Origin of the sequence: Pedobacter jeongneungensis (assembly GCF_000633455.1) — a bacterium.
GTDB lineage: Bacteria > Bacteroidota > Bacteroidia > Sphingobacteriales > Sphingobacteriaceae > Pedobacter > Pedobacter jeongneungensis_A.
In genome coordinates, this window is the sequence record NZ_AYMG01000018.1 from 1 (window position 1) to 57,671 (window position 57,671).

Sequence of the window (57,671 nt, forward strand, 5' to 3'; positions counted from 1 at the left end):
ATAAGAAACCCTTTAACAACTCTGTTAAAGGGTTTTCTTTGTTTATAAGCTTTTTTGCATATTCACGGACCATGGTATCTCCAGTCATTAAAATCTAGATAGAAGTTAAGCCCACCAGGGCTAAGGTAATTCCCAGCTTATATTTCTTAATGGTAAAAAGATCTATGCGTTATTCCCCACCATTAAGGAGTGAAGAAAAAGTTAAGAAGGATTGATCCCGCAGATACCGCTGATCATCGCAGAGTTTATTCCATCATCCAGTTTTACATCTTCCATATTTTTTTCTTCTGCCCCAGGTTTGATAGCCCTGATGGCAGCGTTATCCCTTTTGGGCAAGATGGTATCTCTGTTTAACAGATAGGTTCCCCAAAAGGATTAAGCGTACAGCAGGACAGAACCCTGAATACCTGTACTGCCAATGCGCTCCAAAAGAAAATCAAATTTAATGATCTAGCGCATTGTTACCAATCTATAAACTCATTTAAGCGGATTCGAATAATTTAGATCACTTTTAAAACTGATTTAGCGCTAAATATGTTAATATCATAAGGTTTGCCGCAATATTTGGTTATCTTTGTTGTTAACAATATATAAACAAAAATAATGAGTTTTTTTGCAGATAAAAGAAGGGAAGTAATGGTGCATATAGAAAAGTATATGCTGGAGATGATGGACACCTATCTTAAACCAATCGATACTAACTGGCAACCGTCTGATTTCCTTCCTGATTCTACTAGTGACACATTTTATCAAGATATCAGAATTTTAAGGGATAATGCAAAAGATCTTTCTTACGACCTAGTAGCGGTGTTAATCGGCGATACTATTACAGAAGAGGCTTTACCAACATACGAATCGTGGTTAGCCATGGTACAAGGCCCAAGCATGAAAGAAGATGGCGGCTGGATGAAGTGGAACAGGCACTGGACTGCAGAGGAAAACCGTCATGGTGATTTGTTAAATAAATATTTATACCTGTCTGGCCGTGTTGATATGCGCCAAATGGAAATATCTACACAATACCTTATTGCTGATGGTTTTGATATTGGAACTGGTCACGATCCTTACCGTAACTTTATCTATACTTCATTTCAGGAGATGGCCACCAATATTTCGCACAGAAGGGTAGCTTCTTTAGCCAAAAAAGATGGCGATACATTATTATCAAGAATGTGTGGTGTAATTGCATCAGATGAAGCGAGACATGCAAAGGCATATAAAGATTTTATGAACCGTATTTTTGAGGTTGATCCTAATGAAGCGATGTTGGCTTTTGAAGATATGATGCGCCAGAAAATTGTAATGCCAGCACATTTTTTACGTGAGGTAGGTTTAAAGATCGGTCAAACCTTTGGTCACTTTACTGATGCTGCACAACGTTTAGGCGTTTACACGGCAATTGACTATGTTGAAATTATGCAGCAGTTAATTGTTGACTGGAAAATTGAAGGTATGCGTGATTTAAATGAAGCTGGCGAAAAAGCCCGTGATTATATTATGGCTTTACCTTCGCGTTTGTTACGTGTTGCAGAACGTATGAAAAATCCAACGATTGATTACAAATTTAGCTGGATTGCCGGATAATAGCATACAAAAGATATATAAAAGCCTCCCGATTTTACATCGGGAGGCTTTTTTTGTAGGCTGTAATTCGTTCATATTAAAGGCTAGTTTATCATAAAATCAATATGAATAATTTGCAGCGCTTTTAGGTTTTGGAAATGAATGTCAGTATGCTATAGGATGCAGCAGTCCCGCTATTCGTTCCAGCCGATGAAGAATCGGCATCCACTGCTATCGGGTTTATAATGAAAGGTTTGTGCTGGTAATATAATCTCAAGCCATCCTTAGGGTAAATTTATTTAATAAAAAATCTGACCTTGTTTTGCAAAGTTAAAACCATTTTTTAAAACCTGTTTTTGGGTAGTTGGATCCCAAAGTAGGGGGTTGGTATGGTTGAAGTGGATTAAGAAGATTTTATTTTTGATGTTACGGTCCTCTTTGCTGAACAATTCTTCTGTTTCGGTGACTAATGGATGCGGAACTTCGGCAATTGGCCTGTTGCCGAGCTCGGTATTGCTGTAAAAGGTGGCATCTAACATGGTAATATCTACATTCTTAACCTCATCGATAATGTTTTTATTCCATTTGCTCCATTTATCGATATCGGGGATAAAGAGATACTTTTTTGTTGGTGTTTCGATTTTAAAACCTGCGGTTTCTGAGAATTCATCACGGTGAGGAACAGTGAAAGCCGTTATTTTATTGTTTAAAATATCAACAGGCTGGTTTGCACTTAATGTTATAAGGTTAATATTATTGAGTTTTACCAACTGGCTCCAGGGACCGTTTTGCTCGAGAAATGATCTTAATTTAGGAAGTACATAAACCTTTAAGCCACTTGTAGACATTACTTCCCTACCAAATTCCATTAAGCCCGTGTAGTGGCCAATGTGGGCATGGGTAATAAATATACCTTCTGGTAAGTATGGATATGCTTCATTTGTCCTTTTTCTGAAATCCTGAAGTTGTACCTTAATATCTGGCGTAGCCTCAAACAACCACCATTTTTTGGTTTTAGGATCGACTAAAGCAAGTGAAACCACATTTCTTCTTAACTTTTCATCTTTCCATGCCATTTTACAGCAGTTTTTCTGACAGCCAATGTGTGGGTAACCACCATCCTGGGCAACACCCAATACTAAAATAAAAGAAGACTGTGGCGTTTGCTGTGCCCAGGTTTTAAAAGAAAAACAGAGTATAAAAAATAATACTATTGCTCTCATTTACATGTTTCTTCTATATTGTCCACCAACTTCATAAAGTGCCTTGCTAATCTGGCCTAAAGAGCAAACTTTACAGATTTCCATCAATTGTTCAAAGATGTTATCACCTGCAATGGCTGATTTTTGCAGTTGTTTTAATAATTCTGCCGAACGATCAGCGTTACGATCCTGAAATTTTTGCAATGCTGAAATCTGATATTGTTTTTCATCTTCGGTGGCGCGGATTACTTCACCTGGAACAATGGTAGGGGAGCCATTTTTATTTAAGAAGGTATTTACACCCACAATAGGATATTCGCCTGTATGTTTAAGCGTTTCGTAATACAAACTTTCTTCCTGGATTTTTCCGCGCTGGTACATGGTTTCCATCGCACCTAAAACACCACCACGATCGTTGATGCGTTTAAATTCGGCAAGAACTGCATCTTCTACCAGATCGGTTAGCTCTTCGATGATGAAAGCGCCTTGTAATGGATTTTCATTCTTCGCAAGACCTAATTCCCTGTTGATGATCAACTGGATCGCCATGGCTCTTCTTACCGATTCTTCGGTAGGTGTAGTAATGGCTTCATCGTAAGCGTTGGTGTGTAGTGAATTACAGTTATCGTATATGGCATACAAGGCCTGCAAAGTGGTACGGATATCGTTAAAATCGATTTCCTGGGCATGTAAAGAACGGCCAGACGTTTGAATATGGTATTTAAGCTTCTGTGAACGATCGTTACCTTTGTATTTATTCTTGATGGCTTTGGCCCAGATTCTTCTCGCTACGCGGCCAATAACGGCATATTCCGGATCGATACCATTGGAGAAGAAGAAAGATAAGTTAGGTGCAAAATCATCAATATGCATGCCCCTGCTTAAGTAATACTCTACAAAAGTAAAACCGTTACTTAAAGTAAAGGCCAGTTGCGAAATCGGATTTGCACCTGCCTCGGCAATGTGATAACCTGAAATGGATACAGAATAGAAATTCCGTACTTTTTCGTCGATAAAATATTTCTGGATATCGCCCATCATCCGCAGGGCAAATTCGGTAGAGAAAATACAGGTATTCTGTGCCTGATCTTCTTTTAAGATATCAGCCTGAACAGTTCCCCTAACCGAGCTGATCGCTTTAGCCCTGATATTGGCATAAACATCTGCTGGTAAAACCTGATCACCAGTAAGGCCCAAAAGCATTAAACCTAAACCGCTGTTTCCTTCAGGCAAAGTACCATTGTATGTCGGTCGCGGTATCTTTTTGGTTTTGTAGATTGAATCAATTTTGGCCTGAACTTCTCCGGTTAAATCATTTTCAATGATGTATTTTTCACATTGCTGATCGATTGCGGCATTCATGAAAAAACCCAACAACATTGGTGCTGGACCGTTAATGGTCATCGATACAGAAGTAGATGGTGCACAAAGGTCAAAACCGGAATACAGTTTTTTTGCATCATCTAAGGTGGCAATACTCACGCCTGAATTGCCAATTTTTCCATAGATATCAGGGCGGATGTGCGGATCTTCGCCATAAAGGGTAACTGAATCAAATGCTGTAGATAAACGGTGCGCCGGCTGACCTAAAGAAACATAGTGAAAACGTTTATTGGTTCTTTCGGGGCCTCCTTCTCCAGCAAACATCCTGGTTGGATCTTCACCTTCTCTTTTTAATGGAAAAACACCTGCAGCATAAGGGAATTCGCCCGGAAGGTTTTCGGTTAGCAACCACCTTAAAATATCTCCCCAGTCTTCATATCTAGGTAAAGATACTTTAGGGATATTCAGTTTTGAAAGAGATTCGTAAAATAAAGGCTGTTTAATTTCTTTATCTCGTACTTTATAAATGAAAAATTCTTCTTTATAAGCCCTTTTGGTTTCAGGCCATTGGCGGAGTAAACGTTTGCATTCGCCGTCCAATTGTTCTTCGAAGAAATCGTAGGTTGTATTTAAACTCTGTGACACCCCTTCCTGCGGATACCCCTCTGGAAGAGGGGAATTGTTATCGCTTAATAAATCGATTACACCTTTAAGCTGATACATTTTCCGGGCAATGGTGGCTTGTTTATCTACCCATTCGTTATACATCTGGCTCGATTCTGCAATTTCTGCCAAATAGCGGATGCGATCGGGTGGGATGATGTAGATTTTTTCGGATTGATCGGAAGTTAATTCCATTTTGGCCTTGAAATCGGTTCCGGTTTTTAATTTGATCTGTTCCATTAAAGCCACAAACAGGTTATTCATGCCAGGATCGTTAAATTGAGAAGCCATGGTACCATAAACAGGAATTTCATCATCTTTGGCGTCGAAAATGTTATGGTTACGTTTGTATTGCTTGCGTACATCACGCAAGGCATCTAAAGCACCACGTTTATCGAATTTATTAATGGCCACAAGATCGGCAAAATCCAACATATCAATTTTCTCCAATTGTGTAGCGGCGCCAAATTCTGGGGTCATTACGTAAAGTGATACATCGCAATGTTCGGTAATTTCGGTATCAGACTGGCCAATACCTGAGGTTTCTACGATGATTAAATCATAACCTGCGGCTTTGCAGATATCGATACTTTCCTGTACATTTTTTGATAAAGCAAGGTTTGCCTGACGGGTGGCCAAAGAGCGCATGTAAACCCTCGGATTATTGATGGCATTCATCCGGATACGGTCGCCCAATAGTGCCCCGCCTGTTTTTCTTTTTGAAGGATCAACAGAGATAATGGCAAGGGTTTTATCTTTCACTTCTACCAAAAAACGACGGACCAGTTCATCCACCAGAGATGATTTTCCGGCACCACCCGTTCCGGTAATCCCTAAAATAGGTGCAGTATTATTTTTTGAAAGTTTTTTTAATTCGTCAACAAATTTTTGAGCGCCTTCGGGATCATTTTCTGCAACGGTAATGGCTCCTGCAATGGCTTTAATATCTTTGGTTGGAATAGTTTCTAGCTCGTTTGTAATGTTGGCTTTGGTTATGAAATCGGTTTGTATGAGCATGTCGTTAATCATACCCTGCAAGCCCATTTTACGGCCATCATCAGGAGAATAGATTTTAGAAATTCCGTAAGCCTGGAGTTCTTCGATTTCTGAAGGCAGGATTACGCCACCGCCACCTGCAAATATTTTAATATGGCCCGAACCTCTTTCCTGCAAAAGATCGTACATGTATTTAAAGTATTCGATATGACCGCCCTGATAAGAAGTCATGGCAATACCCTGAACATCTTCCTGAATGGCACAGTTTACCACTTCATCTACAGATCTGTTGTGACCAAGATGAATCACTTCAGCCCCTGAAGATTGGAGGATACGGCGCATGATGTTGATGGTTGCATCGTGCCCGTCGAAGAGGGAAGCAGCAGTTACGAAACGGATTTTATTTTTAGGCTTATAGATTTCTACTTGTTGCATACTATGGGATTTAAAGGACCGGTATGCTCAGATCACCAATCCTTGTTTCCAAATATATTTGGTATGCAAATGTACTAAAATATGCTGCTTAATGCACGAATACCCTATACCGTTATGGCTTTTGGTTCAGTTATAAATCCTGCCCAAATTGCAGTAAATAGCCGTTATTATCGTAAATGGCGAACTCCCTCATTCCATAGTCGAAATCTTCGAGTGGGTAACAAATTTCGCATTGATCTTTTAAACTTTCCCAGAGCGATGAGACTTCATTTGTTTTGATATAAAGAGAACCGCTCATGATCGGTTTAGGGATGTTACGGTGTTCATTAGGGATACAGAACATGATTTCTATATCGTCTTTGCGGAGGGTAAACCAGCTGAGATCGTCGAATTTTGCATCGCAGGTGAAGTTTAATATTTCGGTATAAAAGGTCAGGGTTGCCTGCATATCATGCGATTCGAGCATTGGGGTAAGTTTGGTGGCGGTGTATGTTGACATGATCTAAAATAAAAAATATAGTTTAAATTTTTTACCATATCAGACATTTGAGGCTATATAAACCGCAATACGAAATCACTATATAGAATCTTTAGGTGTGCTAAGGCGACTAAGGTGGTTCAGAATAATTAATTGTCTCCGTTTTTGGTCACCACCTAAGTTACCTGAGATCATCTTAGTAGCTAGTTATATAAACAAAAAAACTATGCTGGTAGGCATAGTTTTCTTAAATTATTTATTGGTGATTTCGGTGATCGGTTCTCCAACGTTACCATTTGGCATTTGTATATGGAGCAACGCAGCCAGTGTAGGCGCAATGTCGGTCATGTAATGTGTTTTATTTGATGCACCAGGTTTAATTCCCCAGCCCATAAAAACCAACGGAATGTGCGAATCGTATGGGTTCCAGTTCCCATGTGTGGTACCGGTGCTACCACCATTAAACCAATTGGGTTGTAAAACATAATAGATATCGCCGCTTCTACGGGCATTATAACCATTGGTAATCATCTTTTTCTGGATCTCCTGAAGGGTAGATTGAGATATTCTGGCGATATCAACGGCATTTTGGAAACCATCTAATCTTTTTAAGAATTCAACAGAAGCTGATTTAATGACATCGAAACTTACATCACCTTTGTCGGTTTTATCATGATCAAAAATGATCTGATTGTTTTGTGATTTTAAAACCACGTTGTTCACCTTAAATTTATCATTTAAGTAGGTATTTAATTTATTTGCAATATCGCGGTCGCTTACTACACCTGAAGGTAATTTGTTTTCCTGCATAAAACCTGGTACATGTGCAGCACCATGATCGGCAGTTAAAAATACCGTGTAATTTCCTTTACCTACTTTTTTATCCAGGTAGTTGAAAAACTCTTCGAAATCTTTATCTAAACGTAAATAAGTATCTTCTGCCTCAATCGAATTCGGACCATATGCGTGACCAACATAATCGGTAGATGAGCAACTTACTGCTAAGAAATCGGTAATGTTATCCTGACCTAAATCTTCTGAAAGGATGGCCAATTTAGCAAGGTCTAAAGTGATGGTATTGCCATAAGGTGTACTTCTGATGGCATCGAAATTTTTATCAACGTTTTGTGTTAATTGGTGTGGGAATGTACTCAATTTGCCTTCGTAAGCTTTCTCATCAGCTGTACTGTTTATATAGGTATTGATCGGATATAGGGTTTCCCAGTTTTTTGCGTAAAACTTGTTTGCTAATTTTAGTTTGTTGTAATCGGCAATCCAGGTGGGTACTTCTTTCATGTAATAAGTACTGGTAATCCAGTTTCCGGTGCTGCCCTGATACCAATATGCCGCATTTGCAGCGTGGCCGGCAGGAAGGATCGACCCTCTATCTTTTAATGAAATACCGATTACCTTGCCTCTAAAATTTGTCGCTAACCTTAACTCATCAGTGATGGTAGTGGTTAACATATTTTTTGGCGACATATTGCCTTCGGATGAAGGTGTACTGCCAACGGTTGATACCGAAGAATCTTCTGTACAGTATACATTTTTTTTAGTTTCAGGATCGTACCAATCGTTACCGATGATGCCATGAACTGCCGGAACAGAACCTGTATAAATGCAGGTATGGCCGCAAGCAGTATAAGTAGGAGTGTAAGGAATAAATGTATTTTCTACTGAAAAACCCTCATTGATTAATCTTTTAAAACCACCATTGGTATAGCGGTTATAATAACGGTATAAATAATCCCAACGCATTTGATCAACTACCAGGCCAACCACCAGTTTAGGACGTGCTACTTCGGCAGGAAATGCTTTAGGCTGTGCTTGAATAGTTTTTTTAGTCTGAGCTGAGGAGAGAGAAAGCGAAAAAATAGAAATAGAAAAGATTAAACAGGAGATTTTCTTCATTGTGTTTTAGTTAAAGGGCTAAATTAATAACTTTTAAGTGAAGATATTTTGAAGTTTATGTAAAGATTTTATATCGCTTCGGCCACTACAAATGTGCTTCCACCAATAAAAACCAGGTCTTTAATACCTGCCGATTGAATAGCATTTGTTTTTGCATCGGCAACTGATGCATAACTATTTCCGTTTAAATGATAAGCGGCTGCCTGTTCTTTCAGTGCATCAGCGGCTAAACCACGTTCTAAATCAGGTTTACAGAAATAATAAGTGGCATTTTTTGGCATTAGGGATAAAACTTTTGAAATATCCTTATCGTTTACCATACCGAAAACAATATGTAACTGCTGATAAGGGGTTTGTGCAATGTTTTTGATTACTTCGGTAATTCCGGCTTCGTTATGCCCGGTGTCACAGATCACCAAAGGATTTCTGCTCAAAGTTTGCCAACGTCCTTGTAAACCAGTTTGTTTTTTAACCTGACTGATGCCTTTATAAACACTTTCCTGATCGGTTTTAATTGCTGTTTTGTCGTTTAGTACCGCTAAAGTTTCGAGAACAGTCAATATGTTTTTATATTGATAAACGCCCGTAAGATCGCTTTGAAGATCCTTGTATTTGATTTTATCCTCATGATAAACGGAAAGGGAAAGTTTATTGTTTTTTATTTTAAAATCCTGTGCAATTAATACTTGATCAGCAAAAACAATAGGTGCGTGCTCAGCTTTGGCTTTTTTAATGAAAACCGGTGCCGATTCTTCCTGCGTTTCGCCTATGACCACCGGGATATTTTTTTTGATAATTCCTGCTTTTTCACCAGCAATTTCGGTAAGTGTATTACCCAGCATATTCATATGATCGAGGCTGATGTTGGTGATGACCGAAATTTGTGGTGTGATGATATTTGTTGAATCTAACCGCCCACCTAAACCTACTTCGATTACAGCTACATCTACCTGATGTTTGGCAAAATGATCGAATGCGAGCGCAACAGTTACTTCAAAAAACGAAGGTTCGGTTTTTTCGATGAGTTTTTGCTGTTCTTTTACGAACGATACTACTTCGGTTTTACTGATCATTTTTCCGTTGATCCGGATGCGCTCACGGAAATCTTTTAAGTGCGGAGAAGTGTACAATCCGGTTTTATAACCCTGTGCCTGTAATACCGAAGCCAACATGTGCGAGGTCGATCCTTTCCCATTTGTACCGGCAACATGGATGCTTTTAAATTTATTTTGTGGATTATCCAAAGCCTCGCAAAGAATGATGGTATTGGTTAAATCTTTTTTAAAAGCAGAGGCGCCAACTCGGGTAAACATCGGGAGTTTACTGTATAAAAAATCAAGCGTTTGTTGGTAGTTCATAATAGGTGTCAAATATAGGTGATTGGCGTTTGAAGTTCAAATGAGCCACGAGATTGACTTCGCAAGTTTGAGATTTAAACTATTAGTGGTTAGTCACAGGTTGTTAAGACTGATACAAGTAACCCTTTAGTATAAATTATTTTGTGCTGATTTATTCTATGTTGCTATATTTGGCGATTATTTAACGATCTCAATTATAGTGATTAATAAAATTAGTCTATTTCTTTTACTGCTCCTGGCTTGTTGTTTTAATCTTGCTGCACAAACTTTTTATGTTAGTTCTTATAACTATAATAAAGGTGGAAGTGATATTTATAAAGTAGATATTACATCCGAAGGGGTAAAATCTACTAAAATTGCAGATTGTTCAGCTCGGGATCAGTATTTTTCGATCGCCATGAATAAAAACAATTTATTTTGGCTAAACGGTTCTCAAATCTATGTTGCAGACGTAAAGGAAAATAGCATCGAAAACTGTAGGAGCCTATTTTCAGGTATGTCTGGTTCAAATTCGCTGACACTTGGGGCTGATAATAAGTTATATTATTGCTCTAGTTACTTATTCAGTACTGATATTAATACAGGGAAATCAGAGGCTTTAGGTTTACTCAATTACTCTGCTAGTGGTGATGTCTGTTTTTATAAAAAAGAACTTTACATGGCGGCATACCAGGGCATAGTGAAGATTAATATTAAAGAACCTAACAAAAGTATCCTTCATATTCCGCTGCCTCCAAATATATCTCTTTTTGGTATTGTTAGTGTTTCAACCGGAGTCAGAAAAAATACGGTTTATGGATTGGCAAATTCAGGCGCCCAGACTAATATTATCGAATTTGATATAGAAAACCAAAAAATGGTTAGTGTGGTAGGAACGCTTCCTTACAATATTCTGGATGCCGCCAGTATGGTAGAAGACGGTAGTATTATAGGGATAGAGTTCGAACGGGTAGATATAAATCAAGATTGCAATTCTGGAAATACGGCAAATGTAGATGTAATAACAGCCCCACATATTGAAGATTTTACCTATACTTTAAACGGAGTTACTAATTCAACGGGCAAGTTTGCTGGCTTATCTAAAGGGCAGTATACACTTTCTATCACTTCTGCATCTGATTCATATACCACAACTGTTGATGTTCCGGAGGTTAATTTAATAAAACCTGTTTATAATTGGCAGATCAAAAATCAGCTTTGTGAAACTTTGGGCGAGATTACTTTTAGCACTCCCGAACAGAACAGTAGCTATCAGATCAAGTATGATGGAAAGTTATATCCGCTAAACAGTACCTTCTCTATTTTGTTAAGTGGAAAATCCAATCACTTTGAAATCGTAAATAAGTATGGTTGTAAAGTGGATGAGAAGGATATTGTTGTTGGACGGGATAAATGTAAAATCCAATTTGATAAGGTTGATGTGGTGCAACAGTGCGATGCTTTTCATCAGGGCGTTATCAATGTTTTAACAAAACCACACAGCGCAGCTTATACCTATACACTAAATAATACGACTAACAATTCAACCGGGCTATTCAAAAATTTAACTGCTGGCTCTTACACACTTAAAATTAGTTCGGATGAAGATGTGTTTGAAACTACTGTAATTGTACCAGATTATAAACAGTTACAACCAAACTTCTCTTTTGCCAAAATTAATCCAGCCTGCGCCAATAAGGGTACTATTCAATTTAATTCTTTCACAGGTAGTGCTAATTATAAAATCAAACTCAGAAATGATATTTTGCCATACGATTATAAATTCACTAACCTGGAAGTAGGTAATTATCATTTTGTTGTGTTGAGTAAAGAGGGATGTCTGATTGATGAGTTTGTTGTAGAATTGATTTATGAACCTTGCCCAATTGTAATCACTAATATCGAAACCCTACAAGAATGTAATGTTTTGGGTAAAGGATTCATAAAAATTAATTGTCCGCCAATTCCAGAAACTTATACGTTTACCCTTAATAATTCGGTATCGAATAGCACAGGCATTTTTAATATGCTTGATCCAGGTAGCTATACCATTGAGGTTAAGGCATCAGGTGGTGCAGCCCCGGTTAACAGAATCGTTGTAGTGCCAGATTATTCATTAACCAAACCTGTTACCAAAATTAATGCTAAAAACCCTGCATGCGATCTTAAGGGAGAAATATCGTTTTCTATAGGCACCAATTCTACTGATTATAATGTGAAATATAAAGGGATAGTTTATCCGGGTAACCACGTTTTTACAGGTTTAATTGAAGGAGATTATAATTTCACCATTTTAAAGCTGAATGGCTGTATAGTTGATGAATTAAGTCAAAAATTGGTTTATGAACCCTGTCCAATTGTGATCGATAATATCGAAACCTTGCAAGAATGTAATGTTTTGGGTAAAGGATTTATCAAAATTGATTGTCCGCCAATTCCAGAAACGTATACGTTTATCCTTAATAATTCGGTATCCAATAGCACTGGTGTGTTCAATATGCTTAATCCAGGTACTTATACCATTGAGGTTAAGGCATCGGGTGGTGCTCCTGCAGCATACAGAACTGTTGTAGTTCCAGATTATTCTTTAACAAAACCCAATACTATTATTAATGCAAAAAATCCTGTTTGTGATTTAACCGGTGAGATCTCATTTTCAATTGGTACCCGTTCGGCTGATTATAACATCAGGTATAATGGTATCGTTTATCCGGGTAATTACATTTTTTCAGGATTATATGAAGGGAATTATGCCTTTTCGATCCTAAAACTCAATGGCTGTATAGTAGATGAGTTGAATGTTTCCTTAGAGACAGAAGCCTGTAATGATATTTCATTCCCAACGGCTTTTAGTCCTAATTCCGATAATGTAAATGATAGCTTCAAAGCAAAAGAGGGAAGCAGGGCTTTTAATTTCCAGATGCAGATTTTCGACAGGAGAGGAATACTTATCTTTTCTTCGAATAAACTCTACGATGCATGGAATGGTGATTATAAAGGACAGCCTGTTCCTGTTGGAGTTTACTTTTGGATCGCATCCTTTACTACACAAGAAAATAAGAAAATAATTAAAAAGGGATCTGTTACACTAATCCGGTAATATTTAAATTTATTAGTCTTTGAGCCTCAGACTACGGAAATAGAAGTCTAGGTGGTGTTCTGTAAGGACACAGACCACGGCATGGACTTGTGGTTAGATTGTTATAGATGCATAATTAATTGTTGAAAAATCCAATCAAGCTTGTGAACAATCTTCTGTCGGATAGTAATATCCGACAGCACTTAACAAAAAAAGGTCTGTGTTCTCACAGACCTTTTTTATATAATATCTTAAAATTTTACTTCACTTTAAAGTTGAACATCACGATCCCGGTTTGTACATCGGGAGCAGATTCAAGTTTGTTTAAACTCGAACCTAACACGGCCTGTTCGCATTTTCTCCAAAGGGCTAAATCAGATAAAGTGGTACCTTTTGCACCTGCACGGGCCTGAACAACTTTTCCATTTTTATCTACACGGATCTGAACGGCAATTTTACCTGCACTTTGTCCATCGTCCTGAATTCTTGGGATATCGATAAACTTTCTGCTGGCCAGTGATAATTGTACATTACCATTTCCTGAACCACCTTCTCCATAATTGGAAGCTAATGGATCGCCATCTTTATCGCCCTGGTTACCAGGTGTGTTTCCAGTTCCATCACCCTGGCCCTGGCCGGTATTTTTTTTGCCTTTGTAAAGCGCATTTTGGTTGATCACCGGTTTAGCAGGCTTATCTTCCGTTACAGGAGTTGGTGCTGCCTTAGTCGGTTTTGTAGGTTTGGTATTTACCGCAATGGCATCCTCTGTATTTTGTGTCTGCACTTCCTTATCGCTACTTTCGGTAGAGGTGGTTGGGGTAACCTTTTCTTCAGGCGTTACTTTTTCAGGAGGTTTACCGTTGGCATTCGGATCTGCTGATGGTTCTTCAATACTGGTATAATCATCGCCCATACCTTCTGCCGAAGTTCCGTAATTTACCACCATACCGCCCATACCCACTTCTTCAGGTGGCTGGAATGAACCAATCACAATGAAAAAACTGATCAACAACAAAAAGCCCATAATACCGCTTGCTATAGCAATGGCTTTAGGATAATTATTTTCCTCGTTAGGTACGTTTTGTGTTTTGTAGTTCATTATTTTTTAGGCTCAACGGCTACAACTAGTTTTAATTTTAATTTATTGGCAATGTCATTTACCACAAATCCATCCTGATAAGTTACGTTACGGGATACATATAAAAGAATGGTCATATCTGGTGCCAGTTTTTGGTATGATGCCAATGTAGGCTCCAATTCTTCTATGCTAACCGGTTTCTTTTCAACGAAATATTTTAAGTTTTCGTCTATGGTAACGGTAACGGCTTTTTTTGCGGTTGATTGCTGTCCGCTTGATGATTGTGGCAACAGTAATTTAACTACTGTAGGATTTACCACAGCTGAGGCCAATAAGAAGAACAGCATCAGGAAGAACATAATATCGTTCAACGCTGAAGTATGTACTTCTACCGATCCTTTTGTTCTCTTGCGTAAATTCATTATTTGCCTGGTTCTTCTAGTAAATCAATAAAATCAATTGCATCGGTTTCCATTTTAAGGATGATTTTTTCAACCATGATGTTTAAAATGTGGTACAGTACGTAAGCGATAATACCGATAATTAATCCTGTTGCTGAGGTAATCATTTTGGTATATAAACCGCCAGAAATGGTGCCGATTTCAATAGCACCCTTAATTGATACCTGATGGAAGATGGTAATTACCCCCACAATTGTTCCTACGAAACCAAGCATCGGTGCAATACCGGCTACAATACCCAGTATACTGATGTTCTTCTCTAATTTAGAAACTTCAAGTTTACCTACATTTTCGATGGCACCTTCAATATCTTTAATCGGGCGGCCAATGCGTTTTAAACCTTTTTGCAGCATGCGCGAAAGGGGAGAATTGTTGTTTCTTAACAACGACATGGCGCCATCTAAATTTCCAGACTGGATGTAAGACCTGATCTGTCCCATAAGGTTTGCTTCATCCTTGGTGGCTTTTTTGATGGTTAAATAGCGTTCAACAAAAATAAACAAGGCTAAAAAAGCAAGAAAAGCCAATGGAACCATTACCCAGCCGCCTTTAAAAAGAAGGTCGATAAAGCGTAATTGTGGCTGTGGTTGTGTTACTGCTTGGTTAAGCACATTTGCGGTGTCTTGTAATGCTTGTGTGGTGTCCTGAATTAATAAAGTTATCATTATGGTTGTGTGTTGTTAAAAATCTGTTGTACGTAAAACCCTTTTCCCTTTAGTTTTTTCTGTAAAATATCTTTTTGTGCTTCGGCTTCTTTTTGTGTTTTAAAGCTTCCTATGCTCACTTTTTTCCAAGGTCCGGCCATATTCGCTATTTTGGCATTCAGTCCGCGGGTTTTCATTATGGCAATATATTTCTCAGCACCTGCAACTGTTTTATATGAGGATGCAATAACATCAAACGTAGAAGGACCAGTGTTTGGTACAATTTTATCTTCTTTTGGTTTTTCAACAGGTGGAGTAACTACTGTTTTTTCGGTTGTTTTAACAACGGCTTTTTTGACCGTATCTGCTTTTTTCTGAACCTGGTTAGCTTTCAGGATGCTGTCGGTTTTGGCGATTGAATCCTGTTTTATTTTTGCTGAATCGATGGTAACCTTTGGAGAATCGACAAGGGCAGGGGTTGCTTTTACAGGTGTGCTTTGCCCGGTAAATAACTCAGGTTTAACTAAATAAGTAATGGCTGCTATAATCACTAAAACCAAAATAATGATGGTAACCTTTAACCAGGTAGACATGCCTTGGGGTGGCTCCTGATCGTGTATAATCGGATCATGGCCAAAACGGTTAGGATGCTCGGCATGTTGCTCTTTAATAAATTCAGGAGCTTCAATTACCGGTTCTTCTGCTTTAGCTTCGTCTTCTAAATGAATGTATGTTTTTGGTTCATCAGTTTCTGGCCTTAATGAAAAACGGCTCGAATATTCTTGTTGCGGTAAAACCGGTTCAGGAATTGTTGTTTCTACAGGTTCTTCAGCAATTTTTTCTACTTCGGCTTCTGGTGTATGGCCAAAACGATTTGGATGTTCTTCGTGCTGCTCTACTACCGATTCCGGAACTTCTACCGCTGCTGGTTCTTCGACAGTACTGACTACTTCTGGTTCGGTTGTATCTACGAGGTTATCAGATTCATTTTCAATAGGTTGGGTAGCTTCAACAGCCTGGTGTTCGGCAGCAATATTTTCTACTTCCGATTCTGGTGTGTGGCCAAAACGGTTCGGGTGCTCTTCATGCTGCTCTTTAATAAATTCAGGGGCTTCATTAACTTCTTCTGCAGTGTTTTCTGAATGTTGTAAAGTGTTTTTAAGATCATCTTTAACTTCGTCCAACTCTACATTTTCGATTACAGGGTGGTGGTAAGATTTATTTTCGAATGGAGATGGTGCAACAGGTGCCTCAGCAATTTCATCGTACACATCTTCCTCTTCTTTTGGTAAATCTGCTTTTACTTCTTCAGTTACAGTTTCTGGTAACGAAGGTAAGCCATAAAATTCAGAACCGTAATTGATGTTCTTTATCGGTTCAAAATCCAGTCCCTGCTCAGTAAAAAATAAACGCCCCGTATTTTCTAATTCGATCTCATGGTTTAGTTCCAGTTTTTGATTTACGTCTTCAACAAACTGCGCGATGTAATAATCGGCGCTCTCATTAGAGATATTCCTTTTAGCAGCAATAAAATCTGTCAGGGCCTGTTCTTCGGTCAAGTCGCTCGAAAACTGAAGCGTATATCCCGGAGGTAAAAACGTTTGTTTTTCCTTATCGTATCTTCCCGGGTATTTCTTTTTATAAAAGGTGCCCAAGCCGGTAATACCAACTTCTTTGCGTTGCTGCAAGAGTTCTAAAAGGTATGATAAGATATCCATTCGGGTAAAATTAAGCGTTTAAAATTAAAAATTATATTCTACCTTCAAATAGTGTCTGTGGATGTGTTTATACATCCTACTCCAAAAAGGGGACAAAAACGAATACAGCTTCGTTATTTTAACCACGAAAAAATCACAGTTGATTAACCTATACCTGTATCCGTGTAAAGATAACGGTTACAAAGATAGAAATGGTATGTTAGTAAGCAAATGGCTAAATCGATATAATATCGATGTGACAAGGTATAGCAGCGAAACTGTGTAAAAAAAGTAGGACAACTCTCGTCGTCCTACTCAAAAATGTTTGCAGCGATTAAGGAATTATTCGGTATAAAAGATATAATTAAGGAGTATATACAGTGGTTTTTCCACCATATAAATTGCTTGATATACTCGATAAATAAGTATGCACATCCGAATTTGGTAAATTGTAGTATAGGTAAATTCCATAGCCATTGTTGACTGTTTGCGTGGCCAGAGACGCGGCTGTAGATGAACTGGTTGCCTGTATGTCGATTGCTGCAGGACCTAGATTTGCTTTAGCCAATCCTGGAACATTTGGCACCGAATAACTACCATATATGGCATTCCAGCTGTAATTTACTTTTGAGCCAACGGTAACACCATTGTAGGATAATCTTGAAGCTGCCGGGCCATAAAAATAAAACGAAATAATCTTATTCGGCAATAGTTGCCTCAATGCCGTTACGAGGTACACAAATGAACTGGCATTTGGTTGCCCGGTACCGTTATTTCCATATTCAGCGTATTCATCATCGAAATCGATACCATCAAGGCCATAAGTGTTAACGGCATTTGCCAATTGCTGTGCGAACGCCTGGGCCGAGGCCTGTGAGGTGAAATTACAAAAACCAGCACCCTGGTGGTTGCCCAAAATAGAAAGCAAAACCTTAATTCCTTTATCTTGTAAAGGTTTTATATAGGTTGTTTTATTACTTAAAACATTGGTAACATTAGGGTTGAAACCTAATTCGGCCTTTTGGGTAGAGGTATTATAATTAATATTGGCTGCAAAAATGATTGCAATGTCAAATAGCTGTTGTCCTGAGGAAAGTTTATATTTTCCTACGTTTCGGATATCATTACTGTTCACTTCTACATAACATACACCTTTTGGGCCAGTTACCCCAATAGCTGAAGTAGAATTAGTCGCTTCTTTTTTAGCAGGACCGGTTAAGGTTTCATCCTGGGCGATGTCTTTTTTCTTACATCCGCTTACAGCAACGGTTAAAAATAAGGCCACAGATACTGCAGCATTTTTGCATGTTAACAATTTGGTAGTTGTCATAATTTTTTGTTTTAAATTAGTTAGAAATTGGTTTTAGGCTTGCAATCGCTACAAACAGATTTTTATTTATTAATTAGCTATTTACATTTTATGCCATAGCTAAAAACATCAGTTAAAGTTTTAAAATGTGGTTAACAGTCCTTTTGTGGGGCTGATTTTTTGCAAGTATAAAATAGGGGAAAGGCTGTTAACGGCAGTTTGCCGTAAACGATTGGTTTTCTCATAGGTTTAAAATTTTGGTTAGAAATTTTTTAAAAAAAGGTAGGACAACTTTCGTCATCCTACCTGTTATTTGTGTGTTAGAAATTTGCTTTGTTAACGTCCCACCATAATCTGGTACCGCCGTTGTCAGGTCCGCCGAGCAAGGTTACTGCTTTACGTACCTCATCTTTGTTTCCGTTGCCATATTCTGCTGTTGGATATGGCAATCTGCGAATCTGCAATTGGGTGTTGATTGTACCACCGCTATTGTTGTTGGCTACTGTAAACAGTTTCGGATAACCTGTTCTGCGGAAATCGGCCCAGGCCTCAGCTCCGTCAGGAAAAATAGCTAACCATTTCTGGGTAATAATGCGCTCTAATTTCACTTCGTTAGAAGCAGCTCCATCCCATTTAATCGTAATGGTACTTACTGCATCTGCATTGTTAGCCGGATTTTTTGGATCTACATACGCAGTTGGCTTGTTTACCGCATCTGCAAGATAGCTGCCAATAGTTGCATTCCATTGCTGCATTGATGTTGTTATACCGGTTTCATAATTGGTCTGTGCATCGCCTGCACCTGTCCAGCCACGTAATGCGGCTTCAGCTTTTAAAAACCAAACCTCAGCGGCCGTCATCAATATCTGTGGTGCTTTTTGTCCGATAGGTGATCTTGAATTGTCAGGTATAGACGAATTTAAACTTGAATAGGTTTTGTAACCCGCTTTGCCCAAACCATTAAAAGAAGTATTGGCCCCTGATCTGATTCCCACATATTGTCCTGAAAACAAAGGATCGGTAGCTGGTGTACAATATATCGATAAACGCGGATCTTTGTAACCAACCATGTACGATTGTAGCGCTGCGCCCATGGCGTTATCACCGTCGTAATTTACAGTTACATTCCAAAGGTCGTTATTTCTGTTACCCGACTGTGCAACAGCTGCATTATCACCTGGTGTAGTCATTAAGCCACCTGCTGCTGCCATTGCTTTTTCTGCCTGTAACTTTGCCGTAGCTGGATCAACTTTAACAATACGCATGGCTAAACGTAACCTTAGCGAATTGGCTAATTTAAGCCATTTCGCAACGTCTCCACCATAAACCAGATCACCGGTTTCGAAATAAGCTTTTTTGCCAGGATTTGCCGTGATAAAAGCCTGTAGATTGTTAGCTGCTGTATCAATCTGTTTAAAAAATTCGGTATAAACCGTTTTTTGGTCATCGTAAGCTTGCGAAATCAATGATTTACCTGCCTGAGTATAAGGAATCGGACCAAATTTATCAGTTACCCTATTCATCGCAATTACCTGTACTAAAAGTGAGATACCCCACGATTCTGGTGCAGTTGCTTTTAAAGGTGATATGGCAATTTTAGAAATTGGTGCCATTACATTGGTGTACTGATCATTAAAACCAGTTTCGTTCCAGCCATTATTAAGCGCATAGTTCATGTTGTTTATACCGCCACCGAATGGTGTTGGAGCCATCATGTAACCGCTAAAAGCATCAGAACTCAAATTCTGTGCAATTTGGTAGTTAGAAAATATATTCTGTTGGATAGGGCCGATGGCTGATTTCAATAAAGCTAAACTCTGCTCGGTTGTAGGTAAATTATCGTTGGTATTAAAACTTTCAAAGTTCTTTTTACAGCCCTGGTTTAGGCCTGCAACGGCTAAAAGTAAAACTAAAGACAAACCTTTAATTTTATGTTGAGATGAATGATATATCGATTTCATGTTTGTTCGTATTAAAATAAGACATTAAGGTTAAAACCAAAACTTCTGGTAACCGGCTGGTTAAAAACATCTATACCAGATAAACCATTACCTGTAGACATGGTAACCTCCGGATCGTAAGGTGCTTTTTTGTAGAAGTAGAACAGGTTTCTACCAATTAACGAAAGGCGCATACTTTTAAATGTTCCTTTTAATGGTAAATTATAACCTATTGAAGCTTCGCGCAAACGAACTACGGTAGCGCTATACACATATTCGCCAGTTACACCGTTTCTATCACCTAAGAAAGAATAATAGCTTTGTGGGTTAATGGTAGCTGAAACTGCCTTTCCGCTGGCATCTACACCATCAATTTTAACACCGCCTTGTGCCCTTGCATCACCCGATGCTTTTGAAGCACCAGCCTGGTCCATCAATGCTTCAGTAAGTGAAAGTACCTTGCCTCCAAATTTACCATCTACCAGGAAGCTTAAGCTGAAATCTTTATAATTGAAACTGTTGTTCCAGCCCAACTGGAATTTAGGGTTTGCATTTGCTATCAGACTATAATCTGCACTTTTAACGGGAAAGTAAGGGTTTGCAGTCGATCCGTCACCGCTTAAAATGATGCGGCCATTTGCATCTCTTTGTAGGGTATAACCGTAAATATCACCATAAGATCCTCCTGCGGCTATACGTGAGATATAAGCATTGTTACCTCCACCTGTTAAATCGATCGAGTTTAAACCCTGCGAAGCAGCAACATCAATAATTTTGTTTCTGTTCAGCGATCCGTTGATTGCCGTGTTCCAGTTAAGGCCATCGCCTTTTAGCACATCAGCTCCTAAAGTAAACTGTATACCCTGATTTTGAACATCACCTGCATTTAAGTAACCTGTTGCAACAAGTCCTGATGGTGCTGGTTTAACCGGAATGTACTGGTTTTTGGTGTTTGTTTTGTAATAGGTAAAGCTAAAATTTAAACGGTTGGCCAGAAAACGCATATCAGTACCAATCTCGAAAGATTTTGTTCTTTCAGGTTTTAGCTCAGCAAATGCCCTGTTGGTATTAATGTTAAGTGCACCACCGTTACCCAAAGTATTCTGGATAAAAGTTAAATAAGCTGGCACCGTGTTACCCACCTCAGCATAAGTACCTCTTATTTTGGCATAAGTAATTGCCTCTGGTAGTTTAACCATTTGCGAAACAATAAATGATAAACCTACCGATGGATAGAAATAAGACACATTTGGTGTAAATGACAGGTTTGAAGACCAGTCATTTCTACCTGTTAGCGTTAAAAATGCCCAATCCTTATATGATAAATTCGCGTTTGCAAATACTGCCTGTAATTGACTGTGGTAAGCATCACTCGCTTTCGTGGTGTTCAAAACATCTGAGGTATAGGTACCTGCATTGGCCACGATGGTATTATTCGGTGTGAATAAATCAACAGCACTCAGATCACCTGCTAAAGATAATCCTGTGGTTTTCTGATCGTTAATACTACCACCAATTAATCCATTAATTTTAAAGTCAGATCCTTTCAATGGCACGGTAACATTTAAGATCGCATCAGCATATTTCTGAATAAAAGTTTGGGTGTTCTGAGACAGATATCCTCTTCCGTTTGAGTTAAAGTTTCCGTTTATACCCGAATAACGTCTGTTTTCAAAATCATCAGTAGTACGGTCGATATTTCCCCTAATCTGTAAGTTTAACCATGGGGTAAACTCATATTTCACATTTCCACTTAATAAATAGCGGTTTCTGATGGCTGTATTTGGATTAAGGTTGGTTAAGAACCATGGGTTTTGGTTAATATCTGCAGAGCCACCAAGCCAGTTCTGGCGGGCAGTACCCACATTGCCTGCAAGCAGATAATTGTCTTTATAAGGTGTAATATCAACCCCCCTTGGAAAAAGATATAAGCCAACCAAAGGGTTGTTATACAATCCAATTGATGGACTATTATTTATACGTTGATTGATGTAACTTACATTTCCATCAACCGTTAATTTATTATTTAAAAACTTAGCGGTTTCGCGTAGGTTAATGTTATGTCTGTTTAGTTTGTTCCCTTCCTGTACACCACTTGCATAAGTATTGGCATAAGAAAAATAGGTTTGGGCAATTTCCGAACCGCCAGAAAAATTGATCGAATTGGTGGCGTTTGTCCCGGTTTGAAAAAACTGGTCAAGGTTATCAGTGGTGTTGCTGATAGCGCTTCCCCAGCTATCTCTGGTTGTAGCAGATGCAGGGCCATAACTGTTTTGGAATTCGGGTTTGTAAGCAATTTTATCAAAAGTTAAACTCGATGAAAAACCGATCTGTGTTTTACCGGCTTTACCTTGTTTAGTAGTAATCAGGATTACCCCATTCTGTGCCTGGCTACCGTATAGCGCGGCGGCAGATGCGCCTTCCAACACAGTTAAGCTTTCAATATCATCAGGGTTTAGGTTAGATATTCCATCGCCACCATCCTGGCCACCGCCAAAAACACTGTTTTGTTGTGCATTGGCATTACCGTTATTGCTGATAGGAACCCCGTCAATTACGTATAAAGGCTGGTTATTACCGCTTACCGAACGGCTACCCCTTAAAATTACCTTGGCCGAACCACCAACTCCCGAAGAACTTGGACTAATGGTCATCCCGGCAACTTTACCATTTAACGAATTTACCAGGTTTGGACTTTTAACTTTATTTAGCTCCTCGCCCGATACCTGTTGGGTAGTATAAGTTAACGATTTCTCTGAACGTTTTATACCTAATGCTGTAACTACTACGGTTTCCAGATTTTTAGAGTCAGGGGTTAATGTTACATCAAGTGTACTCTGTGTGCCTACGGTTACCTCTTTGCTCTGGTAACCGATAAAAGAGAATACCAAAACATCGCCAGCTTTGGCCGCAATGCTATACTGTCCTGAAGTATTTGTTTGAGTTCCGCCCTGCGCTCCTTTTATGGTAATGGTAACACCAGGGACTGGATTACCGGTTTCGTCTTTTACCGTTCCTTTAATCGCATCCTGATAAACTGAATGGAAAGAAGCCCGGTTAAAATGATCTGCTGGAGTAGCTGCATACAGACTTGCTGATGCATAAAGCAATAAGCATGTTAGCTGTAGAGATTTTTTCATATTCATTATGAATAATTTTGAATAAGTATTTGGTTAATTGTTTGCCGCCTTCGGGATTTCCTTCCGTCAGGTTTATAGTTAAGAGTATTTTACTTACACAAATTGCCTACAAGGAAAATGAATTATTTTAAAATATTTTTTCGTACTTACTTATCGACTGAAACAGAAATAGATAACGACAATAATTTTAGCCATGGAGGCACTGAAAACACAGAAAATTTTGTCTGTTTCAAATGCGACGGTTAGGTTTAATGAATCGCCATCTCGACTGAAGCGAAGCGAACTGGAGAGATCTTTTAAAAGAGGAGGAGATTAAACCGAGTCCAAAGATTTCTCCACTGCGGTCGAAATGACGATACATCTATTGACTGTATTCACAATAACAACAAAAAATAACCATCCAAAATTACAGAGTTCGCTCAACTGTACTAAGTTGACTTAGGTGGTCAACAAAAATAATGGTGGTAGCTACGGCGTGATAACTCTCAGTTCCGATAAAAAAACTTACCTCTTAAGAAATGGTGTCAGATTTTAACATCTGACACCACGAAAAAAAATGCGGATTAGAAACTTACTAATTAATACCCCAGCTATAATTTGGTTTATTGCCCATAATCAAAGTAAGGTTACCACCTTTTAATAATTCGGAGCTGGAAAAAGAAAAACTATTTAGCACTTTACCGTTAAGGGTTGCACTTTGGATATATTTATTCACCCTTGAGGTGTTTTTAGCCTCGATGGTAAATGATTTACCTCTGCCATATTGGCTACCAAGATTAATTACAACCTTGTTGAATAGAGGACTCCCGACTTCGTATTGTGGATTAGTGCTGCAACCGCCATCTGTTTGAAAAAGACCCAAAGATGCCATCATAAACCAGGCACTCATTTGCCCCTGATCTTCGTCACCTAAATAGGCATTGGCAATGTCAAAACCATAATACCGGTCGATAATTGCCCTGCTCCATTTTTGGGTGAGCCAGGGTTTCTGTACAAAATTGAAAAGAAACGCAAAATGCATCGACTGCTGGTTCCCCTGCATAATCGGATAATCCCAATAGGCATCATTCGGCGCATTAAAACGCCATTTATAACTTTCATTGAAACCCCATTCCAGTCTGTCGGTAAATTTTTTCTTTCCAATAATATTGGCAAGTCCGCGTATATCCTGCGGGACAAAAAAAGTAAGCTGCCAGGCGTTTCCTTCTACATAATGTTCGTTTGCCCCTGATTTAAATGGATCAAAGTTTGGAAACCAGGATCCGTCTGATTTTTTCATTCGGGCAAAACCTGAAGTGGTATCAATCACATTTTTCCACCAATTGCCTCTATCTGCAAATTCTTTATATTCCTTATTTTTTCCTAATGCTTTTGCAAACTGACTTACGGTCCAGTCATCGTAACTATATTCTAAACTATTGCTAAACCGTCCCTTATCATAAGGAACATATTTATGCTCCAGGTAAGGCAACAAATCTTCATTGCCGGCTCTTCCTTTACCAACTGCTGCGGCCGGTTGAGTCTGCATTTTGTACACGGCAGAAAAAGCTTTCTGAGCATCGTAATCGCGGATTCCCATTTGATAAGCGCCAACAATAAGTGGAATTTCGTGCTCTGCAACCATCACCGGAATATATTCCATTCCGGCTGGCCCTTTTGCCAGGTATCCATTTGCATCGTACATGGCCAGTTGCGATTTAACCCACCTGGATGACCATTCGGGCGTTACCAGGTTCCAAAACTGATTTAAATTCCAGAAGGTATTCCAAAAGGCGTCGCAGCCCAAAGCCACATCCTTAACATTGGCGAATTTTCTTTTCTGCTCGGTTGCATCAATCCAGGAGCCATCAGTATCGCTCCAGGTATTCCGGCTGCATAAAGCACGGTACATGTTGTTATAAAACCTTGTTTTCTCACGACTATCATCCGAAGAAACGGCCACTCTGTCCATTAATTTATTCCAGGTGTTCACATGTGCAGCGCGTACCGCATCAAATTTCCAACCGAAAGGTTGTTCTACTTCCTCTTTAAGGTTACGGGCGGCACCTTCAATACTCACCAATGATATGCCCGATCGTGCCTGTACCACATTATTTTCTTTCGTATCAAATTCTGCATACATACCTGCATTATCTACAGCTGCACCTTTTATGCTGCTTCCTGATTGAGCTTTACCGTTAATCCACCCACCAATTTTTTTAATGTCCTGATCAAATTCGATGACAAAATTGACGGTATAATCCTGATCTACTCCGCCAGACCATGCATTTGCGGTCTGTTGTACACTGTAGCCCTCTATCCGGCGTTTATTCACTTTGGTAATCTGAAAACTTTTAATCTTATAATCGTATTCTGCAGGCACCTTTAGGTCGATCATTACCCTTCCATCTTTTGATCTGGGGAAAGTATAACGTTGAAAGCCGCACCTGGTTGTCGAGGTCAGTTCTGCTTTGATACCATATTTTTTGAGCATTACCTTATAGTATCCAATAGGAGCTTCCTCACTGTTTTTATCAATGTCTGATCGGTAACCGTCATTTTGGTTCTCCTGAGAGCCAATCTGATATTTAATTTCACCATTTACCGGCATCATTCCTAAACCCGCCATGGTCCATTCGTGGATATGGCTAAAAGTGCCTATACTTTCTACCGTTGGATCATAACCGGCCATCCAACCCGGATTTTGGTTGTCGGGGCTCAGCTTAACCATACTAAAAGGCATCCATGGACCAGGGGCAATCATCCACCTGGAGTGTGCGGTACCTATTTTAGTGTCAGCATATCCGGCACTGGTCTTCAAAGGTTGATCAGAAACCCATACTACACCCTCTGCTATAGTTTTTCCATCCGATATGACCTGCCAGGTAGCCTTCTCCCGTTTTTTAGTGATAGGCATTGGGGCTTCCAATACATATCTTCCGGTATCGATCTGGCTGCTCAATACATTTTTTCCGTTAATTTTTATGGAAACTGTGGGGTGATTGGCTAAATGTTCAATATCTACCAGCAATGGCTGTATTTTATTTCCATTTTTGGTGAGGGTGTAATTTGCCGCTTTTACATTTCTAACATATAAATCCTTCGATGCCAAAGCATGGATTTCTGCTGGTCCTTCCAGCCTAACATCATCAAACACGAGCCACGAACCTTCCAGTATGGTAAATGTTACCGTATTGCCTCCCGCATGGAGCAAACCAGGCGGAATGTCGATTTTGTAAGGTTCTGCCTTTAAATCATGAGCATCTCCGTTAATTCCGTTGGTTTTTTCATTTTCAGAAAAACGGAATTTAAAATCTTTTCCATTAACCGTTACTTTAAATAGGGGTGGGTTCTTGCCATTATAAGCCAAAATATCAGTAATCAACTGAAATTTTTCTGAAGTTCTAAACGGTTTTAAATCAAAAAGGATATTTAACTGGTGCGAACGGATACCTGAGGTAGGGCCTGTGCCTCCCCAACCATCTGCAGTACCCGGCAATACATAAGGCCAATCAACGGCAGGGGTCGATTTCCCGATCAGGTAATAACGGTCTTCCCAGCCAAAATCGTTCGCTAAAAATTGCTGATAATTGCCTGGAGCCAGCGCAAAACCATCTGTTTTATTGTCTTTTTCTCCTATTTTCCAAACGGTATGACTTTGGGCAATGCTTAAAGCAGGAAAAATTATGGTGAGAATGGTTAGCGATAATAAAAAATTGAGTAAAACTTTAAAATTCTTCATGGTGATTGATCTGATAGGACTTATAATTGATCTGCGCGCTTTAAAATAAATTGATTATGTATGTACAAACATAGCTTGCTATAAGTTAAGATCAAAATTTAAAATGGTTAAAATGAAAATAGGTTTAAAGTGCTTTTATCCAGTTATATAATGAGTGTAAAACATGATTTACACTTCCTGATTACATATCTTTATTGATGAATAAATATTTATTGGGAAATATTTGTAAATTAGATTAATGTGTATATGTTTGTACATATAAATTTGTTAAAGCCACATGAATAAAAATATTGCATTAGCAGCACTGATTGTACTTGGTTCTCAGGGGATATCTTTGGCGCAAGAAACCAGGTTGCCAGCAAAAGAGTATAAAAATGTTCGGCCAGAGGTGATGAACAAGGTTAAAACCATGGCCGAAGAACTGATCAAAAAAGGTTTTACCGCTGGTGATGGTTATGGAGAAGTTTGGATAAGGGATTTAAATACCTTTATCGAGCTCAGCTGTAAGGTGAATGATAAATCGCAGATCAGAAAACACCTGATCACATTTTTTCAGTTTCAGCAGCCAGATGGATCTATTTTGGATGGTTACATTCCATCAGAGAAAGCAGGCACTGAAGGTAAATTTTACAAATCTGATTTGGTTCCCGGGTTTCTTGGGCACAAAAATACGGTAGAAACCGATCAGGAAACTTCTTTGATTCAGGCCATTGCAAAATATATCCGCATAACAGGGGATAAAACCATCTTAAACGATAAAGTTGCGGGTTTAACGGTTAAAAATCAGATGGAAAGGGCGATGGATTTTCTGATGAAGGAACGGTTTAATGAGAAATATGGCTTAATTTGGGGTGCAACCACTGCCGATTGGGGCGATGTACAGCCAGAACAGGGATGGGGAGTGGTGATAGATGAAAATACTCACCGGGCAATTGATATTTATGATAATGCCATGTTTTTAATCGCTATGGAAGATTTTATGGCTGTTGGAGATTTAAGTGCCGATCAGACCCGTAAATGGAAAGGGATTTACAAGAATGTGCGTCAAAATATCAACAAATATCTATGGGATGATCAAGCACAGAAATATATTCCGCATGTTTATTTAAATGGTTCGCCCTTTCCGGCATCGTTTGACGAATCAAAAGTATATTATCATGGTGGTACAGCCGTTGCCATTGAAGCTGGCTTGTTAACCAAAAAACAGGTAAAGGAAGCTTATCAAAAGATGCAGCAAAATGTTAAAGACGCCCATGCAGCAACTATCGGCCTTACACTTTACCCGGTTTATCCGGCAGGTACCTTTCAAAATAAGGTAATGGGGCCATATTCTTACCAGAATGGAGGCGATTGGACCTGGTTTGGGGGTAGGATGGTTACCCAGCTTATCCGATATAATTTATTGGCAGAAGCGAAGGAAGCACTGGATCCGATGTTGGCCAGGGTAATCAGTAACAATGGTTTTTACGAATGGTACACACCCGATAATAAACCAAAAGGTTCTTCAAGTTTTAGAGGTGAAGCCGGCGTATTGTGGACGGCTATTAATGAGCTGGAGAAGAAGAAGTAGGGTAGGGTTGAAATTCGGTTTTTGCGTTACACATTAAACACACACATAATAAAAAGGGTAATAAACAATGCGTTTACTACCCTTTTTTATTGATAAAATTCCTGCCTTCCGTGTTGACATAACTTTTAAGGGACTATGCTAACTTGCTTTCAAATAAGACAATCCTTACCGAAGCACGTCCGTCAATCCCAAGGGCCAGGAGAATCAAAAAACAGTAACACAACAGTACAAATGGCACTAACAAACCTGAAATGCAGTGGTTTTGTGTTCATAAACGATGATTTAATTTTAAAAAATATTGAACACAAAACAAAGTGCCGCTGTTTTTTTGATGTGTATGGGGTTTGTGTAAAAGGCCCCTTGCCGGATTGACAAAGCGCTTTGGGTACTTTGGCGCACCAAAGTACCATGCCCCCGCGGCATAGAGCGGTAGAAAAATCTTTATAATTAATTTTCTCCATACGATAGCACCAGCACGGAAACGACGGCTGATCTTTGGAGGGTTTGTCATTCTGAACACAGTGAAGAATCTCAAACCGATGAAATAGGGACTTCCGATTTGCTTCAGGTCAAAGTAAGATGGAGCATTAAAGTATAAAGTTAATTACAAACAGATTCTTCGCTGCGCTCAGAATGACAGAATAAATGGAATGGTCCGATACCCATTATTTTACTCATCAATACTCATCTTTAGGCATTTTCCCCATTTGGATCAACAATTTCCCGCCATTTTGAATATCCTTAAGTTTCATAAAAGGCGTTTTTAATGCATTACCATTAAGTGAAAATGACTCCACATAACTATTATCCTTGTTGTTATTAATGGTTTCGATTTCGAAATCCTTTCCGCTAAAATATTTTTTATTGCCTTTAATCCTGATGGTGTTAAAAACCGGAGCCGATAGCCCGATTTCAGGCGAAGCATCAGTAAAACCCTTTACATCAAAAATGCCCATCGAAGCCATTACATACCAGGCCCCAAGCTGGCCCTGATCTTCATCCTGCCCATAGCCGTAACCGTGTATGCCTTCTGTGCCATAAAAATCATCCAAAATTTTTCTCACCCATTTTTGGGTAAGCGATGGTTTCCCAGCGTAATTGAACAGCCATGAAATGTGTAAATTGGGTTGATTGCCATGATTATATAGGCTCTCCAATCCGGAAAAGGCATCGATTGTTGTGCCGCCGCCAAATTTATTTTTTTCAGATACAGTGAAAATGCTATCGAGCCTTTTATTAAAATCGTCTTTACCAATGGCCGATATTAAACCCATCGGGTTTTGAGGGACATAGAAAGTGTACTGCCATGCATTTCCTTCCTGAAAACCTCTCCATGCGGCTTTGGGATTAAAATCGGAAATAAATTTTCCTTGCTCATCCTTAGGCCTGATGAATTTGGAGCCAGGATCAAAAATGGTTTTCCATGCATTTGAAAGTGCTGTTAAACGGTTATAATCTGCTGTTTTGTTCAACAGTTTTGCCCATTGGCCTACAGCGTAACAACTAAAGGCATATTCGAGCGTGTGCGAAGCCGAAAATTTCCAGTTTTCATCTGCCCCGGTACCCTGATCTAAATGATTTACATAGCCATATTTTAAAAACCTTTGTAAATCCGGTTTCCCGGCACCAAATGGCCGTTTTTTAAAATCTAATTCATTTTTAAGTGCTGCTTCATAACCCGTTTTTACATCAAAATCGCGAATGCCCGAATTATAAGCCGATGCGATGGCCAAACTCACAAAGTTTGTACCTACGCCTGATACATAGCGGCTATTGGCTATGCCATCAGCAAGCCAGCCTGAATCTTTATACACCAATAACTGACTTTTAACCCAATCCGAATAATATTCGGGATAGGCGATGGCCCAAAGCTGTGTTAAATTCCAGAAAGCACCCCAAATCGCGTCGGTATTATAGTGGTTATGTAAGGGTACATTATTTTTATCGAGTGGAATTCTCCCGATTCCGCCATCGTTTTTGGGGTAAGCACCATTTACATCGCTTGCTAAACCACGACCAGATAATGCATGATATAAGCCGGTATAAAATTTCGTCAGATCTTGTTTGTTTTCTGAAGTCACCCTGATTCTGCCAAGGTAGCTTGCCCAGGTATTCAATGCCTGTTCTTTGGCCTGGTCGAATGAGAGATGAGCTGCTTCCTGCTTTAAATTTAGCCTGGCGTTTTCAATTGAAGTGTAGGAGAGTCCAGCTTTTAAGGTAATGCTTTCTTTTTCTTCAGTGGAAAAAGTGAGGTACAAACCTGCGCCTTTACCACTAGTACTTTTTTTGCTCTTTGAAATGTTTTCTCCATTAAAAGTGCCGAAAGCAGTGGGTTTTTTACTTGCTACCGCCGAAAAGTACATTTTTACATCGGCACCCGGCTGATATTTCTGAACATAAACCGGCTGCGTAATCACATATCCTTCAATTCTCCCATCTGGAGTGAGGTAAACTTTTGCATCAGTCACTTCGCCACTCTCACCCTGTTGGTGCCCGATATCAAAAATGATATTGGCCTGTTTCGATTTCGGAAAGGTATAGCGATGAAAAGCCACTCTTTTGGTCGAAGTGAGTTCGGCTTTAATCTTATAATCTTTTAACAGTACCGAATAATAACCCGGCATGGCTATTTCATCCTGGTGATCGAAAGTGGAACGGTAACCTGTTTCAGGCTTTTCTAAACTTCCGGCCAGTGTTTGCAGTTTTCCCACTGACGGGGCAAAAACTACTCCTCCTATTTGAAATTCATGAAAATTAGCAAAACCTTCTATCGAAGTATGCCTCTGGTCGTAGCCTACCGCTTCCCAACCACTTTTATTGCCATACGATCCATTGGTTGATGGTGCTGGTTTGGCCATTCCGAAGGGTACAGCTCCTGGCGTAAAATAAAACCAGCGGCTGTGTGCCGTGCCAATGCGCGGATCTGCATAAGCCAATAAATCACGGTCGGACTGTGCTTTTACCCGACTGAAAAATAAAGTGGTCAGCAATAAAATGGCAAACTTAATCCTGATGTTCGATGTCATATCCATAAATCCATTTGTTAATGAAAAAGTACTGGTTTATCAGCACCATCTTTCCAGTCGTTTTCTATTTGTTCAAGCGATTTTCCCTTAGTTTCGGGCAGTAGTTTATAAACGGCAATAAATGCTACGATACAGAAAAAGGCGAAAAACCAAAAAGTACCCGCACTGCCAATCTCATTTAACAAAATAGGAGTAATCTGCCCTACAATGGTATCGGCCACCCACATTACCATAATGCTAATGGCCAGGGCTCTTCCACGTATGGCGCCAGGAAATATCTCTGATGCCACTACAAATTTTAATGGTCCGATTGAGCAGGCAAAACAGGCCAAAAATGCCAATACACACACTAAAAGCCAAATGCTTGAAGTGGCATTAAAATAGAAACAGATACCCGTAAGGATCAATGAAATTGCAGCTCCTGCAGTGCCGTAGAGATAAAGTGGTCTTCTGCCCCAGCTATCTACTTTCCAGATGGCAAACAGGGTGAAAATCATATTGGCTAAACCAAAAATGATCTGACTGATCAGCGAATTGCTTAACGAAATGCCCGCATTACCGAGTATTCTTGGTCCATAATATATAATGGCATTAATGCCGCTAAATTGAGAGAATAGAGGCAATAAAATGCCGATTAATAATGCTTTACGCATAGATGGAGCAAATAACTCTTTATAAGAGCTTTTAGAACTGTTGTTTTCCGTTGTAAATCGTTCTTGATGAATCTCGTGCAATGTTTGCCCGGTAATGCTGCTGATAATTAAAGCGCCTTCTGCTGTCCGGCCTTTTTGTATCAACCACCTCGGGCTCTCCGGAATGAGCAATAAGCCAAGTAAAAACAGAACTGCAGGCAATACGCCCATGCCCAGCATGCCCCGCCAAACTTCCTGGTTAAATATGCTGCTTAAAGCTGAAGTGTCAACATGTTGTGTTAAAGCCCCGTTTAACAAAGCCGCATTACTTAGGTAAGCAACCAGGATACCAAACGTAAGCGCAAACTGGTAGTAAGTGACCAATCTGCCCCTGATTTGTGCCGGAGCAATTTCTGAGATATAAAGAGGTACCACATTTGAAGCGATACCAATGCCAATGCCGCCCAAAACCCGAAAAGCAATAACACCAGAGAGGTTAGGGAATAATGCACAGCCCATAGCAGACGCCACAAAGAGAACAGCGGTTAAAATCAATGGTTTTTTCCTGCCGAATCTATCACTCAGTTCGCCTGAAAGGGCTACGCCAATAATACAGCCGACCAGAGCAGAAGATACGAACCATCCTTCCTGCGATGCACTTAAAGCAAATTGCTTTTGTACCAGGGGTAAAACCCCGGATATAACGGCCATGTCAAAGCCGAATAAAAAGCCACCCAAAGATGCTACAAGTGTTATTAAAAGCACACTGGTTTTTTTTTGCTTACTCATAATTTATAATTTGGTTAAATATCTATTATTTGTGTTTAGCCACGGATGTATTTCGTGGTGTCAGTTGTTTCCAACTGACGCTTTAATAAGTTTTCCTTCAAAATGGAAAATACCTGAGCGTATTATAGACTGATCAGGCTTAACCGCAGATGTATACAGATGAACACGGATGAGATATTGGCTATCTGCGTTGATCCTTTTTTTATCTGTGGTTAATAATTATGTTTTAGCCACAGATGTACACAGATAAACACGGGTTTTGAATCTTCTGTGTGCATTTTACAGCGCCTCAAAATTCAGTTCATCTCTTACAAATGCCTTAATTACTTTGGCTCTGTTAGTACCAGCGTTAATCAGGGTGTAACTTTCGGCTGCGGCAGGAATTACAAAAGTTTCGGCATAGTGAAAATCAGTAATCTGGCCATCTCTGTTTTTTACTTTGATGGCTGTACCTTCTACCAACATTAATATATGGCAAACATCGTTTGTTTTTACCGTAATCTCCGTATCAAACTCCAGCCGGTGGACATCATAAAAATGTTCCTGATGGGTTGGAAGGTGGATTAACTCCCAATCTGACCCTCTTTCGATCACCGATGGTTTGGAAATTAATTCTTCAATAACGGCATTCCCTTTTCTATTGAAATTTAAGTTTTTAAAAGCATGTTCAATATTAATGGGCCGCGGCTGGCCATCTAATCCCAAACGGAGCCAATCGTACATTTTAAAGGTAAAGATGTAGGGTGTTGCACTAATCTCGAGTACTAAGTTATTGGCTCCGGCACTATGCACAGTGCTATTTGGAATTAAAAAAAGGTCATGTTTCTTCGCATCGTGTACCTGCACATATTTTTCGATGTCTATCTCCTGACTTAACTGCTGGCTTTTAATTAATGCCTTATTAAATTCAATCGGATTAATATCTTCCTGGAAACCCAGGTAAACTTTAGCATCCTCTTTACAGTCCAAAATATAGTAGGTTTCATCCTGGGTAATGTTTTCACCAAATTCTTCCCTAATGTATTTTAACGATGGGTGGCATTGAACAGAAAGATTCCCTCCATCCATGGTATCCAGAAAATCAAACCTGATGGGAAATTCGGTCCCGAAAATTGGTGCATGTTTGCCCAGTACCGATTGATTTTCGGTTAACATTAAAAAATCAAAAGCAACTTCAAGCAGGTTGCCATTACTTTCGAAAACAATGCCGTTTTCAGGTACAATCAGCTCGAAAGACCAGGCATAGTTTACTTCTTTTTTATTAAGACCTTCAATGTTTTCCTGTAGCCAGTGTCCGCCCCATGCACCGGCTTCAAACCATGGCCTCACGCGGAATATGGATTGGCTGATGTGTTTTAAGCCTTTTTTTAAGTCATTTGCAGTAATCCAGTTTATAGATGATTTATGCTGCACATCGGCAACCAGACTGATCCGATTTAAAATTTCAGCTTTATGTTCATTGAGTACCACCCAGTCTACGAAATAAAATCTTTTGTACATCTCAAAATCACTTTTCGGACCATCTGCTCCAAGGTTGTTAACCGAATTGGCACGCATGCGGTACTGGATTTCGTTTTTAGGGATTTCGAGGTAAATGATGGGGGCGTTCCAGTTGATTAGCGCGGCACCTATTCCTATTACAATGTTTACTTCATATTGAGCATCAGGCTGAATAGAATGATACCCGCTGATAAAAAAATCTTCGATTTTGAGCGTGGATTTTTTGCCCCAAACGCTTTTAGGTCCTCCCAGAAAAGGATTAACCAGCTGTGATAGCTCATCGGTATTTTTCAGATATTCTGATGATCGGATCCAGTTAACTTTTACATTCTTTTTCTCAAACTCCTGTTGCAAAAGCAATTCTACCTCTTGCCAAAAAACGCCTATGTAACCATCAATAATTACCGTTTCCTGCTCAATAATCCACGATGCCAGTGACGGATAACCATTAAATATTTTGTTGCTGCCTAAAGGGTGTACAGGATATAGGTTATAGCCATTTTCGGGTTGATTAAAATGATCAATCTTTTCTGGCAAAATTCTTTCACCGCTTTTTCTCCATTTATTAATTACGGGTGTTTCCTGAACGTTATTTTTTACTTCCATAAATTGGACAATATCATTGTTTTATAACAAATGTATATATGTATGTACATATATCCTAATATTTTAAAATAATTCTTATTTTCTGTTTCAATAAGGCTTGGATTTAGATTAATCCAATTATTTCCAGGAGAAGTGATCTGAAAATATCATTTTACTTTAAAGGCTATATGCATACATAATGTTTCTGTTTGTAAGTGCTTTTTTTATCTTTGCTAGGATGCATTTCGCATTTCTTGTTGCCTAAAGAGATGCATGATAAAAAAATGAAATTTTCAATTGATCACAAAAGCCCTGTGCCTTTACATATTCAGGCAGAAGAATTATTGCGGAACCTGATTAAAGATCCTGAATATGCCACCAAATTTCTACCAAATGAGGTGGATATGGCTAAACAGCTGGCTATATCCAGAACCACGCTTAGGCAGGCATTGAATAAATTGGTTTATGAAGGTTTGCTGATCCGCAAAAAAGGCATTGGGACTAAAGTTGCAGAGGTTTCGGTGAGCTCTAAAGCAACTAACTGGTTAAGTTTCTCGCAAGAAATGCAGGCACGTGGCATTCCTGTCAAAAATTTCGAACTTCACATCAGCTGGGTATTACCTGATGAAAAACTGGCTCATTTTTTTGATATTGCTACTGATAAAAAAGTGTTGAAGTTAGAGCGTTTAAGAGGAAAAGCTGAAGGAGCTTTTGTTTATTTCATCTCTTATTTTCATCCACGGATAGGGCTTAGCGGTGATGAGGATTTTAAACGGCCGCTGTACGAAATTTTGGAGAAAGACCATTCCGTTATTGCCAACTTATCAAAAGAAGAAATAAGTGCCAAAGCTGCTGATAAATTTATTGCTTCAAAACTCGATGTAGAGACCGGGAGCCCGCTGCTTTTTAGAAAACGTTATGTTTTCGACCAGGGAGACAGGCCCATCGAATATAATTTAGGCTATTATCTTGCCGATAGTTTTATATATACGGTAGAGAGCAGGCGTGATGCGTAATTAATGATAAAAGAATCTTTAACAAGACTATAATAGACAAAAGACATTAGTGCGATCGTCATTCCCGCGCAGGCGGGAATCTTAATGTCATATGCTTTAAGATTCCCAATCAAAGTTGGGAATGACGTATCGCAGAGGAGCTAGTATAATATACTTACCTGTAAATAATATTGATTTATAAAATAAATTAACGCTCAGGCCTGTGCTTCATTATAATTTTTCAACGGTTTCTTTTGGCTGTACCGCCCAGCATCCTGCAGCACCAACAAGTGCAGCATCTTCATTTAGCTGAGAAATGTGTATAGGGGAGGCGATGCCTTGCGATTGAAGGTATTTAACCACACCAGGAATAAAACGACTGGAAGCATTGGCAATATTACCACCGATTATAATGGCTTCTGCTACATTATCCTGTTGAAAATCTTTTAAAAAAAGGCCAAGGTTTTGGCTAAATTCGGTAAATATTTTCCGTACGGTCGGGCTCTCATCGTAAAGTAAGGTAAGTTCGCGAACATTTAAAATATTTAATCCGGTAAGCTCGTAATAGCGTTTCAAAAACCAGCGTGTAGAAAGGTAATCTTCAGTAATGCCATCCAAAAATGGCGCACACCACAAATTGGCATCGATAATTTTTCCTTTTGAACAAATTGCGCTTCCTAAGCCAGTGCCTAGTGTAATCCCGATCAGGTTACTATAGTTACGGGCTTCGCCGGCAAAAACTTCTCCCGCTAAAAAACAGGAGGCATCGTTACTCATTAAAATTTCATTGCTGCTGATCTGCAGTTCGCTTGCCAGCATGTCTTTTACATTGAGGCCATAAAATGCAGCGTATTTATCATTCCCGGCGATATAAGAAATACCATTTTCGTAATCGAACGGCCCGGGCATGGCAATACCCAAACGGCCAATCTGGATGTCAACCTTTTTATAGGCTGCTTTAATGGTGGTACACCAGGTTTTTATAATTTGTTCGGTTGTGCCATGTGAGTTTACACGATCGCGGGTATAAGAGTTTTTAAGGATATTACGCTGCTGCATATCGATTACGGCCGCGGTAATGTGCGAACCGCCAATATCAATGCCCAGTACATAATTGATTTTATTCATCGTTTCAGCTTCAATAGATCTATAAATGGCTTGTGCCATCAACATGGCACTAAAAGAAGAATCCTTTTTTTTGTCAAATTGCCTACAGCGGCAAGATTTTTTTATGAAATATTTTTTATTACCTTACATTTGATTCAAAAACTAACCAAGTTGAAAGCAGTCAAGCTAGATCTAGTCGTTTTATGGAAGAAGATTTGTCTCGAAGATGATATAACGTCCTTTGAGCAGCTTTATCGTTTTCTGTATGGCAGGCTGCTTAAATTCTCCGTTTATTATGTAACCGATAAGCAGGCTGCGGAAGATATCGTTACCGAAGTATTTGTTAAATGCTGGGAAAACCGGAAGGAAAGTACCCATGTACTCAACCCTGAAAGTTATTTCTTTATTGCGGTAAAAAATCAATCACTTAAATACCTTAAAAAAAATTCGTCGGTTACGTTTATCGATTTAGTTGATGCCGGAGATGATGTTTCGGTGAATATGCATACGCCCGAATACCTGATTGAAACCAAAGAACTTCACCGTCAGCTTGATAAAGCCATAGCAGGTTTGGCACCTCAGGCCGCCACGGTTTTCAGATTGATCAAAGAAAGCGGAATGAAATACAAAGAAGTAGCCGAGCTGCTGGATATTTCACCACGAACGGTGCAGACACAGTTGTTCAGGGCTATTGCCAAACTCCGCGTGATCCTGCAGCCTTTAAATATAAAAGATAAGGGCACAGATGAAAAAATGATTGGAAAAATCATCTCTCTGGTTATCTTAGTAGGTACTTTATCTTTTTTTTATTTTTTGTAGGCAATTTTCTCATAAAAAGGAACATATCATAAAGGACGGAAACTCAAATGACAGATCAAAGATTTACAGAATTGCTTGGAAAACAATTGGCCGGAGAAATTTCGCCGGATGAATCTGTTGAGCTTAAATCCATTTTGGCCGATCATCCGGCACTTAAGCAGGAGCATGATGTGTTGCAAGCCTATTTTGAGGCCGAACCTGTTGAAAATGAAAATATTAATCCCATTTTCGAACGGATCAAAGCGCAGATTAAAGTTCCTGAGCAACCGGTTTTAACGATTAATAAAAATAAATCTTTTGGTATATGGTTAAAAATTGCCGCCGTTCTGGCTATCGCTTTGGCTGCGGTATTGATTTATAACCGTCAAACCATTTTCTCCCCGCAACCTGATTTATTAAACGTACAAACTAAAGCTTCCGAAGTTAAAACCATCGTATTGGCCGATGGCTCTACCGTAAAAATCAATGCGGGCAGTAGCTTAAAATATCCGGCACAGTTTAAAAATAATACCAGAGAGGTGTACCTGTCGGGCGAGGCCTTTTTTGAGGTACAAAAAGACGCCGCACATCCATTTATTGTACATACCGAACAGTTAGCCGTAAAAGTGCTGGGTACCCAATTTGATGTGAAAGCCTATAAAAACGACACTTTTACCGAAACCTCTTTGATCAGGGGAAAGGTATCGGTATCGCTTAAAAATAATAGCGACCAAACTTTTATTTTAAAACCGAATGATAAATTTACTTTATCCAACGGTAAAGGAAGTATAAGCCAGCTAACCGTTTTTAACGGGACCGGGGCCGATAAAGTAATCGAAACCGCCTGGCTCAACCACGAACTCATTTTTAAAAACAACCGTTTTGATGAAGTGGCTAAACTTTTTGAACGCTGGTACGGTGTAAAAGTAAACTTTAAAGAACCCGATCTTAAAACAGTAGAATTTACCGCACATTTCGGGAAAGAAAGCCTTACCGAAGCCTTAAACGTGTTAAAACTCATCGAAAACTTCAATTATTCGGTAAAGGGCAAAAATGTGTATATCTATCGTTAGCACACAACACTTTAGCCATGTATATTTGTTGCCATGAATTTTGTGCAGCGGATCATATTGTTAATTGGATTAATTTTTCCGCTGTGTGTACATGCGCAAACCAAAGTAAGCCTAAATTTCAACGAAGCCAGTTTCGAACAGGTAATCGAAAGTATACAGCAACAAACTGTTTATCATTTTGCCTACAGCGAATCCAAAATTCCCAAACACCGCGTATCGGTTAAAGTAGAAGACGAAGAAGCCTTAAAAGTAATCGAACAGTTGCTGCTGAACAGTGGTTTTACTTATTCGGTACTGCCCAACAACCTGATTGTAATCAGAAAAAATGTTGAAGGTAAATTGACTGCTGATAGCGTACATCTTTTAAAAGAGGTAGTGATTACAGCGCTGGGTATCGAAAAAGATAATCGAAAAGTAGGTTATGCCTTAACAACTATAAAAGGTTCTTCCATTGCAAAGGCCAGGGAAAGCAATATGATTATGGCCTTGCAGGGCAGGGTAGCAGGACTTAACATTACCGGTGTAAACGGTGGGCCCGGATCTGCTGCACGGGTACTGATCCGTGGGGTTTCGAGCATGACTGCCGCCTCTCCATTGTTTATTGTGAATGGTGTACCCATTGATAACAGCATCAGGGGCAGTGCAAATGAGTATGGGGGGGCTGATTATGGTGATGGCATCAGCAACATCAATCCAGATGATATTGAAACCATTACGATATTGAAAGGCTCTGCTGCTTCGGCACTATATGGTGCAAGGGCTGCCAATGGCGTGATCCTCATTAACCTGAAAAGTGGAGGAGAAAATGCGAGGGCCAAACTGGAATATAATACCAATTTGTCTTTTGATGTTCCCGTAAATACTACCGATTTTCAATATACCTATGGTCAGGGGGCGCAGAATAAACGGCCTACCGATCAATATAATGCCATTTCGACCAGTTTATTGAGCTGGGGAGAAGTAATGGACGGAAAGCCAAGTCTACAGGTGGATGGTACTATGCGTCCTTATGCTCCCATTAAAAACAATATTCAAACTTTCTACCGCACAGCTCCGGCTTTTATTAATACGTTATCGCTTGTTGGCGGCAATAACCAGAATAATTATCGGGTTTCGGCCTCCAATTTAGATTACAGTTCGTTACTGAGCAATAGTGCTTTAAACCGTAAAACCTTTAATTTTTATGGTACGTTAGCTTTAAGTAATAAGCTATCGCTTAGCCTCACCGGAAATTATATTTACGAAAATAATAAGAACAAAAGCTATTTGAGCGACGGGCCACTGAATGCCAATTACGGAATTTCGGCCTTGGCTACAAGTTTGGATCAATCGATCCTGGCACCCGGTTTTGATGCAGAAACGGGTTTCGAAACCCGTTGGAATCCGGATGAATATAAAACCAATCCATACTTTTTAATGAATAAACAGGCTGATTATGCTACCAGGAATCGTTATATCACCTCGGCAGTATTAAAATATCAGCTGGCCAGTTGGGCATCGCTTCAAGGTAGAATTGGTTACGATTCAAGCAAAGATGAGGTGGTGAGTATTTTGCCTACCGGAACGGCTTTTTCGGTTAACAGACAGGGCGGAATAAATGCCTACAATCAAAATCATACTTCAGAACTGAACAGCGATATTTTATTGAGCGCCACACACGATCTCAGTAATAAACTAAGCTTCGAACTTTCTTTGGGTGCAAATTACCGCAATAGGAGGGGTACAAATGAAAAACTTGTTGGCTCACAGTTTAAAATTCCTTACCTGTACGTTCCGGAAAACCTCATCACCAGTACAAAAACGCTGGGCGTATCGAGAATAGTAACCGAATCTGCTTATTACACCGCTGACCTTAGTTATAAACGTTTTCTTAATTTCTCGGTTACGGGCCGTTATGATATTTATTCAACCCTGCCTGCTAATAACCGCGGCATATTTGTACCTGGCATATCTGGCAGTTTTATCTTTTCTGATCTTTTGAAAATAAAAGGGCTGGATTTTGGTAAGTTAAGGCTCGATTTTGCCAAAACCAGCGGCGAACCTATTGTACCCTACAGCACGCAGATTTATTATACCGTAGATAATCAGGTAAATGGTGTTCCGGTAGGCGGTTTTTCAGGTGATTTGCCCAATTACAATTTAAAACCTTTCACGTTGAACGAAATTGAGGCTGGCCTTGATCTTAAGCTTTTCAACAGCCGTTTGGATATCGATTTTACCTATTTTAACCGCCTTACCCACAACGAAATTATCAATGCCAAGCAGTCGGTTACCACTGGTTTTACTTCCGCCTATGTTAACCTGGGTGAGACCCGAAATACAGGGATAGAGCTGGCTTTGGGTTATACACCGATCCTCACCCAAAATGCAAAATGGCAGGTTAACCTGAACATGACCAAGGTGAAAAATACACTGCTCTCCATCGATGGCAATAGCAACTATACACTAACAGGCACTTACCGGCCTTTAAATGCCAATACAGCGCTGGTGGTAGGCAAACCGATTACGCAGATTATGGCTTACGATTATTTACGCGATGCCAATGGAAATGTAATCATCGGATCAGATGGCATACCCAAACGGGGTAATTTTATCCCTATGGGCGGTACCATGCCCACTTTATATGGAGGCATTACCAACAGTTTTAATTACAAGCAGTTTAGTTTCTCTTTTTTGATCGATTACCGTTTTGGCAATAAAATCTTATCAGCAACGGCTTATTATAGTTATGTACAGGGTTTAAATAAAGCCACTTTGGTAGACCGGGAAACCGGCATCGTGGCTGATGGCGTATTGGAGAATGGACAAAAAAATACCATTAATGTACCTGCTTATGCCTATTATCCCGTGTTGGCCACCAATATTTCGGCATTATCGGTGCTCAACGGCAGTTTTATTAAGTTAAGGCAGGCCACATTAGGTTATACTGTAAATCCGCGTTATTTAAAAAGAACTCCTTTTAGCAGCATAGGGATTGATCTGGTCGCGCGAAATCTGCTTACTTTGCTTAAATACAGTGAAAATGTAGACCCTGAATCGGAGTTTTCGCCCACATTGGGTTATGCCGGGATAGAGGGGGCTTCGTTGCCTGCAACGCGGACATTTGGGATCAATTTTAACTTTAAATTTAAATAGGTGCTGATGAAGAATTTTTGTATAACCGGCATATTCTTATTGCTTTTACTGGGCAGTTGTTCAAAAGCCAAGCTGGATGATATCAATACAGACCCTACCAAACTTACCGAAAACAATTACGATCCGAATAGCTTGCTTTCGCAGGCGCAGTTAAAATATGCCAATTTGGGTTATTATCAGTTGCTGTATCAGAGTACCATGATGCAACTGCTGGCCTCAACCTATTATTATTATAACAATGGCGATAAATATATCAATGTTGGCAGTTTTACCGATTATCAGGGTCGTCTTTTTGATGAAGGTTATATGGATGCCTCTTATATCAGGGAAATGCAACGTCTGGCCAGGTTAAAAGATCCAGTAGCTTATCAAAACCTGATTGCCATAGGTGATATTATGTTTGTGCTGATTTTGCAACGGATTACTGATACTTACGGCGATGTGCCCTATAGCCAGGCGGTTAAAGCCATGCAGGGCATTAAATATCCGGTTTACGATCGTCAGGAAGATATTTATACAGCGATGCTGGATGATCTTGATGCTGCTATCCAACAACTTGATGCGGACAAACCTTTACCAACCGCCGATCTTTTTTACAAAGGTGATATTAACAAGTGGAAAAAGTTTGGCTACTCTTTAATGGTCCGGATTGCCATGCGCTTAACCAAAGTGGATCCAGAAAAAGCGAGGATCTGGACGGAAAAAGCTGTAGGTAAAACTTTTCAAAGCATTAATGATAATGCAATACTGTTAACCGATGCTTCTTCTTTTAACAGTCAGAATGGTACTTCGTTGGCCTTACGCACCTATTCTGACTACCTGGAAGTTCGGTGGAGTAAAACTTTGATCGATCAGTTAAAAAATACCAACGACCCAAGGCTGGGTATTATCGGCGAAATACCGAAAGATGGACTGGCAAAAAATGCAGATCAAAACCTCACTGGGAACAGCGAAGCCATCATTCAATTGGGCATGCCAAATGGGTATGACCTGCAGGGCGGGATTACCGATATTAGCCGTTCGCCAGATTATCCGGGCGGCACAGGTACCGGAAGTGATTTTGCACCATTGGGTAAATACTCCAGGCCACGCACCGGAATGTACCTCAAATTGAGTGGACCGATTTTTATCCTAACTTATGCCGAAATCGAATTTTTACTCGCCGAGGCAAAAGTAAGAGGCTGGAATGTGGATGGAACTGCAAAACTGCATTATACCAATGGATTAACAGGAGCCATCCAATCGTTAGCCCAATTGGATCCCCTGGCTGCGGTTGATGCCAATAAAATTATTGACTTTGTGAATCAAAACCCACTTGACGAGACAAGTACAACAAATTCGTTAAATGCCATCAATACGCAATATTGGGTAACCACTGGAACCAATTTTAATTTTATTGAGGCCTGGTTAAACTGGAAAAGAAGCGGTTACCCTAAACTTGTTCCGGTAAATTACAAGGGCAACGTAACCAATGGCACCATACCAAGGCGCCTGATTTACCTCTCTACAGAAATTCTGAACAACCCGCAGAATTATAAAGATGCGGTGGCCAGGATAGTTGGCGGGGATGTGCTTACGGCGAGGGTGTGGTGGGATAAGTGAGGGAAAGGAATGATGTAAAATGGAAAATGTACGATGGATGATATGGACGAAAATAATTTATACATCCAACTTGGCGCTCCTTGCGCCCTATTCTCTGCGTCCTTTGTGGTTAACTAATAGAAGATGCAAGAAATTCTGCGGTGATCTGCGAAATCAGCGGGAATCAAAATACCTTCATCTCTATTGGTCGGTGGGACACCAACCGATAGGTAAAATCAAAGTTCCTTGCAAGATAAGAGCAGTTTTATAGTTGAAGCAGTAGCGTTAAAAATCATACATATTATTCGCACGCAAGTTTTCAATAGCTAACTCGGCCTCAGCCTTTAAGGTGAGCAATATACGTGTTTCTTCCTCTATTGGTATTAAAGGTTTATATCCGTACTGACTAAAAAATGATTTGGTATGCGCCTGATAATCCGTTAAAAATTCAATTAATGAAACTACATCAGCATCAAAACCTTCACTTTCAAAATTAAACTGACATGAACTTTTAAAAGAGATAAATTCTTCTTCACCTATTGTAAATGAAACCTGTATGTTCCAGCTGCTTGGACTAATGGGCGTAACAATGTTTTCTTCATCTTCTTGATGTTCTACACAATAAAGAATATTAAACTTAATAAAAATTGTATTTAACGATTCAACCTTCTCTCCAGTAATTTCAAAGCCAGACTGATAATTCCTGGATGTTTTGCTTTCTTCCAGATATTCATCATTATAGATGTATTCATTTACAATGATGGGCTTTACATTAAATATTTTCATAGGAGCGTTTTTTAAGGGTTTATTTTATCGTTATTAAAGCCACTAAGTAAAAAAGCGTCTTCTTGATCAATTATTTTAGCATCAAGGCACAAGAGTACATTTCCCTAATATAAAAAAATCAGTAAAAACGCTAGTGCACAAAGTTTGCAAATTGAAAGATAATTACTTTTCTATTGGTCAGTGACTCACTGACCAGGAAGATAACTTATTCTATTTTGTGCAACTGTATTAGGTTTCGGTCGGTGCGACACCAACCGATAAGTAAAATGCTGAAGTTATTTCAGCATCGTTCCTGCAAGATAGACCCTGAAATAAATTCAGGGTGACGATCGCAGTAATCAAACAAGCTAAAATGAATCCATAAAAAAACCTCCGATTTTATCGGAGGTTTTTCAGTTTAAGCAAGGCTTCGGATTCTCTTTATTTTAAAAAGAATAAGTCAACCCTCCGAAAATATTAAATCCGTTTGCCTGATAGTACAAAAATCTACTATAGTTTTTATTTAGGATATTGTTTGCTTTAGCAAAAACAGAGAATTTATTATTGATCCTGTAATCTGCGCCCAGACCTAAATCTACAAAACCTTTAACCGTAACAATCGATTCTATGGCTGGATTCGGAATGACGTATTGTGAGGCAGGAACCGGGTTGGCAATGTTTACTTTTGCTTTTACGTCATCCTGAATCACTACACCTGCATTAAAACTTAGTTTTTTGTTGTAGGTATATACAAAGTTGGAGCTTACTTTTAAACCTGGTTTAAACCAAGAGTAGGTTTCAGAAGCAGGCTTCCAATCATCAAGGTTTAGTTTACCAGTCCATTTTAAGGCGTCGCTAACCTGAACTGAAATTTCGCCTTCTACACCTGTCAATTTGGTTTTACCGAAATCATAGATCACGTCAAACTTATTAAAATCAGTAAAGTTGTTAACGAACAATGGCATATCATCAAACTGCTTTACATATACACGTGCTTTATAACCAAAACCCGGACCACCGGTACCTTTAATACCTGCACTAAAGCTTAATTTCTCTACCGTATTTTTAATCACAGCATTGCTGTTTAACCATGGGTTTTCATCGGTAAAGCCTTTTAACGAGTTTCTGTTTACATCACCTTTAACTTCTCCAAAAACCTGTAAATAATCAGGGATTAAAGTGAAATCGGCGGTAACCGCAGGGAATATTTTAGAGCTGCTTACCGCACCAAATTCCTGTACAAAATTAATTCCGGCTGTAATTTTAGCGCCTTTAACCTGCAGGCGGATATATGGGTTTAAACGCAACAAGTTATTGCCAACGCTCGTTAAAGCATCTTTGCTATTTCCGAATTCGGTTGAAGCAGCCAGGCCAAGGTTTAATGAATTAATGCGTTTGTTCACATAACCGTTTAAACTCAGGTAGTTTTCTTTAGCACTAAACTTATCGTTCCAGATATAGCCATTGGCTTTTAAAGCATAACTGAAAGCATCTTCATCTTCCGTAAAGTTTTTTACCAGTTCACCTTCCAATTCGATAGTGGTTAAGGCTTGTTTATCAGGATTAGGGTTTAGTAGTGGTCTGGTATCATCTATACCATAAAAATAAGTACCGTTACGCTCAAAACTAATTTTACCACTAACGGTATTCTGATCTAAAATGCTCCGTCCAAAAACGCTTAACTGCTGGTTGCTGCTGTTCTGCTTGTTCAGCTTACCTTCCTGACTAAAGTGTTTGAAATAGCCTCCAAGCTGTAAACCTTCGTCTTTGCCAGTGTTAAAATAAGCTTCGCCTAAAAGTGTAGCCAGCGAGCCGAATGCACCTTTAACATAATTATTAACCAATATACTTGCTTTTTCTTCGGCAAGGGCCTGTGCCTGTAACTTTTGGATATCGCTGTTCAACTCTAGTTTTCTATCTAAAATGCTGTAGTTCAGTTTTGCTTTATAGGTTTTAACGTCATCCAGATTCGGACTCCTTCTTAACTTCACCGCCTCAGCCAAAATGGGTTTATACGGACGTACCACTTCAATCTCTTCGTTTACAACACCTTTTTCATCGGCCTTTTTATCCTGCGCCTGAGCAGTCATTAATCCAGCAGCTAAAAAAAACAGTGAACTATATATATATTTAATCGATTTCATAATGCTACTTCTTCTGGTTTAGTTTTTCTAGTTTTTCTTTGGCTGTAGGGATGATATCATCCTTGCCGTCGTAATTATCAATTATACTTAGAAGTGTGCTCTTAGCCTGTAAATTGTCTTTCAGGGCAACATAATTGTCAGATAAAAGAATAAATGCCTTTGCTACCCAATAATCATAAGCGGCCATGTTGTTGATCAGATCAAAACAGGTTTTTGATGAAGTTTTGAAATCACGTTTATTGTATTCTAATAAAGCCAGGTTGTACTTCGCTTCGGCAGCGGCAATGGTTTTTGTTTTGGCCACCACATTTTTAAACTCTTTAATAGCGGTGGTCGTATCGCCTTTTAACAGATAGGCTTTACCTGAGAATAAACTCGAACTGTTTTTTTCTTCCTCTGATGCTTTTTCCGATTCTTTGGTCAACTGTGCATATTTAAGCATGTCATCAGGCATGTTTAAAGCGGTGTAAGCCTTTAACAGGTTGTTGATGGCAAAGCTATAATGCGATTTGTAATCGGTGGTTGTTTCTAATCTTTTCAGGTAAACAATGGCTTCGTTATATTTCTTCTGGTTTAAAAACAGTTGAGAAATACTTACCAGTGAGCGCTCGGTGTAATCGCTGGTCCAATCGTTTAAAATAAATTCATAATCAGCAATGGCCTCATCCGGGCGACCTAATTTAACCAACGATTCTGCCCTGATAAATTTAGCTTCTTTCTCATGGTTCGCTTTCGGGAATTTATCAAAATAGGCATTTACCGCCTGGAATGCGCCATTAGCATCGCCTTTTAAATAGGTATTATTAACTGCGGCAAAAACGATGTTATCCTGCTCAGAGCCAGAGTAATTTCCAAGTGGGGTAGTAGCTGCATAAGCAATGAAGCCATTTGCATCGCCACGGTCTACATAGATATTCTTGATGGACTCCATTGCCTGTTTAGCTTCATCAGCAGTTGGATAATCGCGGATTACTTTTTTAAACGATTCTAACGCTGCATCGTCCTGATCCTGATTGTACTGTACCAAGCCGATAGTTACCAATGCTTTAGCTACGTAGCTACTGCGTGGATATTTTGCTACTAAGGCAACAAGGTCTGATTTAGATTTATCAAAATCGCCCTTATTGAAATAAGTATAGGCTGTTTCGAAACCGGCATCATCTGCGTAGTTTGAATTTGGAAAGGCATTTAACAAACTTTGCATGGTTGCAATTTTTGCATCATATTGATTTTCCAAACCCTGAATCATTCCTTTTTGGAAAGTCGCGTAATCTTCAGAAGTGGTTTTGCGGCTGATAATTTTATTATAATTGGCCATCGCATCACCATAATTCTTATTTACGAAATATGAATCGGCTAAACGGATGGTAGCATCATCAATTGTTTTCTGATCCTTATCGTTACCAGCCAGGAATTTTTCGAAATAGTTGGCTGCTTTGCTGTATTTCTCATCTTCAAAAGCGGCATATGCCAACGCATAATTCGCGAAATTGTAAACACCGGTTTTATCGGCATCTGGCATTTTCAGAAATTTCTCGAAAGTACTAACCGCTTCGCCGAACTTGCGTAGTTCGTACATCGATTCTGCTTTCCAGTAAGTATTTAAGGCATTAATTTCATTATCTTCTGCAAATTTTTCGGAACGTAAGAACATCGATAATGCATTAGGAAAAGCCCTTTCGTTATAAAACTCTAATCCGCGGAAATAAGTTACTTTCTGGTAGGCTTCTTTAGCCTCCAATGTTTTATCAGGAATAGGCTCTAAAATATCTACAGCGGCCTGGTAATTTTTGGTTGTTAATAAAACCTCGCCCAGTAAAGTTTTCGCTTCATTAATTTTGCGCGATTTAGGGAAGGCTTTTAAGAAACCCTGTGTGGCCTCTAAAGCCTGCTGGTGAAACTCAAGTTCGTAGCTTAATTTGGCATAATTTAACCATGCTTCTTCCTGGATCACTTTATCAAAACTTAAACGCGAAGCCCTGAAAAATGCACTTTGTGCTTTTTGTTTGTCGCCCAACTGGATAAAATCCTTACCCAGGGTAAGCATACCGTTTTGCAGGTAAATATCGTCGTTATTCAGTTTTTCTAGAACACTAACCGATTCCTTGTACTTTTTATTCTGAAATAAAGAGTAACCGTATTGGTAAATGAAGAGGTTGTTTTTGGTTTCGCTTTTATCTTTTGCGTAATACTCGGCGAAATACTTTTCAGCATTTTTGAATTCAGATTTTGCAAAGTACGATGCTGCAACCAAACTCAACATTTCGGGCTCGAACTGTTGTTTGGTTTTTTGCATGGCAGGCAAAGCATAGCTGATTACATCATCATAACGCTCATCTAAATAGTACATCGAAGTGATGTAATATGGATAACTTGCCTCGTAAGTAGGAGAGCCTTTTAACTTTTCGAAATTAGCAAGAGCTGTTTTATATTCTTTATTTAAATAATTGATGTAGGCAAAGTAGTAAGTAGCACTTTCCTGAAAATCGCCTTCCTCTTTTTTTACTTTTTCGAATAAAGGCTCTGCTTTTTCGTAATCTTTTAACTCAAAATAAGCATAACCCTGTTTAAACTGGTACTCGTTCCGCTGCTTTGCAGAAAGTGAGGAAGGATCTGTTTTTTCGAACCATTCTAAAGCCTTTTTATAGTTTTTCTGGTTGAAATAAGTTTTTCCAACGTAAAAGTAAGCCAGTTTGGTGTTCGGATTTAAAGGATAATCGCGGATAAATGCCTGAAATAAACTTTCGGCATCACTGTTGGTTAACTCCAGTGCGCAAACAGCCGCATAGAATTTTGCATTCTCTTTAAGTAAAGATAATTCGGCATTGCTTTCCGTTTGGGTAGAAGGTTTATAACGTTGCAGCTCAACAAGTTTAAACTGTTGTGCAGCTGCAGTGTATTTCTCTTTGTCTAATAATTCTAAGCCCGTTTGATAGTTTTTGTTGAGGTTCTGCACTGCGCTAACCTGAGCGTAAGTGCTAAAACTTCCAGCTAAAAGTAGCGGAATTAGTAAGTATTTTTTCTGCATTGGTTTCAAATATGGTTGGTACTAAATTAAAGATAGTATCATAGCTTATCAACATAAGTAATTAACATCTGTTAATAACACAAATTAACGATTGGATTTTTGGTTTGGTATTAGGGAGTAGACGAATGTTGAAAAATGATGAGGTTCATTGGTTCAGTTGTCATTAGCACCGCCGCATCCGATAAGGGTTCATTGGTTCATTCGTCAATAGTTCTTTGGTACCGCCGCATCTGTCATTGCGAGGCGGCTTTTCAGCCAACAAAGCAATCTAGTAGAAGGGTTAACTGGTCAATCATATAAACTGGTTAATTGCCATAGACTATTAGCAATGGACTATTTACCAATGCATTTCTAAAAAGACGCTGGACTTAGTCCTTTTGGCAAGATGCTAGATTATGGACTCTGCACTAATAAACCATTGACCAATGAACGATTGAACCTAACTACCCCTGGCTTGCCAATAGATACAGCACTGCCATTCTCACCGCAACTCCATTCTCTACCTGCTCTAAAATGATAGATTGTTTGCTGTCGGCCACATCGCTGGTAATCTCTACACCACGATTAATGGGGCCTGGGTGCATCACAACAATTTCTTTATCGAGGTTATCTAAGATCTGTTTGTTTAAGCCATACATCATGGCGTATTCCCTTAATGAGGGGAAATATTTAATGTCCTGACGCTCCAACTGGATACGGAGCATATTGGCTACATCGCACCAGTTCAGTGCTTTAATAAGGTTGTGCTCAACCTTTACTCCAAGTTGATGGATGTGTTTAGGAATTAAGGTTGTAGGTCCGCAAACCATAACCTCTGCACCTAAACGCTGTAAACAAAGGATGTTAGAGATGGCTACACGCGAGTGCAGGATGTCGCCTACAATCACTACTTTTTTGCCTGCCACATCGCCTAGTTTCTGGCGGATCGAGAAAGCATCTAGTAAAGCCTGTGTAGGGTGCTCGTGCGCACCGTCGCCTGCATTTACAATTTGTGCTTTTACGTGTTTACTTAAAAACTGACCTGCACCGGCATAGGGGTGTCGCATCACCACCATATCAACTTTCATTGATAAGATGTTGTTTACTGTATCAATCAGCGTTTCGCCCTTGCTTACCGATGATGATGAAGCTGCAAAATTGACCACATCTGCCGAAAGCCTTTTTTCAGCCAGTTCGAACGAAAGTTTGGTACGGGTAGAGTTTTCGAAGAAAATATTGGCAATGGTAATGTCGCGGAGCGAAGGGACCTTTTTAATCGGTCGGTTAATCACTTCCTTGAAATTATCTGCAGTTTCGAAAATCAATTCGATATCATTCCGGTTAATATCTTTAATGCCTAAAAGATGTCGGGTTGATAGTTTTTCTGCTGCCATTTTTATTTATTGTTTTCCGATATTAAAATCACTTTGTCTTCACTTCCTTCGCTTGCCCAGGTTACTTTTACCTGTTGCGAATTTAAGCTATCTACCTGATGCCCAATGTAATCGGGTTCGATAGGTAAATGCCTGCTAAACCTGCGGTCTATCAAAACCAAAAGTTCCACTTTCTCTGGTCGGCCGTATGCAAGCAAGGCATCAAGTGCCGCCCTGATGGTTCTGCCTGTCCAAAGTACATCATCAATTAAGATTACTTTTTTGCCTTCAATAATAAAATCGATCGAGTTGCTGCTGGCGGTAACCAAACCATCCTTACGGCGGAAATCATCTCTAAAAAATGTAATATCAAGGTTTCCCTTTAATATTTTTTTGTTTTTAAGAATCTGTTCGAGCTCCTGGTGGATGCGGTCTGCCAAAAAAATACCCCTCGGCTGGATGCCAATTAAAACGGTATTCGCGAAATCGTCGTGGTTTTCAATTAATTGATGGCAAAGCCTCTTAATTGTAATCTGAATTTTTTGTCCGTCAAGAAGTGTTTTCTTTTGCATTGAAGAAGGATTGGGCAAATATATAAAAATGTTTTAAGGTTGGAAAGTGGTATGTGGATTGTTTTCGGGTTTCATTGTTAAATTGTTCTTTATCAAAACGTAATGCGTAAAATAAATTTTTTGGAGCAGCAGAAAGGATAAAGCAAAAAGACTAAAGTTGAAAAACTACAGACTCCCATTTAATCCTCTTTAAGCTTTGGTCTTTCTGCTTTCAGCTTAATTTGTCTTTTAGCTTAAATTTTGGAAAGCAAGCTCAGTTTCTCATCTTAAGGTTAGTCCGGCTGTACATTTTAGTCCCAATTTTCAATCGGGAGCTGCCGTTTCCATCCGGTTTAGGTGGCAGGTTTTCTGCATTTATTAAGGGTAAAAACCCACTGTTTCAATTGTTCTGGTCGAGTTCAATTAGCTTTAAAAGATTATCATTGATTAACCTCGTAATGGTACTTTTTCCATCACCGATCAATTTTCCATCGACTTTATTAACAGGAAAGGCATTTTTTGTAGAACTGCTGATGAAAGCTTCTTTGGCATTGTACACCTCATCTAAAGTAAAATCCCGTTCTACAAAAGTATAACCCGAAATTTCCAGACTTAAAATTTTCTTCCTGGTAATGCCATGTAAAATTTCATCTTTCGCAGTAATAATCTCGCTGTTGGTCACAATGAAAAAATTTGCCCTCGGGCATTCCCTTACTTTGCCATTGTTATGGTAAAGCAGGTCGTCGGCATCGCTTTCCTTAACAAACTTTTGCAAACGGATGGCCTGTAAATAATCGATCGTTTTTACCTGTGGTATTTGCCGCTGGTGGTTATAACTCACCAGGGCGAGTGCTTTGCTGATTTCACTTTCGATAATATTTAAAGGCGTTTGGATAATGATCAGATTTGGTTTTACCATCGTATAACCATCTTCCGAAAAGCCACCGGTAAGGATAATTTTGATGCCCGAATTTGGAATGTTGTTTTTTTCGATCAATTTAAGGATTGCCTCATGAAGCTGTTCGCGGTTAAGTTCCACTTCCAGGTTCATTTCTTTGGCCGAGTGATAAAAACGATTAAAATAATCCTGTATAAAAATGGGTTTGTTGTTGATCGTTTTCAGGAAATCGAAAATTCCATAACCTCTTTGGATAGATAGGTCTGCCACCGAAATATTGGCGTCTTCTTTTAAAAACAGCTTATTGTTTATTGAAATATACATGCATATTAAGCTTGATTAACCAAAAGCTAATGTACAGGATTATCTGTTTTATCGCCAATAAACGCATCAAATAAATAGGAATAATACATAAAACTGATTTTTATTGCAACTGTAATGGCTAATTTTATGTTATGGCTCAACCGGTAATCTTTTTTGACGGCGTTTACAATTTATGCAGTGCTTCGGTACAGTTTGTTATTGAGCGCGATAAAAAAAATCATTTTAAGTTTACAGCACTACAGGGAGATTATGCTAAAGAAATATTGCCTCAATATGTCGATCTTCAAAAATTGAATACCATTTTATTACTGGAAAATGGAAAGCTTTATACTAAATCATCGGCAGCATTACGCATCGCTAAAAAACTCAGCGGACTATTTCCGCTGTTATATGCTTTTTATATTGTTCCAAAATTTATCCGCGATTGGTTTTACGATATTATAGCTAAAAAACGTTATAAGTGGTGGGGCAAACAGGAGAGTTGTTGGGTGCCAACACCCGAGTTGAAAAGTAAGTTTTACACTTAGTTTTGTTGATCGTTTTTCTTTCTGCCCGGCGACCATAACCATAGTGAGAGCAAAATTAAAGGGATACAAATACTTAGGGCAATTATAATCAGAATGGGTTTTTGCTTAACCATATCCGGCTCGGTAGACATGAAAACATATACCGCTTCTTTAATGGCAAATATGGTAATGATGGTAGAAAGGACGGCAAGTAGTTTACGCATGATTTTGTTTTAAACGCAAAGATTGCATTTATTTTTAAAAGCAGGAAGAAAAGTCGTCATTGCGAGGCGGCTTTTTCAGCCAACGAAGCAATCTTACAACGATCGCTACCAGCGTACGCCTTAAGATTGCTTCGTTGTACCTTCTCGCAATGACGAATTTGGCATTTATCCAAAAAAAGCCAGTCGGATTTCTCCAGGCTGGCTTCTGTTTAAACCAAATAAACAACAATTACTCCGCCGTTTTAACAGGAGTTAAATCTTTTAATTCTTCTTCTGTAAATAAGCGGTAATGTATTTTGAATGTTTTTTGCAATGGTGTTTCTAAAGAAAAACCACCTACGCCAAATCCATCCAGCACATCTAAGGTAAAGTGCGAGAATTTCCAATATTCGAAAAGATCCCTGTCTACCCAGAATTCGCAACCTTCTACTTCACCCAAACAAACATCACGCATCCGCATGTAATAGCCTCCTTTTTCGAAACATTGTGGTTGTGTGCCCTCGCAACAACCACCAGCCTGATAAAACATCAATTCGCCATGCTTTTCTTTCAATACTGCAATCAGTTCTTTGGCTTTATCTGTGCTATCTATTCGCTCTACCATATTGGTTTTTTTAGGTTTGAAATGTGGTTTTTAGAAAGATGTTGAGTAATGCCAGATTCCAAGTGCGGTCGTCTTTCCCGCGCAGGCGGGAATCTTAAAGCGTATTGCATTAGGATTCCCAATCAAGTTGGGAATGACGATATCCCCTCAAACTGTCATCACAAATACAATGTTTTAGCTAAGACAGAATTTTCATAATGACAATTTTGTATTTATAACACAGCCCCTCATTCAAACTAACTAAAAGAAACCCAATTTATTTTTATCGTAAGAAATCAACATGTTTTTAGTCTGACGATAATGGCCCAGCATCATTTTATGATTTTCCCTACCTACACCCGATTGTTTATAACCACCAAATGGAGCACCTGCAGGATAAGCGTGGTACTGGTTTACCCAAACACGGCCTGCCTGGATGGCGCGGGGCACCTGGTAAAGCTCATGGGCATCGCGTGTCCACACACCTGCGCCTAAACCATATAATGTATCATTTGCAATTTCGATCGCTTCTTCAACGGTTTTAAAAGTGGTTACGGCCAATACAGGACCGAAAATCTCTTCCTGGAAAATCCGCATTTTGTTATGCCCCTTAAAAATGGTTGGTTTAATATAATAACCACCTCCAAGTTCGCCGGGTAATTCGTTTACTTCTCCGCCTGTTAACACTTCGGCACCTTCTTCTTTACCTAATTTAATGTATTGGGCAATTTTTTCATATTGAATTTTCGAAGCTTGTGCACCCATCATTACCGTTCTATCCAGCGGACTTCCGATTTTTATCGCTTCAGTTCTCTCGATCACTTTTGCAATAAATTTTTCGTAAATATCTTCCTGGATCAATAAACGTGACGGGCAGGTACAGATTTCGCCCTGGTTTAAAGCAAACATTACCGCACCTTCTACCGCTTTATCTAAAAAGGCATCATCTTCGGCCATTACCGAGCTGAAAAAGATATTAGGCGATTTTCCACCCAACTCTAAGGTAACCGGAATAATATTTTCAGTAGCATATTGCATTACCAATCTTCCGGTAGGGGTAGAGCCTGTAAATGCCGCTTTAGAAACTTTAGGATTGGTAACCAGTGCACGACCAAGTTCTGCGCCAAAACCGTTTACCACATTAACCACACCCGGAGGTAGTAAATCGCCGATTAGTTCCATCAATACCATAATGGAGATTGGCGTACTTTCCGCAGGTTTTAACACCACGCAGTTTCCGGCTGCCAGGGCAGGGGCCAGTTTCCAGATGCCCATTAAAAGTGGGAAGTTCCAGGGGATGATCTGTGCCACTACACCAATTGGTTCGTGTACAATTAACGAAACGGTGTTATGGTCCAGTTCTGATAGCGAACCTTCTTCTGCGCGGATCACGCCTGCGAAATACCTGAAGTGGTCTACTCCTAATGGTAAATCGGCAGCTAAGGTTTCCCTAACGGCTTTTCCATTATCAATGGTCTCCACAGTAGCCAGGTATTCGAGGTTATCTTCCATGCGCTGAGCTATTTTGTTCAAAATGATGCTTCTTTCAGTAGAAGAAGTTTTGCTCCAGGTTTTAAATGCCTCGTGCGCAGCATCTACCGCCAGTTCTAAATCTTCTTTGGTAGAGTGGGCTGCTTTTGTAAATACCTTGCCATCAATCGGTGATATATTGTCAAAATAGGCGCCTTTAACCGGTGCTACAAATTTTCCACCGATATAGTTATCGTAATGGGATTTGAATGATGGTTTTTCAATTAAATTTTCCATAATTATTATTGATGATTAAATTTTAAAAGTCACCATGAGCAGGATTAGACATAGGATTTTAGTGGGATTGCTCATCATGATTTTTGTGGTAATAAGATTTGGTTAATACAAACCTAATGGCAAAGCGGGCGGAACAGATAGGATAATCGGATCAATCGGTAGCATTATCGTTTCAGGTTATGTAAGCATCCTGAAGCAGTACCGATCTTGGTGCTCAGTTAGTGGGGATTGTCGTATTTAGCAGGATAATAGACACTAGGGATGACGGTTTAAAAAGATGGAAATCGTTATATTTGATTATAGTAAATAAGTCTAACCAAAATTATTTCGGTTTATGCAACATACATTGGATCAGGTAAAGCTCAGCGCTTCGGAAACCTTAAAGACTTTGGTAGAGAACAGAACTTCCTATACTTTAGAGCGCTGCGAATTAAATGTTTTCGAAACCTATACCCAATCTTATAAAGTTCCCCTTACTTTTAACGATTTTGTGATTACGAGTATGCTGAGGGGGAAAAAGGTGATGCATCTGTTCGATAAAGCGGGATTTGATTATTTTCCTGGTCAAACCGTTATTGTTCCTCCATCCGTTACTATGGAAATTGATTTTCCGGAAGCTACCAGTCTGAACCCGACACAATGTATTGCTTTGGCTATTGATCAGGAACAGATTCAAAAAACAATTGCTTACTTAAACGAATTTTTCCCAAAAGAAGGAAGCAATGAAAAGTGGCTGTTAAATTACGATGAATACCATTTCTATAACAATGAAGAAATTGCTTACCTCATTAATAAAGTCATCCGCATCTGCTCCGAACGTACAAAAGAAAAGGATGTACTGGCTGATTTAACCTTAAAAGAATTGCTGGTGCGGATTATGCAAACCCAGAATCTTAAAACGATCAGCGATGAAAGTTATAACCTCAATCAAAATCCATTGGCTTTTGTGCTGAACTATATTAAATCAAACCTGAACGAAAAGATCAGCATTAATAGTTTGAGTGATAAAGCCTGCATGAGCAAGGCAACATTTTATCGGTTGTTTAAACGCGAACTTGGCATTAGTCCTAACGATTTCATCCTGGCTGAAAAAATTAACAAGGCCAAAATTTTACTAACCCAACCCGGCGCAAAAGTTGCTTCAATAAGTTATGAACTTGGTTTTAACGATGCTAATTATTTTATCAGGGCATTTAAAAAGATCGTAGGCATTACACCGGGTGCTTATCAGGTGCAGGTGGCTAAGCAACTCATTCACTAATTTTCTAAATATCTTTTCGAATAGGTAATTTCCATTAAATCATAACGTTTGAACTGTGTTTTAAGCCTTTTTTGAAAATCAGGATAATTACGTTTTTCTTTCGGACTCCATAAAATTTCACTCAGTGCATCCAACCTTGGGAAAAGTAAATATTGCACCTTTGCCGGATTGGTAATGTATTCACTCCATAAACAGCCTTGACCACCCCAAATATATTTGGCCTGTTCGGCAGTGAGTTCAGCTGGTATAGGTTCATAGTTATATACATCAATTAAAGGCGAAAATTTATTCGCAGTTAAACTATCTTCTTTTACAAATTGAGCATGGTTAAAATACATTTTAATTTCTGGTGTCATAATGGCTTTGTGTTGCTGTTTCGCAGCTTCAACGCCACCTTTTTCCCCTTGCCAGCTCATCACCACTGCATTTGGCGCTAAACCGCCCTGTAAAATTTCGTTCCAACCGATAATGGTTTTGCCTTTGCTGGTTACAAATTTTTC

38 protein-coding genes (1 of these 38 running past the window's edge) are annotated in these 57,671 nt (G+C 39.3%); 10 read left to right on the forward strand and 28 right to left on the reverse strand.

The features are described 5' to 3' along the window. Window positions 1-201: 201 nt before the first annotated feature. A complete protein-coding gene (locus U859_RS32500; RefSeq protein ID WP_262496799.1) occupies window positions 202-336 on the reverse strand; it encodes a hypothetical protein in 135 nt (44 codons plus the stop codon). A 267-nt stretch (window positions 337-603) separates the two neighbouring features. On the opposite strand from U859_RS32500, the gene U859_RS0117550 reads away from it, so the two are divergent. Continuing rightward, window positions 604-1,584 carry an acyl-ACP desaturase gene (locus tag U859_RS0117550; RefSeq protein WP_025144634.1) on the forward strand — a complete coding sequence of 327 codons (981 nt, stop codon included), beginning with the start codon at window positions 604-606 and terminating at the stop codon, window positions 1,582-1,584. Window positions 1,585-1,862: 278 nt separating this feature from the next. On the opposite strand, the gene U859_RS0117555 is transcribed toward U859_RS0117550, so the two are convergent. The 5 genes from U859_RS0117555 to U859_RS0117575 all read right to left on the reverse strand — a co-directional run bounded on the left by U859_RS0117555 (window position 1,863) and on the right by U859_RS0117575 (window position 9,929). Further along, the gene (locus tag U859_RS0117555; protein WP_025144635.1) at window positions 1,863-2,786 is read right to left on the reverse strand and encodes an MBL fold metallo-hydrolase; all 924 of its coding nucleotides are present in this window, start codon (window positions 2,784-2,786) and stop codon (window positions 1,863-1,865) included. Further along, window positions 2,787-6,182 (reverse strand): methylmalonyl-CoA mutase family protein, encoded by a 3,396-nt coding sequence (locus U859_RS0117560; RefSeq protein ID WP_025144636.1) that lies wholly within the window; start codon window positions 6,180-6,182, stop codon window positions 2,787-2,789. 130 nt (window positions 6,183-6,312) lie between these two features. After that, window positions 6,313-6,681, reverse strand: coding sequence for a VOC family protein (locus U859_RS0117565; protein WP_025144637.1), 369 nt, complete (start codon window positions 6,679-6,681; stop codon window positions 6,313-6,315). 231 nt (window positions 6,682-6,912) lie between these two features. Continuing rightward, the gene (pafA, locus tag U859_RS0117570; RefSeq protein WP_025144638.1) at window positions 6,913-8,571 is read right to left on the reverse strand and encodes an alkaline phosphatase PafA; all 1,659 of its coding nucleotides are present in this window, start codon (window positions 8,569-8,571) and stop codon (window positions 6,913-6,915) included. 68 nt (window positions 8,572-8,639) lie between these two features. Continuing rightward, the gene (locus U859_RS0117575; RefSeq protein WP_025144639.1) at window positions 8,640-9,929 is read right to left on the reverse strand and encodes a bifunctional folylpolyglutamate synthase/dihydrofolate synthase; all 1,290 of its coding nucleotides are present in this window, start codon (window positions 9,927-9,929) and stop codon (window positions 8,640-8,642) included. A gap of 199 nt (window positions 9,930-10,128) precedes the next feature. On the opposite strand from U859_RS0117575, the gene U859_RS0117580 reads away from it, so the two are divergent. Continuing rightward, complete coding sequence (locus tag U859_RS0117580) at window positions 10,129-13,008, forward strand: gliding motility-associated C-terminal domain-containing protein (RefSeq protein WP_025144640.1); 2,880 nt, start codon at window positions 10,129-10,131, stop codon at window positions 13,006-13,008. Between the two features lie 238 nt (window positions 13,009-13,246). Here U859_RS0117580 and U859_RS0117585 read toward each other — a convergent pair whose 3' ends face one another. The 8 genes from U859_RS0117585 to U859_RS0117620 all read right to left on the reverse strand — a co-directional run bounded on the left by U859_RS0117585 (window position 13,247) and on the right by U859_RS0117620 (window position 26,977). Further along, the gene (locus U859_RS0117585) at window positions 13,247-14,086 is read right to left on the reverse strand and encodes a hypothetical protein (RefSeq protein WP_025144641.1); all 840 of its coding nucleotides are present in this window, start codon (window positions 14,084-14,086) and stop codon (window positions 13,247-13,249) included. Then, window positions 14,086-14,487, reverse strand: a complete 402-nt coding sequence (locus U859_RS0117590; protein ID WP_025144642.1) for an ExbD/TolR family protein — start codon at window positions 14,485-14,487, stop codon at window positions 14,086-14,088. The genes U859_RS0117585 and U859_RS0117590 overlap by 1 nt, the downstream gene beginning before the upstream one ends. Next, window positions 14,487-15,191: a MotA/TolQ/ExbB proton channel family protein gene (locus U859_RS0117595; RefSeq protein WP_025144643.1), complete on the reverse strand. Its 705-nt coding sequence runs from the start codon at window positions 15,189-15,191 to the stop codon at window positions 14,487-14,489. Before U859_RS0117595 ends, U859_RS0117590 begins: the two co-directional genes overlap by 1 nt. Then, entirely contained in the window at window positions 15,191-16,888 is a 1,698-nt protein-coding gene (locus tag U859_RS0117600; protein WP_025144644.1) for an SPOR domain-containing protein, read from the reverse strand. Before U859_RS0117600 ends, U859_RS0117595 begins: the two co-directional genes overlap by 1 nt. 343 nt (window positions 16,889-17,231) lie before the next feature. After that, window positions 17,232-18,197: an endo-beta-N-acetylglucosaminidase H gene (locus U859_RS0117605; RefSeq protein ID WP_025144645.1), complete on the reverse strand. Its 966-nt coding sequence runs from the start codon at window positions 18,195-18,197 to the stop codon at window positions 17,232-17,234. Window positions 18,198-18,496: 299 nt separating this feature from the next. Beyond that, complete coding sequence (locus U859_RS0117610) at window positions 18,497-20,137, reverse strand: SusD/RagB family nutrient-binding outer membrane lipoprotein (protein ID WP_025144646.1); 1,641 nt, start codon at window positions 20,135-20,137, stop codon at window positions 18,497-18,499. Between the two features lie 11 nt (window positions 20,138-20,148). Then, window positions 20,149-23,256: a SusC/RagA family TonB-linked outer membrane protein gene (locus U859_RS0117615; RefSeq protein WP_025144647.1), complete on the reverse strand. Its 3,108-nt coding sequence runs from the start codon at window positions 23,254-23,256 to the stop codon at window positions 20,149-20,151. Window positions 23,257-23,830: 574 nt separating this feature from the next. Continuing rightward, entirely contained in the window at window positions 23,831-26,977 is a 3,147-nt protein-coding gene (locus U859_RS0117620) for a GH92 family glycosyl hydrolase (protein WP_025144648.1), read from the reverse strand. Window positions 26,978-27,254: 277 nt separating this feature from the next. Between U859_RS0117620 and U859_RS0117625 the strand changes: the two genes are divergently transcribed. Continuing rightward, entirely contained in the window at window positions 27,255-28,547 is a 1,293-nt protein-coding gene (locus U859_RS0117625) for an amylo-alpha-1,6-glucosidase (protein WP_025144649.1), read from the forward strand. Window positions 28,548-29,224: 677 nt separating this feature from the next. Here the strand turns inward: U859_RS0117625 and U859_RS0117635 are convergent. The 3 genes from U859_RS0117635 to U859_RS0117645 form a co-directional block, all read right to left on the reverse strand. Beyond that, window positions 29,225-31,579, reverse strand: a complete 2,355-nt coding sequence (locus U859_RS0117635; RefSeq protein ID WP_025144651.1) for a GH92 family glycosyl hydrolase — start codon at window positions 31,577-31,579, stop codon at window positions 29,225-29,227. An 11-nt stretch (window positions 31,580-31,590) separates the two neighbouring features. After that, window positions 31,591-32,994: a sugar porter family MFS transporter gene (locus U859_RS0117640; RefSeq protein WP_025144652.1), complete on the reverse strand. Its 1,404-nt coding sequence runs from the start codon at window positions 32,992-32,994 to the stop codon at window positions 31,591-31,593. A 279-nt stretch (window positions 32,995-33,273) separates the two neighbouring features. Then, complete coding sequence (locus tag U859_RS0117645; protein ID WP_025144653.1) at window positions 33,274-35,100, reverse strand: class I mannose-6-phosphate isomerase; 1,827 nt, start codon at window positions 35,098-35,100, stop codon at window positions 33,274-33,276. A 263-nt stretch (window positions 35,101-35,363) separates the two neighbouring features. Between U859_RS0117645 and U859_RS0117655 the strand changes: the two genes are divergently transcribed. Continuing rightward, window positions 35,364-36,095, forward strand: coding sequence for a GntR family transcriptional regulator (locus tag U859_RS0117655; RefSeq protein WP_025144654.1), 732 nt, complete (start codon window positions 35,364-35,366; stop codon window positions 36,093-36,095). Between the two features lie 210 nt (window positions 36,096-36,305). Here U859_RS0117655 and U859_RS0117660 read toward each other — a convergent pair whose 3' ends face one another. Next, the gene (locus U859_RS0117660) at window positions 36,306-37,241 is read right to left on the reverse strand and encodes an ROK family protein (RefSeq protein WP_162799981.1); all 936 of its coding nucleotides are present in this window, start codon (window positions 37,239-37,241) and stop codon (window positions 36,306-36,308) included. Window positions 37,242-37,352: 111 nt separating this feature from the next. Here U859_RS0117660 and U859_RS0117665 point away from each other — a divergent pair, with 111 nt between their 5' ends. The 4 genes from U859_RS0117665 to U859_RS0117680 are packed head-to-tail and all read left to right on the forward strand — an operon-like array spanning window position 37,353 to window position 43,789. Then, a complete protein-coding gene (locus U859_RS0117665) occupies window positions 37,353-38,000 on the forward strand; it encodes an RNA polymerase sigma-70 factor (RefSeq protein ID WP_162799982.1) in 648 nt (215 codons plus the stop codon). A 47-nt stretch (window positions 38,001-38,047) separates the two neighbouring features. Continuing rightward, the gene (locus U859_RS0117670) at window positions 38,048-39,052 is read left to right on the forward strand and encodes a FecR family protein (protein ID WP_025144657.1); all 1,005 of its coding nucleotides are present in this window, start codon (window positions 38,048-38,050) and stop codon (window positions 39,050-39,052) included. Window positions 39,053-39,085: 33 nt separating this feature from the next. After that, window positions 39,086-42,187: a SusC/RagA family TonB-linked outer membrane protein gene (locus tag U859_RS0117675; RefSeq protein ID WP_025144658.1), complete on the forward strand. Its 3,102-nt coding sequence runs from the start codon at window positions 39,086-39,088 to the stop codon at window positions 42,185-42,187. Window positions 42,188-42,193: 6 nt separating this feature from the next. Beyond that, window positions 42,194-43,789 (forward strand): SusD/RagB family nutrient-binding outer membrane lipoprotein, encoded by a 1,596-nt coding sequence (locus tag U859_RS0117680; protein ID WP_025144659.1) that lies wholly within the window; start codon window positions 42,194-42,196, stop codon window positions 43,787-43,789. Window positions 43,790-44,053: 264 nt separating this feature from the next. Here the strand turns inward: U859_RS0117680 and U859_RS0117685 are convergent, their stop codons facing one another. The 6 genes from U859_RS0117685 to U859_RS0117710 all read right to left on the reverse strand — a co-directional run bounded on the left by U859_RS0117685 (window position 44,054) and on the right by U859_RS0117710 (window position 52,830). Further along, on the reverse strand, window positions 44,054-44,554 hold the full coding sequence (locus U859_RS0117685; RefSeq protein WP_025144660.1) for a hypothetical protein: 501 nt from the start codon (window positions 44,552-44,554) through the stop codon (window positions 44,054-44,056). 425 nt (window positions 44,555-44,979) lie between these two features. Further along, a complete protein-coding gene (locus U859_RS0117690) occupies window positions 44,980-46,677 on the reverse strand; it encodes a TonB-dependent receptor (RefSeq protein WP_025144661.1) in 1,698 nt (565 codons plus the stop codon). Window positions 46,678-46,681: 4 nt separating this feature from the next. Next, on the reverse strand, window positions 46,682-49,705 hold the full coding sequence (locus tag U859_RS0117695) for a tetratricopeptide repeat protein (protein WP_025144662.1): 3,024 nt from the start codon (window positions 49,703-49,705) through the stop codon (window positions 46,682-46,684). A 443-nt stretch (window positions 49,706-50,148) separates the two neighbouring features. Next, window positions 50,149-51,078 (reverse strand): aspartate carbamoyltransferase catalytic subunit, encoded by a 930-nt coding sequence (locus U859_RS0117700; protein ID WP_025144663.1) that lies wholly within the window; start codon window positions 51,076-51,078, stop codon window positions 50,149-50,151. 2 nt (window positions 51,079-51,080) lie between these two features. Then, entirely contained in the window at window positions 51,081-51,629 is a 549-nt protein-coding gene (gene pyrR / locus U859_RS0117705) for a bifunctional pyr operon transcriptional regulator/uracil phosphoribosyltransferase PyrR (RefSeq protein ID WP_025144664.1), read from the reverse strand. Between the two features lie 379 nt (window positions 51,630-52,008). Next, a complete protein-coding gene (locus U859_RS0117710) occupies window positions 52,009-52,830 on the reverse strand; it encodes an aminotransferase class IV (protein ID WP_025144665.1) in 822 nt (273 codons plus the stop codon). 131 nt (window positions 52,831-52,961) lie between these two features. Between U859_RS0117710 and U859_RS0117715 the strand changes: the two genes are divergently transcribed. Next, entirely contained in the window at window positions 52,962-53,357 is a 396-nt protein-coding gene (locus U859_RS0117715) for a thiol-disulfide oxidoreductase DCC family protein (protein ID WP_025144666.1), read from the forward strand. Here U859_RS0117715 and U859_RS0117720 read toward each other — a convergent pair. The 3 genes from U859_RS0117720 to U859_RS0117730 form a co-directional block, all read right to left on the reverse strand. Beyond that, complete coding sequence (locus tag U859_RS0117720) at window positions 53,354-53,560, reverse strand: hypothetical protein (RefSeq protein WP_025144667.1); 207 nt, start codon at window positions 53,558-53,560, stop codon at window positions 53,354-53,356. The genes U859_RS0117715 and U859_RS0117720 overlap by 4 nt on opposite strands. Before the next feature lie 229 nt (window positions 53,561-53,789). Beyond that, complete coding sequence (locus U859_RS0117725) at window positions 53,790-54,164, reverse strand: DUF779 domain-containing protein (RefSeq protein ID WP_025144668.1); 375 nt, start codon at window positions 54,162-54,164, stop codon at window positions 53,790-53,792. A 240-nt stretch (window positions 54,165-54,404) separates the two neighbouring features. Beyond that, window positions 54,405-55,910, reverse strand: coding sequence for an aldehyde dehydrogenase family protein (locus U859_RS0117730; RefSeq protein ID WP_025144669.1), 1,506 nt, complete (start codon window positions 55,908-55,910; stop codon window positions 54,405-54,407). Window positions 55,911-56,244: 334 nt separating this feature from the next. Here U859_RS0117730 and U859_RS0117735 point away from each other — a divergent pair, with 334 nt between their 5' ends. Next, window positions 56,245-57,171 carry a helix-turn-helix domain-containing protein gene (locus U859_RS0117735; RefSeq protein ID WP_025144670.1) on the forward strand — a complete coding sequence of 309 codons (927 nt, stop codon included), beginning with the start codon at window positions 56,245-56,247 and terminating at the stop codon, window positions 57,169-57,171. Here U859_RS0117735 and U859_RS0117740 read toward each other — a convergent pair. Further along, window positions 57,168-57,671, reverse strand: the 3' portion of a protein-coding gene (locus U859_RS0117740; RefSeq protein WP_025144671.1) for a beta-N-acetylhexosaminidase. It continues 1,161 nt past the right edge of the window; only the last 504 of its 1,665 coding nucleotides appear in the window; its start codon lies beyond the right edge, outside the window; its stop codon occupies window positions 57,168-57,170. The two genes, U859_RS0117735 and U859_RS0117740, sit on opposite strands and share 4 nt — an antisense overlap.

Excerpts from the sequence above, each read along its gene's own strand:
- U859_RS0117575 (WP_025144639.1), bottom strand. The coding sequence starts at position 9,929 with ATGAACTACCAACAAACGCTTGATTTTTTATACAGTAAACTCCCGATG.
- U859_RS0117725 (WP_025144668.1), bottom strand. The coding sequence starts at position 54,164 with ATGGTAGAGCGAATAGATAGCACAGATAAAGCCAAAGAACTGATTGCA.
- U859_RS0117600 (WP_025144644.1), bottom strand. The coding sequence starts at position 16,888 with ATGGATATCTTATCATACCTTTTAGAACTCTTGCAGCAACGCAAAGAA.
- U859_RS0117565 (WP_025144637.1), bottom strand. The coding sequence starts at position 6,681 with ATGTCAACATACACCGCCACCAAACTTACCCCAATGCTCGAATCGCAT.
- U859_RS0117560 (WP_025144636.1), bottom strand. The coding sequence starts at position 6,182 with ATGCAACAAGTAGAAATCTATAAGCCTAAAAATAAAATCCGTTTCGTA.
- U859_RS0117595 (WP_025144643.1), bottom strand. The coding sequence starts at position 15,191 with ATGATAACTTTATTAATTCAGGACACCACACAAGCATTACAAGACACC.
- pafA (WP_025144638.1), bottom strand. The coding sequence starts at position 8,571 with ATGAAGAAAATCTCCTGTTTAATCTTTTCTATTTCTATTTTTTCGCTT.
- U859_RS0117675 (WP_025144658.1), top strand. The coding sequence starts at position 39,086 with ATGAATTTTGTGCAGCGGATCATATTGTTAATTGGATTAATTTTTCCG.
- U859_RS0117735 (WP_025144670.1), top strand. The coding sequence starts at position 56,245 with ATGCAACATACATTGGATCAGGTAAAGCTCAGCGCTTCGGAAACCTTA.
- U859_RS0117610 (WP_025144646.1), bottom strand. The coding sequence starts at position 20,137 with ATGAAATCGATATATCATTCATCTCAACATAAAATTAAAGGTTTGTCT.
- U859_RS0117690 (WP_025144661.1), bottom strand. The coding sequence starts at position 46,677 with ATGAAATCGATTAAATATATATATAGTTCACTGTTTTTTTTAGCTGCT.
- U859_RS0117645 (WP_025144653.1), bottom strand. The coding sequence starts at position 35,100 with ATGGAAGTAAAAAATAACGTTCAGGAAACACCCGTAATTAATAAATGG.
- U859_RS0117655 (WP_025144654.1), top strand. The coding sequence starts at position 35,364 with ATGAAATTTTCAATTGATCACAAAAGCCCTGTGCCTTTACATATTCAG.
- U859_RS0117730 (WP_025144669.1), bottom strand. The coding sequence starts at position 55,910 with ATGGAAAATTTAATTGAAAAACCATCATTCAAATCCCATTACGATAAC.
- pyrR (WP_025144664.1), bottom strand. The coding sequence starts at position 51,629 with ATGCAAAAGAAAACACTTCTTGACGGACAAAAAATTCAGATTACAATT.
- U859_RS0117670 (WP_025144657.1), top strand. The coding sequence starts at position 38,048 with ATGACAGATCAAAGATTTACAGAATTGCTTGGAAAACAATTGGCCGGA.
- U859_RS0117720 (WP_025144667.1), bottom strand. The coding sequence starts at position 53,560 with ATGCGTAAACTACTTGCCGTCCTTTCTACCATCATTACCATATTTGCC.
- U859_RS0117680 (WP_025144659.1), top strand. The coding sequence starts at position 42,194 with ATGAAGAATTTTTGTATAACCGGCATATTCTTATTGCTTTTACTGGGC.
- U859_RS0117620 (WP_025144648.1), bottom strand. The coding sequence starts at position 26,977 with ATGAAGAATTTTAAAGTTTTACTCAATTTTTTATTATCGCTAACCATT.
- U859_RS0117695 (WP_025144662.1), bottom strand. The coding sequence starts at position 49,705 with ATGCAGAAAAAATACTTACTAATTCCGCTACTTTTAGCTGGAAGTTTT.
- U859_RS0117710 (WP_025144665.1), bottom strand. The coding sequence starts at position 52,830 with ATGTATATTTCAATAAACAATAAGCTGTTTTTAAAAGAAGACGCCAAT.
- U859_RS0117640 (WP_025144652.1), bottom strand. The coding sequence starts at position 32,994 with ATGAGTAAGCAAAAAAAAACCAGTGTGCTTTTAATAACACTTGTAGCA.
- U859_RS0117625 (WP_025144649.1), top strand. The coding sequence starts at position 27,255 with ATGAATAAAAATATTGCATTAGCAGCACTGATTGTACTTGGTTCTCAG.
- U859_RS0117715 (WP_025144666.1), top strand. The coding sequence starts at position 52,962 with ATGGCTCAACCGGTAATCTTTTTTGACGGCGTTTACAATTTATGCAGT.
- U859_RS0117605 (WP_025144645.1), bottom strand. The coding sequence starts at position 18,197 with ATGACAACTACCAAATTGTTAACATGCAAAAATGCTGCAGTATCTGTG.
- U859_RS0117635 (WP_025144651.1), bottom strand. The coding sequence starts at position 31,579 with ATGGATATGACATCGAACATCAGGATTAAGTTTGCCATTTTATTGCTG.
- U859_RS0117550 (WP_025144634.1), top strand. The coding sequence starts at position 604 with ATGAGTTTTTTTGCAGATAAAAGAAGGGAAGTAATGGTGCATATAGAA.
- U859_RS0117615 (WP_025144647.1), bottom strand. The coding sequence starts at position 23,256 with ATGAAAAAATCTCTACAGCTAACATGCTTATTGCTTTATGCATCAGCA.
- U859_RS0117590 (WP_025144642.1), bottom strand. The coding sequence starts at position 14,487 with ATGAATTTACGCAAGAGAACAAAAGGATCGGTAGAAGTACATACTTCA.
- U859_RS0117585 (WP_025144641.1), bottom strand. The coding sequence starts at position 14,086 with ATGAACTACAAAACACAAAACGTACCTAACGAGGAAAATAATTATCCT.
- U859_RS0117700 (WP_025144663.1), bottom strand. The coding sequence starts at position 51,078 with ATGGCAGCAGAAAAACTATCAACCCGACATCTTTTAGGCATTAAAGAT.
- U859_RS0117555 (WP_025144635.1), bottom strand. The coding sequence starts at position 2,786 with ATGAGAGCAATAGTATTATTTTTTATACTCTGTTTTTCTTTTAAAACC.
- U859_RS0117685 (WP_025144660.1), bottom strand. The coding sequence starts at position 44,554 with ATGAAAATATTTAATGTAAAGCCCATCATTGTAAATGAATACATCTAT.
- U859_RS0117660 (WP_162799981.1), bottom strand. The coding sequence starts at position 37,241 with ATGGCACAAGCCATTTATAGATCTATTGAAGCTGAAACGATGAATAAA.